Origin of the sequence: Nakamurella alba (assembly GCF_009707545.1) — a bacterium.
In the GTDB taxonomy this organism is placed as follows: domain Bacteria; phylum Actinomycetota; class Actinomycetes; order Mycobacteriales; family Nakamurellaceae; genus Nakamurella; species Nakamurella alba.
In genome coordinates, this window is record NZ_WLYK01000012.1 from 1 (window position 1) to 54,888 (window position 54,888).

The window sequence follows — 54,888 nt, forward strand, 5'->3', positions numbered from 1 at the left end:
CTGCGATCTCGGTATCGAGACGGTTCCGGCGGGCCAGGGCGTGGGCCACCGCGTCGTAGGCATCGTCGAAGGCGATCAACACGCCACCACCGGTGGGCAGAAGATGTTCTTTGCGGACCCGCCGCAACCATGCGTCATGCCGTCCGGTCCAGGCGTCATTGTCGTAGATGTGTCCGTGTCGCAGCAGCAACTTCGACAACCGATGCCGCGCCGCCATCAACACCGTCCGGGTGTCTTCCCTGGCCCGGACCAGATCCCGCGCCGATTCCTGCGCCAGGGTCGCAATCGTGACCGCGACGATGTCGCCGTTGCGGGCCAGCCGGGCCAGCAACAACGCGTCCCTGCGGTCGGTCTTGACCCGGTCCCCGGACGGACGCAGCAACTTCGACGGCGCCGCGATCTGGCACACGTGCCCCGCCGCTTGCAGCGCCCGTGCCAACCCGTATCCGGTCGGGCCGGCCTCATAGGTCACCACCACCGGGCCGTGCCCGGCGGCGATCTCGTCCACGAAATCGACCACCCGCTCGGTCAACGGGGACACCACCCGCTCGATCAGTTCACCAGTCAGCGCGTCAATCACCGCCGCCCGCACCGACCGGGCATGAACATCCAGCCCGACACTCGTACGCTGTTCAATCACCGGGGCCTCCTATGCATGTCGGCACCAGCCAGCCACCCTGGCCGGTGATCCACGAATGCTGCATACGCGAGGCCCCGGCCTACACCGCCAAACGGCCCGCGTCCTACATAGGGTCTGACCTGCTGACCGACCCGTCAGCCTGCGGTGTTGGCGCTCGTCGCAGGCAGGCCGGCGGCCTCCCGGCGGATCTGCTCCAGGGCGTCGTTGAAACCCTGCGGTGTGCCGCTGGACCCCGCGAGCTTGCCGACCTCCAGCCCGTCGATGGGGCGGCCGACCACCACGCCGGGCACCGCAGCGGCGAACCGCCGCTGCAGGTCCAGCGAAGTGGGATCGGTGGCGTTCGGGGTCACGGTGACCTCAGAGACGACCCCGTCGTCCAGCGTCAGCTCGACGTCGATGCTCGACGGGAGCCCGCCGTACCAACCGGTGGCCGCGTAGTCACCGTCGCGGTAGTCCGACGTCGGCGTGGCCATCCCTGTCGAAATCGGCGGCACCTGCATCGGTGGCGTCCCGGCGCTCGAACTCCCGGTCCAGGAGGTGGCGGCCGCGGTCGGGACCTCCGTCGAGCAGGCACCGAGGGTGAGCCCGGCCGCGAGGACCAGCGGCCACCGCAGCCGGGTGATCGCGGAGCTCACCGGCGACGGGCCGCGGGCAGCAGCTCGTGCGCGCCGTAACTGTTGTCCTCGGGATTGATCGTCACCCCGGGCGGCACCAGCTCGTCGATCCGGTTCAGCACATCGTCGGTCAGCACGACATCCACGGCCGGCAGGTAGGACTCGAGCTGCTCCATGGTGCGCGGACCGACGATCGCCGAGGTGACACCGGGGTGCCGCAGCACGAACGCGATCGCCAGCTCGATCATCGGGATGCCCGCCTGGTCGGCGAGAACCGCCAGCTCCTCGACGATGTCGAGCTTGCGCTGGTTGGCCGGGCTGGACATGTCGAACCTCGCGGCCGGGCGCCGGGACGAGACCGGCGCGCCGCCGGTGCCCTTGCGGTACCGACCGGACAGCCACCCACCACCGATCGGGCTGTACACCAGCGTGCCCATCCCGTGCCGCAGCGTCGTCGGGAGGACGTCCTCCTCGATGCCACGCACCAGGATCGAGTAGGGCGGCTGCTCGGTGACGAAGCGCTCGAGTTTGCGATCGCGGGACGCCCACTGCGCCTCGACGATCTGCGATCCCGAGAAGGACGAGGAGCCGATGTACCGGACCTTGCCCTGCCGGACGAGATCGGTCAGGGCACCGAGGGTCTCCTCGACATCGACGCCCGGATCCGGCCGGTGGACCTGGTAGAGGTCGATGTGGTCGGTGCCGAGCCGGCGCAGCGAGTCCTCGACGGACCGCATGATCCAGCGGCGGGATCCGCCCCGGGTGTTCGGATCCTCGCCCATCGGCATGAAGAACTTCGTGGCCAGCACCACGTCGTCCCGCCGCCCGGCCAGGGCCGCGCCGACGATCTCCTCGGAGCCGCCCGCCGAGTAGACGTCGGCCGTGTCCACGAAGTTGATGCCCGCGTCGAGGGCGGCCCGGATGATCCGGACGGAGTCGTCCCGGTCCTCGTTGCCCCAGGGCCCGAACATCATGGCGCCCAGGCACAACGGGCTCACCTGGACCCCTGTACGTCCCAGTGGTCGGTACTGCATAGTGATGGTTCTCCTCAGTTCTCGGGGATGGTCCGCTCATAGCGGGACTGCATCGGGACGTCCGGGTCGGGGCCGCTGCGGGTACCGGAGTCGAGCCCGTCGAGGACGGCCAGATCCTCGGCGGTCAGCTCGAAGTCGAAGACGGCGAAGTTCTCCGCGATGCGGGCCGGGTTCACCGACTTCGGGATGGCCGAGCGCCCCTGCTGCAGGTGCCAGCGCAGCATCACCTGCGCGGGCGAGCGCCCGATCCGCTCGGCGATGCCGGCGATGGTCGGGTCGGCGAGCACGCTGCGCCGCTCCTCACCCCAGCCCGGATAGAAGGTGATGCCGCCGATCGGCGACCAGGCCTGGGTGATGATCCCGCGCTCGGCGTCGACCTGCTGCAGCGCGGCCTGGGTGAAGTAGGGGTGCAACTCGACCTGGTTGACCGTCGGGACCACCTGGGTCCGCTCCGCGAGCAGGTCCAGGTGCTGCGGGGTGAAGTTGCTGACGCCGATCGCCCGCACCCGGCCGTCGGCGAGCAGCTTCTCCAGAGCCTGGTAGGCGCCGACCGTCGTGTCGAAGCGGTCAGGTGCCGGCTGGTGCAGGATCAGCAGGTCGATCTGCTCGACACCCAGTTTGCGGACAGCCTTGTCAAAGCCGTGAAGGGTCGGCTCGTAGCCGTAGTCGGTGACCCAGATCTTGGTCTCGACGAAGATCTCCGAGCGGTCGATGCCGGAGCGCCGGATGCCCTCGCCGACCTGCCGCTCGTTGCCGTAGGCCGCCGCGGTGTCGATGTGCCGGTAGCCCAGGCGCAGCGCGGTGTCGACCGCGGCGGCGGTCTCCTCCGGTGGGCTCTGGAAGACTCCCAGCCCGAGCGTGGGCATGGTGACCCCGTTGTTCAGTGTGAGGTCCTCGATGACGGTGGGAGTGGTCGGTGCGTTCATGGGTCCCACGCTAGGTCCGGCCGGTGACGGCGACGAGGTACTGCCAGGGCCCCCCACGCGGGTCGGGGCGGCCGTACCGTTGAGGCATGGACAACAGGGCCGAGATCAGGGAGTTCCTCACCTCCCGCCGTGCCCGGCTGACCCCGCAGCAGGCCGGGCTGCCCGCGTACGGCGGCCGGCGACGGGTGACCGGGCTGCGCCGGGAGGAGGTCGCACTGCTCGCCGGTGTCAGCATCGACTACTACGTGCGGCTGGAACGCGGGAACCTCAGCGGCGCGTCGGAGAGCGTCCTGCACAGCCTGGCCGAGGCATTGCAACTGGACGAGGCCGAGCGCGAGCACCTGCAGGCGCTGGCCCGCAATTCCACGCACAGCACGGCGCGGTCCCGGACCACCGCGCCCACCGGGGTGGCCCGGAGCGTGCAGCAGGTGCTGGACGCGATCGGCGACGCCCCGGCCTGGGTGCGCAACGGCCGGCACGACATGCTCGCGATGAACGCGCTGGCCCGGGTGCTCTACGCACCGATGCTGACGCACACCGACCGGCCCAACACCGCACGGTTCCTGTACCTGGATCCGGCCTCGCAGGAGTTCTTCGTCGACTGGGAGCGGTCCGCGACCGACGTGGCCGCCCTGCTGCGCGCCGAGGCCGGGCGGAACCCGCACGACAAGAAGCTGATCGAGCTGATCGGCGAGCTGTCCACCCGCAGCGAGGTGTTCCGGACCCGTTGGGCCGCACACAATGTCAAGTTCCACCGGACCGGCCAGAAGCGCATCCACCACCCGGCGGTCGGCCGGCTCGACCTGGACTTCGAGGCGATGGAACTTCCGTCCCACCCCGGGCTCACGATGTTCGTCTACACCGCCGCGGTCGGCACGCCGACCGCCGACTCCCTGCGCATCCTCGGCAGTCTCGCCGCCGCCCAGCCGGTCACCCGCGTCGATCCCGTCGGCTGATCGACGATCCAGCCCTCGGCCCGGATGCTCAGTTGTTCTCCGGCAGTCCGCTGGTCCATTGCCGTTGACCGGCCGGTGGCCGCAACGCCAGTACATCTCCCAGCAGCTCCTCGTCGATCGGCGCCGTGAGCGCCTCGACGGCGGCGTGCAGGTGGTGCGGCTTGCCGGTGCCGACGACGGTGGTCGGCGCCCCGGAGCGTTGCAGGGAGTACTGGTTGGCCAGGACAGCGATGTCGACGCCACGCTTCTCGCAGAGATCGGCCATCGCCCGGACAGCCGCCTGCGCCGCAGCCGGCGCCGGGTGCGGGCGGTTCATCCGGGAGCCACCGGCAGTCAGCAGGCCGAGCGCCACCGCGGCGGCGTTCATCAGCCCGACACCGTGCGATGCCGCGAGCGGCACCAGCTCCGCGGTGAGGGCGTCGTCGAGCAGTGTCGCGTGGGCGTAGGTCAGGATCACGTCGAGGTCGGCCTCGCGAATCGCCCGCGCCATCAGCGGCAGCGGGTAGCCGGTGACGCCGATGGCCCGGCACAGGCCATCCGCGCGCAGCTGCCGCAACTCGGCGATCGAGTCCTCCAGCACCGGACCCCAGGCCACGAACTCGATGTCGTGCAGCTGCAGGATGTCCACGTGATCGGTGCGCAGCAGCCGCAGGCTGACCTGCAGGCTCCGCCGGATCCGCTCCGGCCGGAAGTCGAAGTCGTCGTCGGAGTACCGGCCGGCCTTGGTGGCCAGCACCACCCGGTCACGGCGCCCGCCGCCGAGCGCGACACCGAGCCGCTGCTCGGCACTGCCGTAGTACGGCGAGGTGTCGATCAGGGTGATGCCGAGGTCCAGTGCCTCGTGCACCACCCTGGTGGCCGCGACATCGTCCAACGGCCCGAACATCTCGCCGAGCGAACCGGTGCCGAGAGCCAGCGCCGACACCTCCAGCGGGCCCAGCAGTCGGTACAGCAACAGTTCTCCTCCCACAGCACCGACCGCGCCCGGGTGCTCGGGCGCGGTCGGTCGTCCTCATCCGTTCAGTGCTGGGTCACCGGCGTGTTCACCGGCTCCGGCTGACGGGTACGGGCCGAGCGAAGCCCGGCGCCGACCACGTTCATCACCGACAGGGCGGTCGCGAAGTCGGTGTCCATCGCCGAACCGGAACGCACACAGCGCAGGAACTCCTGGATCTCGGCGACGAAGGCCTCCGCGTACCCGGTCCCCACCCCGGCCCCAGCCATCGCCGCGACGTCGGCGAAGTACGGGTGGGCCGGGCCGGTGACGACGGTCCGCGGTCCGTTGTAGGCGCCGTCCGCGTCGTCGGTGAAGATGCGGAACTCGCCGGCCCGGATGGAGTCGAAGACGACATGGCCGCCGGTGCCGAACACCTCGACCCCGAGCGAGTTCGGCACACCGGAGGCGATCCGGCTGAGCGCGACCTGCCCGATCGCTCCGTTCTCGAGTTCGACGGTGAGCAGGGCGATGTCGTCGTTGCCCACCGGGCCCGTCGCTTCGCCGCCGCCCGATCCGTGCCCGATGGCACCGGCGACCGGCAGCGGCCGGGTGGTGTGCACGGTGGACAGCGTCGAGGAGAGCACGGTGCGGACCGGGCCGGCCACGTACTGCAGCGCATCGATGGCGTGGGCACCGATGTCCAGGATCGCACCGCCGCCGGACTGCTCCTGCGAGTACCGCCAGGACAGTGCCCCCGCAGGGTCGGCGGCGTAGTCGGCGTGGTACCAGGCGCGGACCGTGTGCACCTGGCCGATCCGGCCGGCGGTCACCGCATCGGCGACGGCCGCCATGCCGGGCAGCCGGCGGAACGAAAAACCGACGCCGGTGACGGCTGTCGTGCTGCCCGCCAGCTCGGCCAGCTGCTGCCCTTCCTCCGGGGTGCGGCCGATCGGCTTCTCCGCGAAGACGTGCTTGCCGGAGGCCAGTACCTTCGACAACACCTCTTGGTGCAGGAAGTTCGGCAGCGCGACGCTCACCACGTCGATCTCCGGATCGGCGAGGAAGGCGTCGATGTCGCCGGTGACGTCGGCGAAGCCGTAGCGGTCGGCGACGCTGCGGGCCAGCGTGGTGTTCGGGTCCACCACGGTGCGGAGTTGGACGTCGAGATCGGCGAGATCGGGTGCCATCTGGGCGTTCCGGTAGCCGAAGGCGTGCGCCTGGCCGGCCATCCCGGCCCCGATGAGCCCGACGCGGACTGGTGTCTTCATGATGCGGTCGCCGTGGTCCTTTCCTGGTCGTCCTTCAGGACGGTGTGCAGTTCGTGTTGCAGTGCTTCGAGTTCCGCGCCGCCGGCCATCTGCCGGGCGAGTTCGGGCATGGTGATCTCGCTCTTGGCGTGGTCACCGATCGTCCGGCCGCGTTGCAGCAGGACGAAGTGGTCGCTGACCGGGTAGGCGTGGTTCGGGTTGTGCGTGATGAAGATGACCCCGAGCCCGCGCTCCTTGGCCTGGACGATGTACCGGAGCACCACCCCGGCCTGGCGGACGCCGAGCGCGGAGGTCGGCTCGTCCAGGATCAGCACCCGGGCGCCGAAGTACACGGCACGGGCGATGGCGACGGACTGGCGCTCGCCGCCGGACATGGTGCCGATCGGCTGCTCAGGGTCACGCACCTGGATGCCCATCTTGCGCAGCTCGTCGTGGACGATCGCCTTGGCCTCCTTCGACTTCAGGAAGCCACGGGACGCGGGTTCGGAACCAAGGAAGAAGTTCCGCCAGATCGGCATCAGCGGCGCGACGGCGAGATCCTGGTACACGGTGGCGATCCCACGGGCGCGGGCGTCACGGGGCGAGGTGAAGTGCACCGCCTCACCGTCGACCAGGTACTCACCGGTGTCCGGCGGGTGCACCCCGGACAGGGTCTTGATGAAGGTCGACTTCCCGGCGCCGTTGTCGCCGAGCACGGCCGTCACCTCGCCGGAACGCACCGCACACGACACGTCCTGCAGCGCCTTGACCCTGCCGAACGACTTGGCGATGTTGCGGACCTCGAGCAGCGGGGTGGTCATGCCTTCCCTCCCTGGGCACGCTTCTTCAGGTACAGGTTGATGAGGACGGCGAGCAGCAGGATCGCGCCGAGGAAGAACTTGAAGAGCTCGCTCGGCAGCCCGGCCAGCGGCATGCCCTGTTGCACCATGCCGAAGATCAGTGCGCCGATCGACGCACCCAGCACCGATCCGGCTCCGCCGGTGAGCAGGCACCCGCCGATCACCGCGGCGATGATGAAGTTGAACTCCTGGCCGATGCCGGTGGTCACTGTGGCGGACGCGTACCGGATCACCGTGAGCTGGCCGACCAGCCAGGCGGCGAACGCGGTCCCCATGAACAGGCCGATCCGTACCCGGGCCACCGGGACGCCCATCGCCAGCGCACCGGCGGCATTGCCGCCGACGGCGGCGATCCAGTTGCCCGCCGTCGTCCGGGTGAGCAGCACGATGCCGATCACCGTGAGCACGATCCACCAGATCAGCGACACCTGGAAGCCGCCGGCCGAGGATCCGAAGACGGCCTTCGCGCTGTCGTAGCCGTTGTAGTCGGCGATCCCGGACACGGTGACCTGGTCGGTCACCCCGGTGGTGACGGCGTAGTTCAGGCCCCAGAGCATGAAGTAGGTGGCCAGCGTGATGATGAAGCTCGGCAGCTTGGTGCGGTGCACCAGGATCCCGTTGAGCAGGCCGACCACCAGCGCGAACGCCAGCGAGATCAGCATCCCGAACCAGACGTTGGTGTTGAGCTGGGTGGTCACCAGGGCGGTCACCAGACCGGTGGAGCCGATCAGCACGCCGGACGACAGGTCGAACTCGCCGCCGATCATCAGCAGGGCGACGGCCACCGCCATGATCCCCAGCGTCGCGGCCGGGTCGAGGAAGTTGCCGATGCCCTCACGGCTGGCGAAGGCCGGGGCGGCGATCGAGAAGCCGATGAAGATGATGATCGCGGCGGCGCCGGACCCGAACTCCGCCGACATGAAGAACCGGCGCAGTCGCCCGCTGGTGGCCAGCCGGTCGTCGACCTGGTCCAGCTGCTCGGGTCGGACCGGCGCCGATCCTGCCGGCCTCGAAGGGGTGTCGTGGACGGTCATGTCAGCGGGTCCCCTTGGACACCAGGTCCGAGACCGTGGCGACGTTGTCCTTGGTGATGAAGGCCGGGCCGGTGAGGACCGGCAGTCCGCCGCCGACCGTGTTGAGGTTGTCGTGGTAGAGCACCAGCATCGCAATCGGCAGGTAGCCCTGGAGATACTGCTGCTGGTCGACGGCGAACAGGATGTCGCCCGCCTCGATGGACTTCAGCACGTCCGCGTTGATGTCGAAGGTCCCGACCTTCGCCGAGCTGCCGGCGTCCTTGACGCCGGCCAACGCGGCCACCGCCACATCCGGGTTCAGCGACAGCACGCCGTCGATGCTCTTGTCCCCGAGCAACTTCGACTTCACCGTCGACTGGATGCCCTGGGGGTTCGCCAGGTCCACCTGCAGGTTCTCGACGGTGCCGCCGAAGGTCTCTGCCGCGCCCTTGCAGCGCTGCTCCAGCCCGATGTTGCCGGCCTCGTGGATCACGCAGATCAGCTTCGTGGCGCCGGCGTTCTTCAGCTCGGTACCCGCCCCCTCGCCGGCCACCGTCTCGGTCTGCCCGACGTGCCCGATCGCCCCGAACTCGGCCGAGACCTCGGCGCCGGAGTTGATCGTCACGAACGGGATGCCCTGGCTCGTCGCATTCTCCAGCGAGGCCTTCAGCGCATCCGGGTTGGCCATCGAGACCACCAGTCCGGTGGGCTTCTTCGCCAACGCGGCGTCGATCAGCTTCGCCTGGTTGGCACCCTCGACATCGCCGGTGATCTCGACGTTCACGCGGAACTGGGTGGCGGCATCTTCGGCGCCGCGCTTGACCACGTTCCAGAACGACCCGTCGGGGTTCCCGTGGATCACCACGGCGTAGTTCAGGTCCCGGATGGCCCCGGCGCCGCCGGCGGAGGCGGCCTCCGAGGTGGTGGCGGCCTTGCCGCCGGTACCGCAGCCGGCGAGCAGCACACCGGCCGCCGCCACGCCGATGACACGGAAGGTCCAGCTCTTCATCGAGTTGCTCCTGTGGGTGTGGAGGGGTCCGCCGGCGGTGCCGGCGGGAGGTCAGCGCATCCGGACCGGTGCGCCGCAGGTGGTGAGGTGCTGCCGGGTCCGGGTGGCGATCGGCAGCGGCACGTCGAACGAGGACACCGGGTAGAGGTCCTGTTCGACGATGGCGAAGGTGTCCGGCCGGATCCCGGCCATCAGGTCCAGGATCGGCGCGAAAGCCGGTGTCCCGCCAGGTGGTTCGGTCATGATGCCCTGCTGGACGGCGTCGGCGAACGGGATGTCGTTCTTCAGCACGTCCGCGAGCAGGCCGGGCGCCACCTGTTTGAGGTGCAGGTAGCCGATGCGCTCCGGGTAGGAGCGGATCAGCTCGACGCAGTCGCCCAGGTAGTAGGCGTAGTGGCCGGTGTCGAGGCAGAGGTTGGTGTACTCCGGGTCGGTGCCCTCCAGCAGCCGCACCACCTCCGCCCGGGTGCCGATCGGGCTCTCGGCGTGCGAGTGGAACTGCTGCGTGACGCCGAACTCCTCGAGCAGGGCCCGGCCGAGCCGGTCGTGACCCTTGAGGAAGGCCGACCACTCGTCGGCGGTGAACTCGCGCCGGCCGCGGACGGAGCCGTCCGGGCCGCGCTCCCACAGCTCCGGGATGACGATGACGTGGCGGGCGCCGAGGGCACTGCTCAGCCCGACCACCTGGCGGACCTGCCGCCAGGCATCGTCGAAGGCCTCGTCCCCGCGGTGCAGTCCGGTGAACACCGTCCCGCCGGAGAGTTCGAGATCCCTTGCGGTCAGCGCATCCTGCAGCTCCGCCGGGTCGGTCGGCAGATAGCCGTACGGGCCCAGCTCGATCCAGTGGTAGCCGGCCCGCTGCACCTCGTCGAGGAACCGGGTGGGCGGGGTCTGGGCCGGGTCGACCGGGTTCCACACGCCCCACGAGTCGGGTGCGGTGCCGATCCGCAGGCCCGGCGATCCGGCGACGGCGCCTGCCGTGCTGTCTGTCGTGTTCAAGAGCCGCTCTGCTCCTTCGGTACGTGGCCCGGGTCACTGCGACCGGGCTGCACAGAGCCTAGAGCGCTCTAGAGATTTGTCAAGACAAGCCTTGCGACGGTTCGGCCGGGCGTCAGCGGGGCGGAGCAGCGGTGGTCCCGCGGACCACCAGCGAGGGCGTGGTGCGCACCTCGTGCGGATCTGCGGCCGGGTCGGCAGCCCTGGCGATCGCCGCTTCGGCCGCCAGCCTCCCCAGACGACCGGCGTGCACGTCAACGGTGGTCAACGCGATCCCCGGCGGCCGCGAGGCCGAGGTGTTGTCGTACCCGACCACCGAGACATCCTCCGGTACACGGAGATTCCGCAGGTGCAGGGCATCCAGCACGCCGAGTGCCGTCTGGTCGTTGTGCGCGAAGATCGCGGTCGGCGGGGCGGCACCGTCCAGCACCGGCGCGATGGCCTTCGCCGCCTCGGTGCGCGAGTAGTCCGAGACTACGACGCGGGGCTTGGCACCCGCCTGCTTCATCGCCCGCATGTAGCCCTCGCGCCGCCCGCCGTACCCGTCCGACCGCGGCGACGCGAGGTGCACGATCCGCCGGTGCCCCAGGCCGAGCAGGTGATCGATCGCCAGCCCGGCACCGAGAACGTTGTCGGAGAGCACGTTGTCGGCCTCGGGCACCTCACGCATCACGCTGACCAGCTTCAGGCTGCGGCGGTACGGTGCCAGCTCGTCGTCGGACAGCAGCAGGCCGGCGGCGATCACCACATCGACCCGGGCACGCACCAGCAGGTCGAGCGCGGGCCGATCCAGGTTCCCGCCGATCGAGCCGACGGTGAGCAGCAACTCCCGGCCGGCCGGGCCGGCGACCTCCCGGATCCCGTCGTGCACATCGGCGAACAGTTCGTTGTGCAGGTCCAGCAGGAAGACCCCCAGCGTGCTGGTCCCCCTGCTGGCCAGCGTGGCGGCCGCGGAGTTCGGCTGGTAGTTCATCCGACCGGCCACCGCCAGGATGTGGTCCCGGGTCGCCTCGTTCACCCCGTAGGCGCCCCGGAAGGCCAGGGACACCAGCGAACGCGAGACCCCTGCCTCGCGGGCGACGTCCTCCATGGTGACCTTCATCCGCCGATCCTCCCAGAGCGTCGTCGGTCCGGGCCCGCGGACCGTCGGTCCCGAGCACCTCTTGCCGCAAAGTCTAGAGCGCTCTAGTCTTCCGTGCATGCCGATGCCCCCACTCCCGATCGCGCCGCTGCCGGCTCCCGCCGGCACCCGGATCGCGGTCCACCACCTCGGGGACGGCGGCCTCGACGCTCCGTCCGCGATCCCCCGCCACCACGCGCTGGCCGGCGTCCTTGACGCGGTGATCCGCTCCGGTGGGGTGCGGGCCGGCCAGCAGCTGCCCGCCGAGTGGCAGATCGCCGACCACTTCCACCTCAGCGTGCCGACGGTCCGCCGGGCGCTGCGCACTCTCGCCGACGCCGGCCGGATCAGCCGACTGCACGGGCGGGGCACCTTCGTGGCCTGAGGGCGACGGCACACCAGGGGATCCGAAACGACTACCCGGCGAGTGCGGTGGCGAGTCGCCGCATCGCCCGGGCGAGGGTCCGGCTCACCTGCATCTGGCTGGTGAGAAGCTCCCGTGCGACGGCGGACTGGGTCAGACCGTCCCAGTAGTACAGGGAGATGACCTGCCGCTCCAGTTCGCTCAGGGTGGCCCAGGCCCGCGCCAGGTCCGCCCGGACCTCCGCGCGGTCGAGGTCCCGATCCGGCGCCGCACCGGCCCGGGCCGTGACCGCCGGGTGATCGATCGGCGCCGGGTTGCAGATGCCGTACGACCGCGCGCACTCGAGCACCTGTGCGAGCGGAAGGCCGCTGTGCTCGGCGATCTCGGCCGGACCGGGCATCCGGTTCCGCAGCGCGAGCAGTTCCTGGCGGGACCGCCGGACCAGGTCGTCGGCAAGCTGGGTCGTCCGGGGGCGGCGGATCACCGTCAGGTGGTCCCGGAACCACCGTTTCACGGTGCCCTCCATGGTCGGGACCGCGTAGCCGAGGAATCCCGGCGACCTGGCGGGATCCCATCGTCGTAATGCCTCGACCAGGCCCAACCGGGCCTGCTGCTCCAGGTCCTCCAGCGGCGCGCCCCGGTGCGCGAACCGGCGCGCGACCCACGCCGCCACATCCAGATACTCCTGCACCACCAGGTTCTCGATCCGCCGGACCTCCCACGGGCTCCCGCTCTCGCGGACCGAGACCAGTTCCGCCAACAGCTCCGCGCCGAGTCCGCTCCGTCGTTCCGCCATCGTCACCTCTCCCTCGGATCCGGACCTGCACCACGGACCTGACGAACTGACCCTGCACCGTCGACAACACGTCGACGGTGCAGGGTCGGCCGTCGGCGATCAGTCGGACGACGTCGCGGCCACCGCCTCCAGGACCACGTCGACCACCTGCTGCGGGTGGGCGAGCATGACCAGGTGCGAGGAGTCGATCTCGGTCACCTTCATGCCGGCCCGCTCGTAGCCGAAGCGCTCGACGTCGGGGTTGATGGTGTGGTCCGCGGACGACACCGTTCCCCAGGACGGCCGCGTCTTCCAGGCCGCCGCCGGTGCGGTCTCACCGAAGGCCAGGGCCGCGAGCGGCCGCTGCGAGTGCGCCAGGATGCGTGCCAACGACGGGTCCACGTCGTGCGCGAAGATCGCCGGGAACCGGGCGATGTCGACGGACACGTCGGTCCCGTCCTCCTGGCCCGGGACCGGGAACGGCGTGTACACCAGGGCAGAGGCGAGATCGGAATCAGGGAAACGACCCTGCAGCTCACCCAGGCTCTCCCCCTCCTCGAGTGCGTACCCGGCCAGGTAGACCAGGCCGACCACGTTGTCCGTCGTGCCGGCGACGGTGATCACCGCACCGCCGTACGAATGGCCGACCAGCAGCACCGGGCCGGGGATCTGCGCGACGACCGAACTGATGTAGGCGGAGTCGCCGAGCAGGCTCCGGTTCGGCACGGCCGGTGCGAGGACGTCGACTCCGGCGTCCAGCAGCAGCGGGATGACGGCGGCGAAGCTCGAGGCGTCGGCGAAGGCGCCGTGGACGAGAACAACGGTAGGCTTTGGCATCTGGATCGGTCCTGTCGGTAGGTCGGAGGTAGGAGGTAGGAGGGAAGTCGGGAACTGTCAGGGGGAAAGGACGCGGTGGAAGGGCTCAGTGGAGGGCGTCGCGGAGGAAGAGTCCGCCCTGCGCCGTCGCGGCCCGGGCGGCATGGGTGTCGCGCATCGCGTCGACCATCACGAAGTCGTGGACGATGCCCTGGTAGCGGACGGCGGTGGTCGGGACCCCGGCGGCCCTGAGCTTGGCCGCGTAGGCCTCGCCCTCGTCGCGCAGCACGTCGGCCTCACCGACGACGACAAGGGCGGGCGGAAGTCCGGCGAGGTCCTCGGTCGTGGCGCGCAGCGGGGAGCAGGTGATCTCGTCCCGTTGGGCGTCGTCGGTCGTGTACTGGTTCCAGAACCACTGCATGGCATCCCTGCGCAGCCAGTAGCCGGTGCCGAACTGGTGGTAGGAGTCGGTGTCGAAGGCCGCGTCGGTGACCGGGTAGTACAGCAGCTGCGCCGCGAGCACGGGGCCGGACCGCTGCTTGGCCATGATCGTCACCGCGGCGGACATGTTGCCGCCCACCGAGTCCCCGGCGATCGCGATGCGTTCGGGGTCGAGGCCGTGGTCCGCACCGTGGGCGGCGATCCACTCGAGGGCGGCGTAGGCCTGCTCGATGGCCACCGGGTAGCGGGCCTCCGGTGAGCGGTCGTAGTTGACGAAGACCGCGGCGGCGCCGGCCCGGGTCGCCAGTTCGCGGACCAGTCGGTCGTGGGTCCCCAGGTCGCCGAACACCCACCCGGCACCATGGATGTACAGGATCACCGGCAGTGGTCCGGTGAGGCCGGCCGGGATGATGATGTCCAGGGACAGTGTGCCGGTCGGACCGCCGTCGGCGGTGACCGGGGTGACCGTCGCATCGGGACGCGGGGTCGGGCCGGACTGCACGCCGTCGACGGTCCGGCGACCGTCCTCGATGGCCAGGTCGAACAGGTAGGGCGGGGCGGCGGTGTCGTCGCAGAACTGCTGCGCCGCCGCTTCCAGGACTGGTGTCGGGTAGTTCACGCGCACTCCTCGGAGCCGGTGGATCGGGACCAGCAGAGCCTGTCCCCGATCCGGTGGCGTGTCGTCCGTCGAACGACTGCACCCCGGACATCAGCTGCCCGTGCCTGTCTCCTCACCGGTCCGCAGGGCGCCCGCCAACTGGGTCCGCCGGCCGACACCCAGCGCGACGAAGGCCCTGGAGAGGTGGGTGGACACGGTGCGCACCGACAGTCCGAGGTTCTCCGCGATCTGTTCGTTGGTCCACCCGCTGGCGGCGAGCTCCGCGACCCGGCGCTGTTGCGCGGTCAACCGCGGGTCCCCCTGCCGCGCCGACACCGGCGCGCCCACGGCCCGTCCGTCGTCGGCCGCCCGTCCGGCCCACGCGTCGAGACCCATCACGGTGTAGGCGTCGTGGGCCGCGGCATACATCTCCCTTGCCTCGCGAGGCCGTCGCCGCATCCGGAGCCATCCGGCATAGTCCGCGGTCGCGTGGGCACGCTCCAGGGGCCACTGTCCGCCCCCGGGATCCAGCAGGGCGAGACGGAAGTGGTGCTCCGCATCCGGTGTCGGATCGATCAACGCCCGGGCCCGGTGGTGCACCAGTCGCGTGCGCAGCGACGGCCCCGATCCCGGTGGCTCGTGCCGCTCCCCGCCACCGGGGGCGACGATGCCGACCAGCTCCTCGAGGTGTCCTGCACCTCGACCCGCGGCGGCAAGGTCACCGAGCACCAGCGCCTCCGCGCCCCGACCGCCCGCACGGTCCTTCCCCACCAGCGGCCGCAGCTGCCGCCATGCGGACTCCTGGTCACCGGCGACGGAGGCGAAAGCGGCACGGGCGCGACGGATCCGGGCGGCCAGCACGGGTTCGCGGCGCGGGTCGATGGCTGACGCCAACGTCCGGAGCGCGGCGTCGGCGGCCCGGTCGCCGCGGAGTGCGCCGACCGAGGCGCGGACGATCCGGGCCTCGCCGGACCAGACCGGGAGGCCGTGCGGACCGGCGGGCAGGAGGCAATCGGCGAATCGACCCGCATCGAACAGTGCCCACGGCAGGGTCCGGCGGCACAGGTCCGCCCATGGGTCGTCGTCCTCGGGTCGCCCGGCGCCGCCACGTCCGAGCAGCACGATCGCGTCCCGGGTGCGGTCCAGCACAAGGGCGGCCAGCCCGGCCAGCCCGTCCGTCCGGCGCGCCGCGCGGTCGGCGGCCGGCACCTCCAGACGCTCCCGGACCCTGCTCTCCGCCTCAGTCCGCCATCGGTCGGCATCCGCGATCGCCCCGGCCCAGAAGGCAGCTTCGGCGGGGTCGAGCCCGCCGGGTGCGGGTCCGATGCCGACATGTGGCCCCGCACCGAGTCGCTCGGCAGCCGCGCGCAGGGCGGACCCGGCCGCCTCGTCGTCGTGGGTCAGCACCCGCCGGACGGCGGTGAGCAGGACGTCCAGCGGATGCGGTCCGACGAGCGCGCCACCGGCCAACGGTCGCTCCTGCCCCGCCCACTCCTTCGCCAGCGCGCGCCGGCGATCGGCCTGGGCGGGCGCAGCACTGACCTGCGCAGCCCCCAGCAGAGCTGCGATGCCGTCGACGATGTCGAGCCGGAGCGCGAGCGTGTCGAGGTGCCGTGCGGCGACCTCGTCGGTGAGGTCGCCGGCCATCGCGCTCTGCCATGCCGCTGCCGCAGGATCGACATCGGCGAGCCGCTCGGCCAGCCGGCGACGCAGACGACGGATCTCGTGCGGTTGCATGTCCGCCAGGACCGCAGCTCCGGCCGCCCGGCTCGGCATGCAGTTCGCGGGCGAGAAAAGTTCCAGCACAACGGGATCGACCGAGTCCTGCGCACCCTGCGGCTCAGCGCCGCGAGGTCCCGGGTGGTCGGACAGGGCGGCCCGCTCGCGGACCGCGTCCCGGTCCTTGTCCGGCACGCCGTCCAGCGCGCGGCGGTAGGAGGCGATCAGCCGATGTGTCGGGGCCGGCAGCTGCGGCAGATCACCGCTGCCGGACCGCAGCGCAGCCACGTATTCGTGCAGTGCCAACGGATTTCCGGCCGCCGCCTCGAGGACCAGCCGTCGTAACAGCCCTTCGGGTGCACCGGGCAGTGCGTCCAGCAGGGCCGCGGACCGGCTCTCGTCGAGCGGCCCGAGGTGGTACTCCTCGCGGTCCTGGCGGCTCCTCCGGGCAACGAGCACCATCAGGACGTTCCGTGTCGGGAGCTGTTGTTCGATCTCCGCCAGCACCCCTGTGGACCAGGGATCGAGATCGTCGGCGTCGTCGACCGCGACCACCTGCAGCACGGTACGGGCCGCAGTCGCGATCGCGACGGTCAGGGATCGGGCGATCACCGCGGCAGGCACCTCACCCGTCGGTCGGACCACCCCGAGTTCGGCGAACAGGGCATCGATCACGGCCGCCGGCCCGCCGGCACCCGGCGGCATGCCGACCGCCGTCACCCCGGCGCCCGACCGGCGGGCCGCACGGAGCAGGGCGTGCAGCACGGCGCTGCGACCGGAGCCGGGGCCACCGGTGATCCTGACGACCCGACTCCGTTCTGCCGCTGATCCCGGGAGCTCGGCCAGGCGGGCGAGCAACGTCTCCCTGCCGATCAGCGACGACGTCGTGCCCGACCACGGCGGCGCGTTCACCCCGTACCGGCGCAGGGTTGGGATTGCAGAGCAGGAACGGCACCGAGGTGGCCGGCGAGGAAGTCCGCCACCTGTGTCCGGGCGGACCGGGAGATGACCGACGGACGGAGCGCGTCGAGCACCAGGAAGTCATGCACCGCCGCGAGATACCTGACGGCGGTGACCGGAGCACCGGCCTGCCGGAGGCGAGAGGCGAAGTCCTCGGCGCGATCCCGGTTCACATCGCACTCTGCGGTGATCAGCAGGATCGGCGGGAGGCCGGACCGGGGGCGCATGGCGGCCATCGGGTCGCAGGACGGATCGTCCCGGTCCGAGGGGCGCGGTGCGTACTGCTGCCAGAGGTGGCGCACGTCCCGCAGGCGGAGGCCGAAGCCGTCGGCGAAGTCCGTGGCCGACCTGTCGTCGGGTGCAGGCCTTGCCAACGGGTGGACCAGCACCGCGCACCGGATCACCTCCGGCAGCACCGGACCGTCCCACGAGAGGAGGGCAGCGGCAGCCAGTGTCGCCCCGGCGCAGTCTCCGACCAGCGCCACCGCCTCGGTACCGAGCTCACCAGCCCCCTTCCCGGCCACCCAGTCGATCACATCCGAGACCTGATGCAGCGCAACGGGATAACGATACTCCGGAGCGTTGGCGTACTCCGGCACCACCACGGTTGCGCCGGTGCCCGCGGCGATCTCGGCAGCGAAGGCTGCGTGCGTGTGGTGGCCGCCCATGACCCAGCCGCCCCCGTGCAGGTACACGACGACCGCGCCCGGCGTCGTCCCCGGCAGCACGGCGCAGGGGACGGTCGCTCCGCCGCGGACCGGCACGTCCAGCCGGCGCACCTCACCACCGACCGGCGCCTGCATCTGGGCGAGCGCCGCCCGTCCGTCGCTCACGCCCACCTCGTACAGGTGCGGCGGTCGGGCCGCCCCCGCGACGAACTCGGCGGTCACGTCGTCCAGGGCGACGACACCGGCACCCGTCCGCCGTCGTGGCATCACGGCGACTCCTCCGCCTCGACGATCGCGGCGAGCTGGGACCGGTGTGTGACACCGAGTTTCGGGAACGACCGGTAGAGGTGCGACCCGACGGTGCGGGTGGACAGGAAGAGTCGCTCGGCGATCTCGGCATTGCTGAGGCCGCCGGCGGCCAGCCGCACGATGGCCTGCTGTTGGTCGGTGAGCTGGGCCAGCCCGCCCCGGGGCACCACGTCCGGACTCCGATCGCCCGCCGCCCGCATCCGGCCCGGGAGCGTGGCCCGCCAGGCGTCCGCACCGACGTCCTCGAGCTGGGATGCCGCCTCCTGCAGCACTTTCCGCTCCTCACGGGGACTTCTCGCGCGGTGCAGGCATCCGGCGAGATCCAGCAGGGAGAGCCCACGTTCCAGCGGCCACTCCGCGGCAGCCGGGTCGTCGACGATCACCCGCAGCCGACGAGCACCATCGGCCGGGTCGTCGGACAGCACAGCGGCGGCCCGTTCCAGCAGCAGCCGGGAACGCCGGGAGACCCAACGACCTGACTGCGTGAGCCGGTCCAGGACCATCCGAGCGGTCTCCTGTTCCCCGACCTCGACCGCTGCGGAACACAAATCGGCGACCGCCAGGGCGCCGACATGCCGGTGGAGTGCGACGCCGTCCGCCGCGTACAGGCCGCGCAGGAGTGTCCACGCCCGGCGTGGGTCGCCGGCGGCCGCCGCGGCCCGCCCTTCCGCCCACCGCAACTGCGACCGGACCGCCATCGTCCCGGACCGTTCGGCAGCAGCCCGGCCGACCACGATGTCCTCGTCCGGGCCGCCCCGCAGTATCGCCACGATCGCCAGTTGGACGGTGGCCACCGCGGTCACCATCGGAACCCGCAGGTACTCGTTGAGCTGCAACGACAACAGGGCGTTGTGCTCGGCAGCAGTCAGCCGGGCAGCGTCCAGGTAGGCCCAGCCCACGGCAGCGAAGGTGGACAGTGCCGGGTTGAAGGCCACGCCGCGGGCCAGAAGGTCCCGGGGTGGCTCGAGATGGGCGATGGACAAGGACGTCTCGTCGAGGACCAGGCAACACGCCCCGAGATTGGCGGCCCCCATGAACGAATCGTGGTCGACGACAACAGGTCGTGGAGCGGTGTGCAGGACCTCGGCCAGGATCTCGTCGCTCGGCAGCGCCATCGACAGCGGCCACAGAATGCCCGGCGGGATCCCCGTCACCAGCTGCCGGACCGCGCCGCAGGCCCGGGCGAACCGTTCGAGGTCGTGTCGGTCGCCGGTCGAGTAGGCGGGCAGCGCCCCCGTGCCCAGGAAGAGGATCGCCAGGATCGGGTCACCCAGGTCGACCTGCTCGGCCACCGGCATCAGCACCTCGAGAGCGGCGGACGGCCGGTCGTCCATCATGTGCAACCAGCCGAGCAGTGCAGCGACCCGGATCCGGATGTCCGGGAAGGGGGTGGTGGTGACCTCGTCGGCGATGAGGTCCGCGACCCAGGCGACCTGGCCGACGGAGCCGGCGAGTTCGGCCGCCCGCAGCCGCCGGATCGCCGTCTCGCGAGCATCCGCCGTCAGTGCGACCGCACGCTCCAGCACCGACGCGGCGGTCATCGCGTCGCCGGCCGCGAGCACCTCCTCGGCGTACTTCCCGAGGTCCTCGGCCAGCAGCGGGTCCTTCCCGGTCGTCGCAGCCGCACGATGCCAGGACGCGAGTCCGGGTTCCGTCGAGGCCGCGGCGGCCAGCACCAGATGCGCCTCGCGGCGGTCCGCCGCCGGAGCCTTCTCGTAGACGGCCAACCCCATCAAGGGATGGCAGAAGCGCACCAGTCCCGCGGACACGGTAACGATTCCTGCTGCTTCTGCCGGATCCCAGTCGTCCCGCCGGATGCCGACCTCGGGTGCGTGGAGCACCTGCTGCCTGGTCTCTCCCGCCGCGGCCAGCAGCAGGGCGCGCCGCGTCCGGTCGGGCAGACCTGCGGCCGAGGCGCCGAAGACGTCGCCCAACAGCTCGCCCAGCGCCACCCGCCCACCTGAAGGGTCCTGCAGAACAACGGTGTTCGCCGGACGCCGGCCGAGTTCGACAAGAGCGAGGGGGTTGCCACCGGCGGTACGGAGCAGTTCCAGCCGCCGACGGCCGGTCGGGGGCTCGGGGAGCTCGTCGAGCACTCGGCCGGCATCGGGCTCATCAAGGGCGGCGAGTTCGATCTCGATCGCATCCGGGACCGGCTCGGGCACGCGCCCGCGGACGGCGAGCACCGTGACGGCATGGGCCGGGACCACCCGACCGGCGCCGGCCAGCAGCACCGCTGTGGATCCCGGATCGACCTCGTGCAGGTCGTCGATCAGCAGCAGCAGCGGTTCTTCCTGCCCGACCATCTCCATCAACGAGGCGACGGCGGCTCGGAGCTTTCCCTGGTCGACGCCGCCGGCCCGGCCACCGGAGGCGATGCGGACGAGTACGTCGCGGTGCAGCGGCGCCAGCGGGAGCGCATCGGACAGAAGCGCACCGATCAGTCCGGCCACCAGACCGAAAGGCACCAGGCCCAGGGCACGGTTCCCCTGGAACCTCAGCACCCGCCGTCCCGGGACCTGTGCGGCCAGCGCATCCAGCAGAGCGGACTTGCCGATGCCGGCGGGGCCACCCACCACGGCAAGGGATTCTCCGACGTACGTCCCGTCGGTCATCCCCACCAGCCGGGACAGTTCCAGGTCGCGGCCGAGGAGGCGTGGCTGTCCGGAGGCACCCACCCTGTCCGGCCGTGTCATCCACTGATCATAGGAATCGGGCCCCGGATCTCAGCCCTGCCCCACCGACTCCCAGAAGGCGCACTTGTGCTCGGCACGGTGGTCGACGAGGCCGATGTCGGGATTTCCGAGCTGTAGCACCGGCGACGAGTCCCCGGTGGTCGCCGGCCATGAAGCGACGCGACCGGAGGACGGGGTGCCGGTGCGCGCGAAGGAGGTCCACAACTCGACCATGGTCTCCGCGAGTTCGCCCTGACCGGTGCGGGTCACCAGGGACTTGCCACCCAGATCGAACAGGTACGGCAGATCCGTGGCGTGCGCTGCACCCTGGGGCAGACCGGAGGATGCGACGCCGCTGACGTCCGGCGCGGTGCGGTCGGCGAACTCGTAGCTGTAGACGGTCGCCCCGGCGGCCGCGAGTTCGCGTGCTCCTCTGGTCGTGGTGCACGCCCACGCGACGTCGGTGACCAATGTCGACCAGGCCAGAGCCGCGGAATCGTAGGCCTGCAAGGGGTACTCGTCCAGCACGGCCGAGGCGTGCTCCCCGAACGAGGCGCGGACCAGCGCACCGTAGTTGGTGACCGACACCGCGTCCGGATCGGTGAGCAGCAGACCACCGACGAACGATCGCTGTTCGTCGAGGTTGCCGCCGCTGATGACCGGTACCGGAAGTGAGCGGCCGGCGACCACGGCGTCAGCGGGACGTTCCGGCAGCAGATCGGTGCCGTAGGCGAGCGGGTTGCCGAATGCGGCGGCCTGATCGACCACCGTGGCGACAGGTAGTCGGCGCAGGCAGTCGAGGACCCCGGAACCGTCGCAGCCGGCGGCCTTCGCGGCTCCCACGCCGATCGTTTCCGCGTCCTTCAGCGGGATCAGCGAGGCCGTCGCCGGGAGACCGGGGAACAACGTCCCGGCCGGCCAGGAGAGGCGACAGGATCCGGAGGAGAAGATCGCCTTGTCGATGAGACCTGCGGCTGCGGGCGAGGTCAGCGCCGCACAGACCGACGTGCCGCCGGCCGATTCGCCGAACACCGTGATGTTGTCCGGATCGCCGCCGAAGGCCGTCGCGTTCCCCTTGGCCCAGGCCAGCGCCGCGAGTTGATCGGCGAAACCGAAGTTCCCGGAGCCCGGCAGCCCGGGAAGGGCCAGGTAGCCGAACATGCCCAGCCGGTAGTTCGCCGTCACCACCACGACGTCTCCCTGATCGGCCAGCCGTCGTGCGTCGTACTGCGATCCGGAACCGCTGGTGAACCCGCCGCCGTGCCACCAGACCATGACCGGGCGCGGGCTCGTGCTCGGTCGGGTCGGCACGGTGACGTTCAGGAAGAGACAGTCTTCGTCCGATTCACCTGCTGCCAGGGCGATGTCGTCGCTCTGAGGGCACGCGGGCCCTGGTGCATCCGCGGCGAGCACCTCGTCGGTGTCAGGTGCCGGCTCGGGCAGCGTCCACCGACGCGCGCCGGTGGGCGGGCTCGCGAACCTGATGCCGAGATACTCGTGGGTGGCGCCGGCCTCCTTGCCGCGCAAGGTGCCGGTCGTGGTGTCGACAGGCGCGTCCGCCGGGTCGGGTGAGCTGGTGTCCGTGACCTGCCCCGGGGTCGGCACCGTGGTCGCCGGGGTCGACAGGTCAGGCGCGCCGGCGGACGTCGAGGTCGGGGAGGCCTGCAGGGCCCCGGTCGCGCCGTTCCCGTCAGGCGCGCCCGAGCAGCCGACCAGCAGGGTCATCACTGCCACCAGTCCGGTGATCACCGTTCGGGAAGGTTGTCCCGAACGTCGGATTGCTGCTGACATGTCCTGTCCCCACTCCACTCTCGAGCCTTCCGCACCGACAGCGGCGATCACGGCCGCCCTACCTCCGCCCGTGCCCATCCGGACGCAGATCCATGCGTGGGCCGGTGCCCACTGGCCTGGGGCGCTGCTTCGTCGCTGCCGATCGCCGCAGATCAGCAAGGACGTGCACCAGGTTCAGCGGCTTCGTCGGTCCCGGTGACTACCGTTGGTGCCGGAGGTGGTGAGGCGATGTTCCCGTTGGTGCTGTTGCTCGTTCTGCCGTGGCCGGCGGAGATCCGGTGACCGTCGTCGTCCGGGCGGGAGTCCTGGAAGTCGCCGTCGAGCGGTCCGGAGTGATCGGCGGACCTCCGGTCGTGCTGCTGCACGGCTTCCCCTACGACCCGCGTTGCTACGACGAGGTCGCCCGGCTGCTCGGTGATGCGGGCATGGACGTCGTGGTGCCGTACCTGCGCGGCTACGGTCCGACCCGGTTCGTGGACCCGGCGACGCCGCGATCGGGTCAGCAGGCCGCACTCGCCCACGATCTGTTGGCGCTGATCGATGCGCTCGATCTGGCGTCGCCGATCGTCGCCGGGTACGACTGGGGCGGTCGGGCCGCCTGTCTGGTCGCCGCCCTGTGGCCGGAGCGGGTGTCCGGGCTGGTGACCGTGTCCGGCTACAACGTCCAGGACATCGCGGCGGAGGCGGCGCCGAAGGACCCAACCGTGGAGCAGATCCTCTGGTACCAGTACTACCTGCACGGCGAACGGGGCCGACGGGGGCTCGAGGCGCACCGGGGGGCCTACGCGCGACTGCTCTGGCAGGACTGGTCGCCGACCTGGACGTTCACCGATGACGATTTCGCCGCCACCGTAGCATCTTTCGACAATCCCGATTTCGTCGATGTGGTGGTGCACTCCTACCGGCACCGGTTCGGGTTGGTGCCCGGCGACCCGGTCTACCAGCCGACGGAGGACCTGATCGCCCGGCAGCCGGCCATCACCGTGCCGACCGTGGTCCTCGACGGCCGGCACGACACGGTCCGGCCGCCGCAGGACCGCGGCAGTCACGAGCAGCACTTCACCCACCTCGTCGACCACCGGGTCGTCGACGCCGGCCACAACCCACCGCAGGAGAACCCGGCCGTGTTCGCCCGGGCAGTCCTCGACCTGCTGCACTGACGACATGCCCGAGGGAGACACCATCTTCGCGTTGGCCAAGCGCCTGCGCGCGGCGCTGGACGGGCGGCAGATCGTCCGCGGCGAGCTCCGGGTCCCGGAGCACGGCGGCGACCGGATCGCCGGGCTCACCATCCGCGAGCACGACACCCACGGCAAACATCTGCTCACCAGGTTCACCGAGGGCCTCACCCTGCACACCCATCTGCGGATGACCGGCTCGTGGACGATCACCTCGCCCGGCAAACGTCTCCCCGGCCGGTTGATGCCGGACGTACGGGTGCTGATGGGGCTGGACAACGGCACCACGGCCTACGGGATCCTGCTCCCGGTGGTGCAACTGCTCGACACCCGGCGCGAGTCCGATGCGATCGGACACCTGGGCCCCGATCCGCTCCGGGCCGACTGGGATCCGGAGGAGGCCGTCCGCAGACTGGCCGCGGCTCCGGAGCGACCGCTGGTCGTGGCCCTGCTGGACCAGCGCAACGTGGCCGGGTTCGGCAACCTGTGGGCGAACGAACTGTGTTTCCTCCGGGGACGCAGCCCGTGGACACCGGTGGGCGAGGTCGATCTGCCCGCCCTGGTCTCCCTCGGGGCCCGTGCGCTGCGCCGGTCCGCCACCGAACCCGGCGCGATGCAGGTGACCACCGGCGACCGGCGCCGCGGCGAGCAGCACTGGGTCAGCGGCCGGGCAGGTCGGCCGTGCAAGCGTTGCGGGACGATTGTCCGGAAGGTCGACGAGGTCCGGGGCGACCCCGAGCAGCGGTACACCTGGTGGTGCCCGCACTGCCAGCCCGGCCCGGCCCCGGCATGAGGCCCGATGCGTGCCCGGGCCAAGCTCTCACCCGCGCCGGACCTTCCGGATCCGGATCGGTCCTTTCGCCGTACTCGGGTCGACAACCGCTCCGCCCTGGGTGATCTCGACCTCACCGGCGGCCACCAGCCTGCGGGCGGCCTGCCGCGCCGGCTCCATCGACGCCCGCCAGTCCTTGCCGCCCAGGTTCCGGGCGACCTCGCTGGGGCAGATCGTCGCCCCTGCCGCGCGCTCGTCCAGCAGCCGCAGGATCTCCGACTCGAGCGCCGTGTCCGCCGGAGACACCTTGTGCCGCCGGCACCTCTCCGAGCAGTACCGGATCTCGTCCCAGTTCCGCTCCCACTTCTTCCGCCAGGTGATCGTGCGCCCGCACACCACGCACGATTTCGTCGGCACCGCCATCGGCCCAGTGTGCCGCAGCCCCAGCTTCACCAGGTGCGTTCGACGCCGCGGATGCGGGTGGCGATCTTCGCGCTGATCTCCTTGACGTCGCGGATCTCGTTGGCGGTGAGGGGATCGACCACGTAGTGCTTGACCGCGCGGGCGTGACCGGGAGCCGCCTGGACGACCTTCTCCCAGCCGGCGTCGGTGAGGGCGGCGACGGTGAAGCGCCCGTCCTCCGGGTCTGCCGATCGTGCGACGAAACCCCTTGCCTCCAAACGCTTCACGACGTTGGACAGGCGGGACAGCGACCCTTCGGTCACCTGGGCCAACTCCCCCATGCGGGCCCGACGTCCGGACATCATCGACAGCCAGGACATCACCAGGTATTCGTAGAGCCCGACGTCGGAATCCCGTTGCAGCTGGGCCTCCAGCAGGGCGGGCAGCCGCAGGGCGATCGCCGAGACCTCCAGCCAGACACCGAGTTCGTCCTCGGTGAGCCACGGGGAATCCTGGCCCCTGCCCCCGGGATCGGCCCCGCCACCGGTCGACACCATCGCCGCAGCCTACCGGCGACCGCCCGACGGCGGGCGAACTTGACTTCAAGGTTGAAGTGTCATCTACTTGCTTCAAGGTTGAAGTCATCGGACCCGACCTCGTGATCGCCGAAGGAGAATTCCATGACCCTGTTCCGCCTGGACGCCAGCATCCGCGTCGAGGGGTCCGCGAGCCGGGAGATCGCCGACATCGTCGTCGACGAATGGCTGGCCGCCCACCCGGGCGACACCGTCGAGACCCGGCACATCGGTGTCGACCGGCTGCCGGCCGATGCCTGGGCCCATGCGGTCGAGGCCGCGTACCTGCCGGAGTCCGACCGCACCCCGGAGCAGCGGGCAGCGGTCGCCCTGGCGGCGGAGCTGGTCGACGAGCTGATGGCCGCGGACGCCGTGGTGCTGGCCGTGCCGCTCTACAACTTCGGCGTCTCCCAGCACATCAAGAACTGGATCGACCTGGTCATCACCGATCCCCGGGCGGCCGCCGGCGGACCGCCGCCGCTGGCCGGCAAGAAGGTCGTGCTCTGCACCGTGCGCGGCGGCGCCTACGGCGCGGGGACCCCGCGGGAGGGCTGGGACCACTCGACCGGCTACCTCCGGCGGATCCTCGCCGACGTGTGGGGCGCCGACCTGACCGTGGTCGAGCGCGAGTTCACCCTGGTCGGGGTCAACCCGGCGCTCGACGACTTCGCCGATCTCGCCGCGTCCATGCACGCAGAGGCCCGGTCCGCTGCGCAGGAGGCCGGAAAGGCGTTGGCCGTCAGCGCCTGAGCGGTCCTGCGGCACCGCGATCGCACACGGTCCGGCACACGGGCCGGGTGCTCCGCCGTCAGCAGCACCTCCGGGACCACCCGGCCGGCCGATCCGCCACGGCCAGTAGGTTGGGCCGTGCGCCCGTCCGGCTCCCGGCCGTCGGAGGAACTGCCATCGGAGGAACTGCTGTGCCCCCCGCACCGACCGACCCCACGCCGTCCGCACCCGCCCCGCTCGCCGGCGTCCGGATCCTCGACCTCAGCCAGGTGATGGCCGGCCCCTGGGCCACCCAGCTGCTGGGCGACCTCGGCGCCGACGTGATCAAGATCGAGCCGCCCGGCGGTGGGGACCAGGCCCGGCGCAGCTTCACCACGACGGCCGGCGATTCCGCCGGCGACAACGCCGCCTTCCGCGCCGTCAACCGGAACAAGCGCAGCGTGGTCATCGACCTGCGCACACCCGAGGGGCAGGCCGTCCTGCACCGGCTGGCCCGCTCCGCCGATGTCGTCGTGGAGAACTTCCGGCCCGGGGTGGCGGAGCGGCTCGGCGCCGACGCGGCCACCCTGCACACGATCGACCCGCGTCTGGTGGTGCTGTCGCTGTCCGGCTTCGGCACCCCGGACGAGCCCGACCCGGACACCGACATCCTCTCCCGACGGCCGGGTTTCGACCTCGTGGCGCAGGCGATGACCGGCCTGATGTCGATCACCGGGACCGCCGGCGGCGAACCGGTCAAGGTGGGGGTGCCGATCACCGACCTGACCTCGGGCATGTTCGGGGTGATCGGCCTGCTGGCGGCGCTGCGGAACCGGGAGCTCACCGGTCGTGGCGACCATGTCCGGACCAGCCTCTACCAGGCCGGGCTCGCCCTTCTCCTCTGGGAGTCGGCCTCGTTCTGGACCACCGGAGATGAACCTGGCCCGACCGGCGCCGGACACCGACTTCTCGCCCCCTACGAGGCACTCCGCACCAAGGACAGCCACGTCGTGGTCGCCGCGAACAACGACAAGCTGTGGCGGCAGTTCCTCGACGTACTGGGGCTGCCGGCACTGGCCGGCGACCCCCGATTCGCCACCAACGCGGACCGCCTCGCGCACCGCAGCGAACTGGCCCACGCGCTCGAGGCACGCCTGATCACCCGGACCACCGACGACTGGGTCGACGCGCTGACCTCCGCGGGCCTGCCGGCCGCGCCGGTCCGCACCGTCGGGCAGGCACTCTCCGACCCGCACACCCGGGCGCTGAAGATGGTCGGCACCGTCGAACACCCCGTCGTCGGCACCCAGCGGGTGCTGGGGGTGCCGTTCCGCTCGTCGGCCGGCACCTCCTGGCCGGGCACCGCGGCCCCCGCCGTCGGCCAGGACACCCGGGACGTGCTGTCCGCCGCCGGTTTCAGCGATGCGGAGATCGAGACCCTTGCCACCGCCGGGACCGTCGTCGAGGGCGATCCGTACCCCGTGACGGAGGGACGGTCGTGAGCAACGACGTCACCAGCCACGCCGACGGAACGGTGCTGGTCAGCCGATCGGACCGCGTCTGCATGGTCACGCTCAACCGGCCGGACAAGCTCAACGCCTTCACCCCGGCCATGTTCCGCGCGCTGGAGGAGCTGGCCGGAGCGCTGGCCACGGACTCCACCACCCGGGTGCTGGTGTTCCGTGGGGCGGGTGGACGGGCCTTCGCGGCCGGCGCCGACATCGGCGCGTTCACCACCTTCGACTCCACCGACGACGCCGTGGCCTACGAGGCCGGGATCGTCCGGACCGTGCGTGCGGTGCAACACCTGCCGCAGGTCACCCTGGCGGTGATCGAGGGTCTCGCCGTCGGCGGAGGTCTCGCCCTGGCGACCGCCTGCGACCTGCGGATCGCCACCACCGGCTCCCGGGTCGGCTACCCCATCGCCGCAACCCTGGGCAACTGCCTGTCCGATGCCGTGCTCGAGCGCTGCGTAGCTGCGTTCGGTGAATCTCTCGTCCGCGAGATGATCCTCACCGCCAGGCTTCTCGACATCGGCCGCGCGTACGCCGCCGGCGCCGTGCTGCAGGTGGTCGATCCGGCGGAGTTGGACGGCGCGGTCACCGAACTCACCGAGCGGATGGCGCACCTGTCCCCCGGCACCCAGCTCTCCACCAAGCGGATCCTGGACGCGCTGGCCGCCGGGACCGACACCGACAACGAACGCCACATCCGGAAGGTCTACGGCAGCCCGGACTTCTCCGGTGCGGTGCGGGCGTTCCTGGCGAAGGAGAAGCCGGTCTTCCGGGCCGATCTCGACCTGGACAGCTGAGAGCCTCCCGCTCAGTCGAGATCGGCGAGATCGAGCACGAACCGGTACCGCACGTCACCCTTCTCGAGCCGGGCCAGGCCGTTTCCCACCTGCGCGGACGGCAGCACCTCGACGTCGGCGGTGATGCCGTGCTCCGCGCAGAAGGCCAGCATCTCCGCGGTCGACGGCCGACCGCCGGTGGCCGAGGAGGACAGCGACTTCCGGCCGAGCATCAGCCCCATCAGGTCCACCGGCATCTCGGCGAACCAGCCGACCACGCAACAGTTCCCGCCGGTCCGCAACAGGCCGAGCAGCGGGCCCAGGTCGTGCGGCGCCGGGATGGTGTCCAGCACCAGGTCGAACCTCCCGGCGGAGGCCGCCAGGTGTGTCGGGTCGCCCGACACCACCAGATCCGTCGCGCCGAGAGCCAGCGCGTCCGCATGCTTGTCGGCGGTGCGACTGATCACCGACACCTCGGCCCCCAGAGCGGCGGCGAACTTCACCGCGAGATGCCCGAGACCCCCGAGCCCGGCCACCGCCACCCGGCTGCCCGGCCCGATTCCGCTCCGCCGCAACGGATTCCAGACGGTCACACCGGCGCAGAGCAACGGCGCGGCTCCGGCCGGGTCCAGGTCCGCCGGGAGCGGGAACACGAAGCCCTCGGTCAGCACGTACTCCCGGCTCCAGCCGCCGTTCGTCGGTAGGCCGTCGACGCGGTCGGTGTGCGCGTAGGTGCGGGTCGCGGTCGCGCAGTACACCTCCTCGCCGGCGCGACACATGTCGCACTCCCCGCAGGAGTCGACGATCGTGCCCACAGCGACCGGGTCACCGGGCGCGAACCGGGTCACCGCGGCGCCGACCTCGGTGACGGCGCCGACGAACTCGTGCCCCGGGATCACGCTCCCGCCGGCGGCGTGCCCATGGATCTGGTGCAGGTCGCTGTGGCAGATGCCGCAGAAGTCGATCCGGACGGCGACGTCGTCGGGGCGCAGGTCGCGTCGCTCGATCGTCACCCGATCCGGGTCCAGGGATCCGTTGCTGCTCTGCCATGCGGTCGTCGTGCGCATACGTCCAACCTTTCAAACAGACGAGTCGGTCTGTTCAACGGTAGACCCGCGGTCGGCGAAAAACAAACCAACTGGTCTGTCGATAAGCTGCCGGACATGCCGGAGGGACCGTCGACCGCCAAGGGTGAGGCGACCCGTCGCCGGATCCTGGACGCCGCGACCGACGAGTTCGCCGCCAACGGCATCGCCGGCGCCCGGATCGACCGGATCACGGCGACCGCACGGACCAACAAGGCCCAGGTCTACGGCTACTTCGGCAGCAAGGACGGGCTGTTCGACGCGGTGATCACCGATGCGGCGGACCGCGTCATCACCCAGGCACCCTTCGACGGGGACGATCTGGCGGACTGGGCCGTTCGGCTCTACGACGAGAACCTGGTGCGACCGGACATGGTGCGGCTGATGGCGTGGCTGCGACTGGAGCGGCGGCCGGCCGGTCAGTTGCAGGACAGCCCTGACAACGCCTACAAGCTCGCCGCCATCCGGGACGCCCAGCGGGAGGGGCGGATCCGGCCCGGCGAGCCCTTCGACCTGCTGGTGCTGGTGATTGCCCTGGCCTGCGCGTGGTCCCCGGTCAGCGGGGCGTGGGCCGCCACCCCGGACGAGGCCGACTCCGAGCACCGGCGACGCCGGGAGCTGTTGCGGGACAGCGTGTCCCGCGTGCTCGCCCCCTGATACCGGCTGTCCGGTCAGTTCGCCGGGAAGGTGACGTCGGTGAGGTCTTCGGACAGCGCCCAGATCCGGGCGGCGTCCGTGGTGCTGCGCAGCGGGCGGTAGAGGTCCTGTTCGGCCGGTGGTCCGCCGAGATGCCCGGGACCGCCCGGCCCGTAGAGCCGGCCGGGCCGCGACCCCGCACCCGCAGCCGCGAGCAGGGCCGGCAGGCGCGCGGAATCGACGGTGCCCAGCAGGATGCCGTGGGCGGACAGGAACCGGATCACCCTGCGCCCCAGGGTGTCCCGCTCCCGGCCGAGCTCGGGACGGGCGGCCAGCAGGTTGGTCGGCGCCACCCCGGGGTGCGACAGGTTGCTGGTGATCCCCCACCCGTGGGCCTCCGATCGACGCTGCAGTTCGAGACCGAACAGCCCGAGCGCGATCTTGGACTGCCCGTAGGCCTTCATCCCGTCGTAGCTGCGTTCCCAGTTCGGGTCGTCCCAGTGAACGGTGCCCCGCCGCGCGGCCACGCTGACCTGGGACGTCACCCGGGCACGCCCGGCCCGCAGCAACGGCAACAGGTGCGCCACCAGCGCCACGTGGCCGAGATGGTTGGCGCCGAGCTGCAACTCGAACCCGTCCTTCGTCATCTGCCGGGACGGTGGGGTCATCGTGCCGGCATTGTTCACCAGCAGGTGGATCGGCAGACCCTCACCGGCCAGCGCCTCCCCCAGTGCGGCGACCGAGGCCAGCGACGACAGGTCCAGATCGCGCAACGACACCCGGGCATCGGGCTGCGCGGAGAGGATGCCGGCGATCGCCCGCTCGCCCTTCTCCCGGTTCCGCACCGGTAGCACCACCTCGGCCCCGGACGCTGCGAGCCGGGCGGCGATGCCGAGCCCGATCCCGTCGCTGCCCCCGGTCACCACCGCCCGCCGACCCGTCAGGTCCGGCAGATCGATGTCGACGGTCCTTCGCGCCATGACGTGCGCTCCTCTCCTCTAGTTCCACTGCCCACGCAGCCTGCCCGGCCGGTGAGGGGCCAACCAGGACCTGCCGATCCGCCCTTCCCCGCACCGCGCGGGAGAGGGGGATCGACAGGTCGTGGCAGACGGGTGCCGCCGGCACCACACTGGGCCGAGGAGGTGACGGATGATCGACAGGGCCGGATTGGCGGCGTTCCTGCGCAACCGGCGGGAGTCGCTGCAGCCCGACGACGTCGGGCTGCCGGCCGGGCTGCGGCGCCGGACCAGCGGCCTGCGCCGCGAGGAGGTCGCACTGCTCTGCCACATGTCGACCGACTACTACGCCCGGCTCGAGCGGGAGCGCGGCCCGGAGCCGTCACCGCAGATGATCGCCGCGATCGCCCAGGGACTGCACCTCTCGCTGGACGAGCGGGATCACCTGTCCCGGCTCGCCGGGCACCGGCCCCCGGACCGCGGCCCCGCCGGCGACCACATCGGACCGGGCCTGCTGCGCATCCTGGACCGGCTGCAGGACACGCCGGCCGAGATCGTCAGCGAACTCGGCGAGACGCTGCGGCAAACCGCTCCCGGCGTGGCGCTGACCGGCGACACGACGGCGTTCACCGGGCCGATGCGCAGCATCGGCTACCGGTGGTTCGCCGATCCGTCCGGTCGCAACCTGTACCCGGAGCAGGACCACGACTTCCTGACCCGGATGTACGCCTCCGGCCTCCGCGAGATCGCCACGCTGCGCGGGCCGGGGTCACGGGCCGCGGGGTACGCCGAGCTGCTGCTGGCGAGCAGTCCGGAGTTCCGGGCGGTCTGGGAACGCCAGGAGGTCGGCATCCGACCCAGGGAGGGCAAGCGTTTCCTGCACCCCGAGGTAGGGCTGCTGGAGCTGCACTGCCAGCGGCTCGGCGACCCGGAGAGCTCGCACTGGCTGCTGGTCTACACGGCCGTCCCGGGCAGCGAGAGCCACGAGAAGCTACGGCTGCTCTCGGTGCTCGGCCGAACCTTCTGAGGTCCGGCTCAACCGAGCAGGCCCTTGCGCACCATGGACTCCGCAGCCGCGGCGATGGCGGCGTACGGGTCTCCTGGTGTCCAGCCGAGCAGCTCGCGGGCCTTGGCGTTCGAGGTCCTCTTCGCGTAGCCGAGGTCGGGAACGATGTCGCGGGCCTGCTTGTCGAACAGCGCGCCGATCCGGACCACCAGGTTCGGCACCACCCGCGTGGGCACCTTCGCACCGGCGGGCCCGACCGCTGACCTGATGGTGGCGGCGATGTCCTTCATCTCGATCGCCGGACCGTTCGACAGCAGGAACCGCTCCCCCGCCGCGTCCGGCACCGTCATGGCGAGCACGTGCGCGGCGGCGACGTCGCGGACGTCGACCACCGGGACGAACAGGTGCGGCAGCCCGGGCATCGACCCGGTCAGCAGCGCTTGCACCAGGTGATTCGAGCCCGAGATGTCCCTGCCCATCACCGGTCCCATCACCGCGACGGGGAGCAGGGTGACCAGCTCCGGCGCACCGTCGGTCTGCCGCACGAACTCCCAGGCGGCCCGCTCGGCGAAGGTCTTGCTGCGGCCGTAGGCGTCGGTGCCCGGCCCGTCCGGCACCGTCCAGTCCGCCTCGGTGAAGACCCGGTCGTCGTGCGGGTGTCCCCACCCGACGGCGTGGAACGCCGAGGTGAGCACCACCCGGCGGATCCCGGCGCGGGTGGCCGCCCGCAGGACGCGCAGCGCCCCCTCGCGGGCCGGGAGGATCAGGTCGTCCTCGTTCTCCACCCGGCCCGGCTGCACCGGCGACGCCACATGCAGCACCACGTCGACCCCGACCATCGCCTCGTCCCAGCCGTTGTCATCGTTCAGGTCCGCCGCGACGAACTCGAGGGCGCTGTCGTCGGTGAGTCCGGCGTCGGCCAGCACCGCGCGCACCGAAGGCTCCTTGGCCAGGTCCCGGACGGTGGCCCGGACCTGGCGGCCCGCCGCCAGCAGCTGCAGGATGCAGTGACCCGCGATGAACCCTGATCCCCCGGTGACCAGCACCTTGCCTGTCATGTCCACTCCTTTTCGCCGTGTCTGCTCCGACTGTGACCCGGGACCGGCCGGCCTGCCAGCGGTCGGCCGGTCCTGGGACTGTCGGTCCTACGACGGCGCTATGGCATCAGGGCCGAGGATCAGGCGGCCTCCAGCACGGCCTCGGCCCGCTCCGGGCTGCCCTCCGCCAACCCGCGGTCGATGCCCCGGCGGCAGGCCAGCCACAGGCCGAGACCGATGACCAGCACCAGGATCTCGCTGGCCGTCAGGGACCAGATGATGCCCGCCAGGCCGAACCAGGCACTGCCCAGGATCACGATGGGGACGAACAGCACCCCCTGGGCCATGGACATCACGATGGCCGGGACTGCGCGGCCGGTGGCCTGGAACAGCGAGGTGAGCAGGCCGGTGAAGCCGTTGACGATCATCGCCACGAGCTGGGCGGCCAGCACCGTCATCCCGATCGCGAGCACCGAGGAGTCGGCGGAGAAGGTGGAGAACAGCGGCTCGCGGAAGACGAACACCAGCACCGAGGACAGCAGCACGATCGCGCCGACGGTCAGCGCCGAGGCCCGCACCGCGGCCATCAGCCGGGACCTGTCGCCCTTGCCGTAGGAGTAGGCGAGCAGCGGCAGCACACCGAGAGTGACGCCCATGACCAGGAACTCGGGAACCTGGGCGATCCGGACGGCGACACCCATGGCGGCCAGTGCACTGTCGCCGTAGGCCGCGGCAAGGTTGTTGAGCACCAGCGAGGTGACGATCAGGAACGACGACTGGAGCAGCTCGCCCACGCCCACCCCGAAGACCGGCTGGAGGACCGACGCCCGCACGGTGAACCAGCGTGGCGCCAGATCGACGTGCTCGCTCCTTCGCTGCAGCCACACCACGAAGTAGACGACCACCACCAGGTTCGACAGGCCGACCGCAGCGGCGGCGCCGGCCACACCCCAGCCGAGGACCAGGATGAACAGCACGTCGAACAGCAGATTGGCGATCACCGAGGCGATCAGGCCGATCATCGCCTGGCGCGCTGCCCCTTCGGCGCGGACCAGCTGCTCCAGGCAGAAGGCCGCGGCCAGCACCGGGACGAAGGCCAGCATCACCGCGACGTACTGCCCGGTGGCAGCCCTCGAGGCGTCGTCGGCGCCCAGCAGCGAGACCAGCGGGTCGAGCAGGAGCAGCCCGATCCCGCCGAGCACCGCACCGGTGATCACCGAGCCCCACACCGCGAACGAGGCGACATGCTTGATGTCACCGGCCTTGTCGGGCTCCTGCTCGGCGGCGCCGAGCAACCGGGAGATGAGCGCACCGCCACCCACCCCGAACACACCGCCGACGGCCATGACCAGGCCGAGCAGCGGGGTGCCGAAGGTGATCGCGGCCAGCAGCGCGGTGTCGTGCTGGGCGCCGACGAAACCGGCGTTGATGACGTTGTAGACCGCGCCGACGATCATCGCCGCGGCCATCGGAACGCACAGGTGCACCAGGGCCCGCAGGATCGGTGCGGCGGACAGGTACCAGCGGTTGGTCCTGACTGTTGTTGCCGCCTGGTCGTTCCCAGTCGTGCTCTTCTTCGTGTTCATGACGCGCCTTCTTCCGGGCAGGGTCCAGCGCGCCCCGACCGGTGGTCGGCACGTGTGGGCATGGGGTCTGGGGCCGGCGCCGGATCCGGCGCCGGGTGGTGCGGGCGACTACCGCGTGGGGCGGGGCAGCTCCGCGGTGATCCTGGTGAGCAGTGCGTGCAGGGTGGCCCGCTCGCCGTCGTCGAGCGGGGCGAGGATCGTCTCGTCCGCCGCGGCCATGGCCGCGTCGAACCCGGCGATCAGCTCGGCACCCTCCGGCGTCGCGTAGACCTTCTTGCTGCGCCCGTCACCCTCCTCGGTGCGCCGCTCGGCCAGGCCACGCTTCTCCAGTCCCTGCAGCAGGCTCGAGACGCTGGCCGCGGTCGTCCGGCTCACCTCGGCGATGTCGCGCTGGATCGCACCGGGGTGCTGTACCAGGTAGCCGAGCACGAATCCCTGCTCGAAGCTGATGTCGCGCTCCCTGATCCAGTCCTCGCCGGCCTTGCGCTGGGCCCATCCGATCCAACGGAGGAGTCCGAGCGGGGTGGTGAGTTCCGGTGCGTCCATGTTCAGAACTCTAAGAGTTAGAGTTCTAACTGTCAATACTCGAACTGTTCTTCGGGTCACAACGCTGTCAGGATGAGGTGATGACCGAGCCGCCGTTCCGCATCACCGACCGCACGGTGACCGCACCGCTGATCCAGGACGTATCGGTGATCCGGCCGATGCTGTGGAAGGTGCGGATGCGCGGCGCCTTCATCGGCGAGGTCGACATCGAGGGCGCGGTCGAGGGTCTGCGGATCAACGGCGTCGACGTCGGGCCGCTGATCGAAGCCGAACTCGACCGGCGCGAGCCGCTGCGGGTGAAGATGCGGCCGGCCGACCCGGCCGGGTACCGGGAGGCGTGGGACCTGCTCGGGTCGCTCTGGGCCGACACGGTCGCCAAGGCGCGCACACTGCCGGAGGAGAAGCTGCACGAACAGGTCGACGGCGAGTGGTCGTTCGTGCAGACCCTGCGACACCTGCTCTTCGCCACCGACATCTGGATCAGCCGGGTGATCCTCGGCGATCCCCGGCCGTGGCACCCGCTGGACCTGCCGTTCGACGAGATGCCCCCGGACCCGGAGGTGCCGTGGGACCGGGACGTCCGCCCGTCACTGGACGAGGTGCTGGCGCTGCGCGCCGACCGGGTGCGCACCATGGGCGAGGTGATCGACGGGCTGACCCCGGAGTACCTCGCCTCCCGCACCGTCCCGGTCGACGGCCCGGGATTCCCGGAGCCGCGGGACTATCCGGTCGGCGAGGTGCTCACCACCATCCTCATCGAGGAGTGGTACCACCGGAAGTACGCGGAGCGGGACCTGGACATCCTGCTGGGCCAGGACCGGTAGATCGGCGTATCAGCGGCCGCACCGGGCGACTCCTCGCCGTCGACGTGTCGGCGCCCGGCCGACCAGCGAGAGGACATCCCGATGAGCCGGTTCGTCACCGTCCGCCCGTCACAGCAGTACGCGGAGCAGTACCTGCGTGGACGGATCGAGGACGCCCTGATCAATCTCGACCAGGTGATCGCGGTGACCACCCATCCCGAGTTCCCGGCGTCCACCAGCATCGTGACCCTGGTGGACGGGAAGTCCTTCCACTCCGACCTGACCGTGCAGGGTTGGAAGGAACCGCTCGGCGTGGCCGATTGAAGTGGTGGCCCCGTTGACACGGTCACGTGGTCGCGGTGATCCACCGTTGCGCCAGGTCGGCGACGACCTGGGTGTGTCGATCGGCCTCGGAGGCCGTGGAGAGCGCGATGATTCCGCGGTCCCCGCGCCATTCGATCAGCCCGGTCGGGTCGTCGAAGACGAAGGTGGCCGCGTCGGCCCGCACCGCGGCTCCCCGGTGCAGGATCACCTGGATCCGCCGACCCGGGTGCAGCCGGAAGGTCACCCGGTGCTCCCCTGCACGACCGAAGCTCGGCGCATTCCACTTCACGTCCTTGGTGATCCGTGGATCGACGGCGAGGATGGCGGCGCGGAGGGCCACCACCTGTGCGCGGAGCGGATGTTCGAGCTCCGCCAGGTAGCGGTCGACGTTCTCGGCCATGCGGCACTTCCCTTCTCCCGGAGCAGCTTTCGTGGTTCACCGCCGCCGGTCGGCGCAGTCGACGCAGCGGGTGGCGGTGGGTTGGACCTCGAGCCGACCGGGCGGGATGACCCGGCCGCAGCGCTCGCAGACGCCGTAGGTGCCGGCGCCGTCCCGGCGGATGGCGTCGTCCAGCCCGGCCAGCCGCGCCGCAGCTGCCTGCCGCAGGCTCTCCAGCCGGGACCACTCGGCCGACAACGGTGAGCCGTCCGGGTCGTGCTCGTCGTCGTCGTGATCGGACCGCAGCGCGCGGAAGGCGGCGAGATCGGCATCCACGGCCGCGATGTCGGCCAGCGCCTGCTGCCGCAGCCGCTCCAGGTCGGTCACCCGAGCAGGCCGCGGGCCTGCGCGAGCACCGGCTCGTCGATCATCTGCCCGCGGAACCGGAACACCCCGGGCGCACCCTCGGCCGCGGCGAGCACCGCACGCGCCCACTCCACCCGCTCCGCCGACGGCCGGTAGGCGGCGCGGATCGCCGCGACCTGCGTCGGGTGGATGCATGCCGTGGCCGAGAAGCCGGAAGCCGCAGCATCTTCCGCCTCGGCGGCGAGACCGTCGAGATCGGCGATGTCCAGGTGCACGGCGTCGACGGCGATCTTCCCGTACGCCCCGGCGGCCAGCAGCACCTGTGAGCGGGCGGCGCGGGCCACGTCCCGGTACCCGCCGTCCGGGCGGCGACTGGACGTGCCGCCGAGCGAGGCGACCAGATCCTCCGCGCCCCACATCAGGCCGGCGACGGCCGGGTGCGCAGCGAGCTCCGGTGCGGCCAGCACGCCGCGGGCGGTCTCGCACAACGCCAGCACCCGGGCATCCGGCACCGCATCGAGCACGGCCGAGAGGTCCTGCGCCGACGATGCTTTCGCCACCACGACGAGACGGATCGCGGTCCGGGCGACGGCGTCGAGGTCGGCCCGCCAGTGCTCCCCGCCGACCTGGTTGATCCGGACCAGGGTGCGGGCCGGATCGGGCGCGGCGGCCACCAGGGCCTGCCTGGCCGCCGGCTTGTCGAGCGGCGCGACCGCGTCCTCCAGGTCGAGGATCACCGCGTCGGCAGCTGCCGCCGCTTTGCCGTACCGGTCAGGACGGTCGCCGGGGCAGAACAGCAGGGCCGGTCCGGGGAGGGGGTGCACAGCCGTCATCATGCCTCCGCCGGCCGACAGCGCATCATCACGGACCGCTCGGCCACGGCCACCACCTCGTCGTGCTGGTTCCGCCCGGTGTGCTCGAGCACCACCACGCCCTGACCCGGACGGCTCCGGGACAGGCGCTTCGAGACCAGCCGGGATTCCGCGACCAGGGTGTCGCCGTGCCGCACGGGGGTCGGGAAGGACACCGCACCGAACCCCAGGTTGGCCACGATGGTGCCCTGGGTGAGCTGCCCGACGGACAGCCCCACCAGCGTCGACAGGGTGAACATGCTGTTCACCAGCCGACCGCCGAAGTCCTGCGCGGCGGACCAGGGTTCGTCCAGGTGCAGCGCCTGCGGGTTCATCGTCAACGTCGTGAACAGGACGTTGTCCGCCTCGGTGACCGTGCGGCCCGGGCTGTGCCGGTACACCACATCCGGCTCGAACTCCTCGAACCACAGCCCGCGCTGCACGATCTCCCGCATCCGGGCAGTCCAGCGGGTCAGGCCAGCTCGCGCAACTTCGGCACGACGTCCTCGGTGAACTGCGTCAGGAAGCGCTCCTGGTCGTGCCCCGGCCCGTGGAACACCAGGTGGTTGAGTCCGGCGTCGGTGTACTGCTTGATCTGGGCCACCGCCTCGTCCGGGTCGGAGGCGACGATCCAGCGCTTGGCGACCTGCTCGATCGGCAGCTCGTCGGCCAGCCGTTCCATCTCCACCGCCGAGTCGACGGTGTGCTTCTGCTCGGCGGTCAGCGACAGCGGCGCCCAGAACCGGGTGTTCTCCAGCGCCTTCTCCGGATCGCGGTCGTAGGAGACCTTGATCTCGATGGTGTTGTCGATCGTGCTCGCATCGCGGCCGGCCTTCTCCGCACCCTCGGCCACCGCGGGCATCAGCTTCTCGGTGTAGAGGTCCATGCCCTTGCCGGAGGTGCAGATGAAGCCCTCGCCGGAGCGGCCGGCGTACTTGGCGACCAGCGGGCCGCCGGCGGCGATGTAGACCGGGACGGGGGTGTCCGGCCGGTCGTAGATGCTGGCGTTGACGAGCTTGTAGTACTCGCCGTCGAAGTCGACGGAGTCCTCGGTCCACAGCTTGCGCATCAGCGTGATCGACTCGCGCAGCCGGGCGAAACGCTCCTTGAACTCCGGCCACTCGCGGCCCGAGACGGCGATCTCGTTGAGCGCCTCGCCGGTGCCCGCGCCGAGGATGACGCGGTTGTCGAAGAGCAGCGCCATGGTGGCGAAGGTCTGCGCCATGACGGCCGGGTTGTACCGGAAGGTCGGGGTGGTGACGCTGGTGCCGATCTGCACCCGCTTCGTCCGCTCGCCGACCGCCGCCATCCAGGTGAAGGCGGCCGGGGCGTGGCCGCCCTCGTGCCGCCAGGGCAGGAAGTGGTCGGAGACCCACACGCTGTCCAGGCCGAGCTGCTCCGCGCGGACCGCGTACTCCACCAGATCACGCGGACCGAACTGCTCCGCCGACGCCTTGTACCCGAGCTTGAGTTCCACCTGAGGATCCTTCCGGCACTTCCGGCCTCACCGGCCGCCACGGCCGGGACCGGCCGAAACCCCACTATTGCACGCCCGGTCGAGGGTCCGTCAGGCGGCCACGGGCACGTTCGCGGTGCGCGACCGGCCGAGCGCCAGCACCATGAGAGCCGCGACCACGCCGGTGATCCCGGCCACCAGGAAGGCCGCCGACAGCCCCGTCGCGGCGCCGCCCTGCGCGGTCCAGACGGTGCCCAGCACGGCGATGCCGATGGCGAACCCCAACTGCCGCATGGTGTTCACCATGCCGGCGGCCATGCCGCCGCGCTGCACCGGGACCGCACCCATGGCGGCGGAGGACAAGGTGGGTGTGGCCAGGCCCACGCCGAGCCCGGTCACCACCAGGCCGGCGAGCAGGGCCGGCCAACTGGAGCTGTCGTCGACCATCAGAGCGTCCAGCAGGGCGCCGATGCCGATCAGCGCGAGGCCGGCGGCGATGATCGGGCCGGGTGCCCGGTGGTGCAGGTGCCGGCCGATCACCGCGGAGACCAGGAAGGCGGCGCCGGCCATCGGCAGGCTGACCAGCCCGGCCTGCACCGGCGACAGCCCCAGCACGGCCTGCAGCCAGATCGACGCGTAGGTCAGCGCTGCGAAAGCCGCGAAGTTGAGCACCAGCGCGGCCAGCAGGGTGCGCACGAAACCGCGACGGCGGAACAGGGCGAGATCGACCATGGCGTCGGCGGACCGGGCCTCGCGGGCGACGAAGCCGATCAGTCCGGCCGTGGCGACCACGAAGCTGAGAACCACGACCGGCCGGCCCCAGCCGGTGCCGGCCTCGATCAGGCCGTAGGTGAGGAAGCCGGCGAACACGGTGAACGCCGCGATGCCGGGCAGGTCGATCCGCCGATCCCGCTGTCGCACGTCGGCCGGAAGTGCCTTCATCGCAAGGGCGATCGCGGCCACGCTCACCGGCAGGTTGACCAGGAAGATCCAGTGCCAGGACAGGCCCTGGGTCAGCACGCCGCCGAGGATCGGGCCGACCGCGGCCGACGCGCCGCTGACCGCGCCCCAGACCCCGTAGGCCGTGCCACGGTCGCGGCCGCTGTAGGAGCTGTTCAGCAGCGCGAAGGTGGTGGCGAACATCGCCGCCGCGCCGATGCCCTGCACCGCGCGGGCGGCGATCAGCACGCCGGAGTCCGGGGCGAGCGCGCAGGCCAGCGACGACAGGGCGAAGACACCCAGGCCCGCGATGTAGGAGATGCGGTGGCCGATGAGGTCGGCGACGCCGCCCAGGCCGAGGAGGAGGGCGGCCAGGGTGAGCGCGTAGGCGTCCATCACCCACTGCAGGGCGGAGAAGGAGGTACCGAGGGATCGGGCCATGTCCGGCAGCGCGACGTTCACGATGGTCACGTCGACCAGCAGCATGAAGGTGCCCAACGACACCACGACCAGTGGCATCCACTTGCGCATGAGAAGTGCTCCTGAGAGTGCACAGGGGCCGCGACCGTGTCGCCGGCCACGGCGGGCCGCACGGCGTGCGGCAACGTCGACAAGGATCTGGCGCTTCCCGGCTCGACTCCAGCCAGAATGCATCTGGCGTAGATTTCCTCCATGAGCGAGGCACCGATCGACGATCTCGATCGGCGGATCATCCGATCCGTCCAGATCCACCCGCGAGCTCCGATGAACCTGTTGGCCCGAGCACTGGAGGTGTCCGAGCAGACGGTGTCCCGCCGGTTCCAGCGGTTGCGCGGGGAGGGCGTGGTCCGCGTCATCGGCCTGGTGGATCCGCGGCGGCTGGGCCAGGTCGACTGGACGGTCCGGCTCACCTGCCGTCCGCACGCGGCCCGCGCGGTGGCGCGCGCCCTCGCCGCCCGGGACGACGTGGCCTGGGTGGCACTCACCGGCGGCGGCGCCGAGATCATGGCCTCGATCCGGGCCCGCACCCGCGACCAGCGCGACGACCTGCTGCTCCGGCGCCTGCCCCGCACTGCCGAGGTGCTGTCGCTGCAGGCGATGATGGTGCTGCACCGGTTCGCCGGGCAGGAGGACGACTGGTCGGGATTCGGTGGCGACCTGGCGGACGGGGCCGTGGCGCTGCTGCGCGAGCACCGGCCCGTCGTCGACCACGGTGCACCGGCCCCCGAACCGACCGCCGACGACGAGCCGATGCTGGCGGCGCTGCGCCGGGACGGCCGGACACCGGTGGCTGCGCTGGCGGCAGCGACCGGGTGGACCGCGGGACGGGTCACCCGGCGGTTGGATCACCTGATCGGCACCGGGACCCTCTACCTGGACGTCGATCTCGCGACGGCCCGGCTGGGATTCCCGCTGGACGTCATGCACTGGCTGGAGATCGAGCCGGCCCGGGTCCACGAGTTCGGCGAGATACTCGGCCAGGAAAGCGATGTCAGCTTCTGTGCAGCGACCACCGGGTCGGCGAACCTGATGGCCGCCTCCACCCACGCCGATCTCGACTCGCTTTACGACTTCACCGGCCGGGTCGGACGTCTCGGCCCGGGACTGCGTCATCTCGAGGTGGTGCCGGTGCTGCGCCGGCTGAAGCAAGCCGGGTCGCTGCTGGAGGGCAGTGGACTACGGGATCCTTCCGTGCCGGTATGAACGTGTCAGGCGGTGAGTGCGAGCTGCTGCCCGGCGACCGTCGCTCTCGCCTTCTCGGCGATCACCCGGAGGATCCGGGAGACCTGCATCTGGCTGACCCCGATCAGCTTGCCGATCTCGGACTGGGACAGCCCGCGGGTGAACCGCAGGTCCACCACCCGGCGTTCACGCTCGGTCAGTCCGGCCATGATGTCGGCGATCACCATGCGATCCTCGACCGCGCCGAACCCGTCGTCCTCGGCGGCCAGCTGGCGACCGTTCTCCTGCCCGGTGCGATCGGGGGCGTCCAGCGACACCGGGTACGAGATCGCCGCCACCTCCCGGGCCTCCCGGATGGAACCCACCGGCACGCCGACGATCTCGCTCAGCTCGAGGTCGGTGTGCGGCTCGCCCTGCCGCCCGGCGTCCGCAGCGGTCATCGCCGCCCGGATCTCCTGCAGCTTGCGCGGCGGCCGGACCATCGCCGAGTGGTCACGGAAGTACCGCTTGATCTCCCCCGTCATCGTGGGGACGGCGTACTGGAGGAAGTCGTCGCAGTGCCCGGGCTCCCAGCGCTGGGCCGCCTTCACCAGGCCCAGCCAGGCCAACTGCTCGAGATCCGCGGCCTCGACACCCTTTCCGCGGTACCGGGCGGCGACCGCGCGCGCCGCGCCGCGGTGCTCGGTGATCACCCGGGTCATCAGCCGCCGCTTGGTGGCCGGGTCGGTGGACGCCACCATCTGCTCCAGCAACTGCCGGACCCGGGTGTGCCGCTCCTCGCGTGCGGATCCGGGTGCAGGCACCGCGGCGAGCGCGCGGCGGGCGGGAGCGACCGATCCGGGGGCGGACCCGTCGACAAGGGTGGTCATGGACGTGGTGCTGGACAGGGGGGTGAACTGGTCGGCCACAAGAGGCTCCTCGACCGCAGGACCTCCGGCTGTTGCGTTCAACCAGGATGAGGCGGTGGTTCCCGGCCGCCGTCGGTCCATGCGCCGCCGATCGGACGAATCTGCGCCGCCGGTCCGGGTGACCCGGCAGGATCAGGTGATGACGGATCGTGAACCGCAGCCGCACACCCCCTTCCGGCCCGAGCGGGTGAGCCATCCCATGCCGCCGACGGTCCCCACCGGGCTCCGGCTGGAGCTGTCCCGGGCGCGGCTGCTGCCCGGCAGGGCGGACGAGCACCGGCAGTGGATGCAGGAACTGACCGACCGCTACGACGAATGCCTGGACACCCTGCCCGCCGAACGCGCGGCCTTCGAGGCGACCTTCCGGCACACCGAAGCCGACGGGTCGGAGTGGATGTACCACCTGCAACTCATCGGCGAGGACGGCCGCGGGCTGGACACGTCCAACCCGGTCGACGCGGCGCACGAGGCCTGGGCCCGTCGGGTGAAGGAGGCCGGCTGGGAGGAGCTGCGGCCGGTCTTCATGCTCGCGCCGCAGCACATCATGGACGCCCTGACCCACTGGGGCCGCACCGGCACTCCCTGACCCTCCCACCCGCGAGGATCAAGATCGCCTGCGCGCGTGAAGATGTCGCCGTTGGGACGGGTGGTGCAGCAGTCAACCACTTCGTACGCGCCTGCGATCTTGATCCTCGCGCGGTCAGGGGTGCTTGGTCAGGTCGGGGGCGGTGAGGTCAGTGGGGGTGGGTGTTGCGGTCTCCTCGTCGGGCTTCTTCTCCGGCGCGGGGCCGATCGCGGAGCCGAGCAGGGCGGCGTTGGGCAGGTTGACCGGGCCCTCGTCGTCGGTCTCGATCAGGGTGTACATCATCCCGGCGCGGACGATCACCCCCTCGAACGGACCGCCCAGCGCACCGCTGCGGATCTTCACCCGCTGCCCCGGGACGTAGGGCCGGGCGAAGAACAGCACGATGCCGGCGAAGAAGTTGCCCAGGGTCTGCTGCGCGGCGATACCGATCACCACACCTGTCACCGCACCGCCGACCAGCAGGTTGCGGGCGCTCACCCCGAGCAGGGTCAGCGTGGACAGCAGCACGATCGCGTACCCGCCGATGATCACCACCAGCCGGACCGCGGCACCCGCGCTCGGGCCGGCCTTGACCTCGCTCACCCTGGCGAGCTCGTTGCCGACCGCCCGCGCCCCGATGATGCCGGCCCCGGCGAACACCACCGCCAGCACGATCACCCCCAGCACCACCCAGCCGCCCGGCGCCGAGAACTGCCAGCCGAACACGCTGACCGTCGCCGTCCCGGGCTGGTCCAGCCCGCCGAGGTCGCCACCGATGACGTAGGCCAGCGCGGCGAGCACCAGCGGCGGCAGGATCCGCTTGAGCCGCACCCTGACCTTCGCGCCCAACGGGGTGAAGTGGTGCGGGTGGTCGGGGGCGTGCTGCTCCGTCGTCATGGCCCCATCCTTCCGGCTGACCATCCGTCCGGGCGACAGCCCCGGATCACCGGGGCCGGGTCGACCGCCGGCGATCCGTACCGTGGTGGGCGGGAAGGGACACATGCCAGAGCAGTTCGACTACTCCAACCTCACCGGCCGTCCGCCGGGCCGGGTGGTGCGGGTGCTCGGTGCGCTGATGCCCGGCGTCCGGACCGTGCAGGAGCAGGTCACCCCGTACGCGCGGGCCTGGCGCCGGGACAACCTCGGCGCGCTGACCGCCCGCGGCCCGCTCTGGGTCGCCCTCGGTGACTCGATGAGCCAGGGCATCGGAGCGACCGCCCACGACCGGGGCTGGGTCGGGCAGCTCCACGACCTGCTGCGTGCCGATCGGCCCGACCTCCGGCTGGTGAACCTCTCGCAGAGCGGCGCCCGGCTGCAGGACGTGCTCGACGACCAGCTGCCGGCACTGCGCGAGCTGCCCTCACCGGTGCTGACCACACTGCTGATCGGGTCCAACGACATGGTCAGCCACCGGTACCGCGGCGGTGCCCGGGACCGGATGCGCGAGGTGCTGGCCGCGTTGGCCGACCTGCCCGGCCTCAAGGTCGTCGGGACCCTGCCGAACCCGAACCGCACCGCGGCCGGCATGTCGGCGCTGGCTGTGCGTGCCGCGCAGCAGCGCGGGATGGCGGTCGCCGAACTCCGGGAACCGCGCACGACTCAGTGGCAGGGCAAGCTCGCCCCGGACCACTTCCACCCCAACGATGCCGGGTACACCTCGATCGCCGAGGTCTTCGCCGACGCGATCGGGCCGCTGTCCGAGCGCGTCGCCGGCTGATCCCCGGGCACCGTCCCAGTCCCAGGGCGCCGTTCCGACCGACCCGGCTCCCCGCGCCCACCGCGATCCGTCGACCGCTCGACCGTCCGACGGCCACGGCTGGTCCCGGGGTCGGATCCCGGCCGCCCCTCCACCGCACTCCACCGATCGGTGGAGGCGAGCGTCCACCGACACACCCACCGGCGGGCGGACAGACCGGGATCGGCCCAGGTCGGAGACTTCTCGTAGCCGGTCGACGGGGCCGGGAACGAGCAAGAGTCGGAAGAAGAAGTCGGAGGGTCACGCCATGACCACCAGCATCATCACCCCCAGCGCCAGCACCCCGAACTACGGCGACCGGAGCTACGGCGACCGGAACCACGGCACCCCTGCCGGCACCGGGTACGGCAGCACCTACAGCACCTCCCGCCCCGGCTTCCAGGCCGCCGCCCAGCACGTCGCGAACCCGGACCGGGTGCACGCCACCACCGCCGGCCGGAACTACGGCAGTGCCGGATACGGCAACGACCTCGGCTACGGCGACGACCTGGGCTACGGCACGGGCGCGAACCGCGCGCCGCAGCAGACCCCGCTGCGCCGGATCGAGGCACAGGCCGACGGGTTCGCCCCGGCCTGGAGCGCCGCACCGCAGGGCTACCGCGACGACCGCCCGGCCGCGGTGGCACCGGCCGCTCCGATCGCGAAGGCCACCGACGAGCCGATCGCCGTGCCCACCGGCCTGTTCACCCGCCGCAACCCCGGCATCGACCAGGGCCGGTTCTGGGTCGGCACCGTGCTGACCGCCGCGGTCGCCGCACTGATCGGCATCATCGGCATGGTGGTGGCCGGCGGCATCTTCCACATCCCGGCGCTGGCCGCGGCCGGTGACGGCACCCTCAGCGAGGGACACCTTGCCTTCTACGGGCTCTCGATCGCCGTCATCGCCCTGGCCGCCGGCCTGATCTACGACGGCATGCTGCACTTCGCCCCCCGCCCGATGCTGTTCTTCGGCTGGCTGGCCGGGCTCGGCGCCGTGCTCGCCGCGGTCACCCCGTTCGCCCTGGGCGAGTCGCTGCACACCCAGATCGCCCTCGCCGTGATCAACCTGCTGGCCGGCACCGCGATCATGGGCCTCATCCCGCTGGCGGCCATCGCGGCCCGGCCGCGGTCCTGAAACGGGGACCGGGTCGTGCTGCACGACCCGGGTCCCACCGGAGGGCCGGAGCTGCTTCCCGCAGCTCCGGCCCTCTACCCTGTGGACATCGCACCGGACGGCCGCCCGGTCCCGAGTCCGCAGGGGTACACCTCGATGTCGCAGACCGACGCACCGGTGCGGGTGGTGGTGGTCGACGACCACCCGTTCTTCCGGGACGGCGTGATCCGTGGGCTGACCCAGAGCGGACGGGTCCAGATCGTCGGTGAGGCCGGGGACGGGCGCGAGGCGATCGACGTGATCGCCGCCGAGACACCGGATGTCGCGGTCGTCGACTACCAGATGCCGGACCTGGACGGGATCGCCGTGGTGCACGCGGTGACCCGGGACGGCGGCAGCACCCGGATCCTGTTGCTGTCCGCCTTCACCGACAGCGCCATCGTCTTCCGGGCCCTGGAGGAAGGTGCCGCCGGTTACCTCAGCAAGGATGCCAAGCGGGCCGAGATCGTCGATGCCGTCCTGCGTGTCGCCCGCGGCGAGACGGTGGTGCCGGCGGAGCTGGCTGCCGGGCTGGCCGGGCAGATCCGGATGCGGGCGCAGCAGAGCGCCCCGGTGCTGAGCGAGCGGGAGCGACAGGTGTTGGAGGGCTTCGCGCGTGGCCTGTCCGTGCCGCAGCTCGCCAAGGAGCTCTACCTCGGCGCGTCCACCGTGAAGACCCACAGCCTGCGCCTGTACGAGAAGCTCGGGGTGTCCGACCGGGCGGCGGCGGTCGCCGAGGCGATGCGCCAGGGCCTGCTGGAGTGACGGCCGGATGACCGACCCGGCCCGGCGTCTGGCGCGGCTCGCGCGGGATCCGTCGCTGCGCGGCACCCTGCTCGACCACGCCGCCCGCGGCGTCGCCGTCCAGCTCGTGCTGCGTGCCGTGCTCGCGGTGTTCGTCGTCCTGGTCGTGCTGCTGGTGCCACCGACGGACGACTCGGTGGTGTGCCGGGTGATCGGTCTCGGCTACGCCGCGGTGGCGCTGGGTCTCACGGTCCCGCTGCTGCGACCCTCGCTCGGCGCCACCCGGCACGGCTGGATGCTGCTCTTCCTGGATCTCGTTGCCCTGGCGGCGGTCTCGGTGATCGCCGGCCGGTCCGAGCAGACCTGGACCGACGACATCCTGGTCAACGGATTCTTCCTGTTGCCGGTGCTGGCGGCCACCCAGCTGCGGCCCTGGGTGTGCCTGTGGGTGTCGGTGCCGACGGTCGCGCTCTACCTCGGCGTCGGCCTGGCGTCCCAGGAGGCGAACACCGAACCCACACTGTCGGTGTTGCTGCGCACCGGCGTGCTGGCCGGGGTGTGCGCGGGTTGCCTGCTGCTCGCCAGGCTGCAGCGCTCACGAGTGCTGGCCATCGGCGACCTCGTCGCGGAACGGGCCGGTCTCAGTGCAGAGCTGCTGGCCATCGAGGGCCGCGAGCAACGGGAGCTCTCCGAGACGCTGCACGACGGTGCGCTGCAATACGTCCTCGCCGCTCGCCAGGATCTCGAGGACGCCCGCGACGGCGACACCGTGGCCCTGGACCGGATCGAGCACGCGCTCGCCGAGTCGGCCGGCCTGCTCCGGTCGACGGTGTCCCAGTTGCACCCCGCGGTGCTGGAGCGGGGCGGACTCGGGCCGGCGCTGACCGACCTGGCCCGATCGGTCGGCGGCGGCCGCGGGCCGGAGATCACCGTCACCGTGTCCGGTCCGGACCGGAAGACTCCCGCCGACGGACTGCTGCTCTCGACCGCGCGCGAGTTGCTGACCAATGCCGTCCGGCACTCCGGGGCCGGGACGGTGCACCTGGCCCTGGATCTCGATCCGGAGCGCGCGGTGCTGACGGTGACCGACGACGGGAAGGGCATCGCCGACGGCGTGCTGGAGCAGCGGATCGCGGAGGGTCACATCGGCCTGGCCTCCCGCCGGGTGCGGCTGGCGGCCGTCGGCGGCGCACTGGAGATCGCGCCGGGTGTACCGCAGGGAACGGTCGTCACCGCCCGGGTTCCGCTCGACCGGGCCTGACCCCCCGCTCCGGCGTCAGCGCACCAGCAGTCCGGTCCAGGACGAGCCGGTCGGGTCGTCGCCCACCTGGAACTCGCCGACGAGCTTCGGGGTGGCTCCACGGCGGGAGCCGATCGAGTAGAGCCGGATGGCCGTGCCGGCATCGGCGAGGAACCAGGCCACACCGCGCGCCGGGTCGGCGACGAACCCGAACAGCTCGCGGCTGCTGGCCGGCGTCGCGTCCCGGACCGACCCGGCCGGCAGTGTCCAGATCCAGCTACTGGTCCAGCACAGGGAGCAGGAGGCCACCTGCTCGGCCAGGTCCGTCGCGGCCACCAGTTGTGCGCCGGACAGGTCGACCAGGGTCACGCTCCCGGTGTCCTGGCAGAGCAGCGTGGCGTCGTCGATCCACCCGATCCGGTCGCATCCGACGTCCTCCGCCACGTCCTCCCCGAGCAGGGCGATCGGGGCGAATCCGGCGGGTGTGCGCACGTCGGCCGGGTCCGTGTCGGTCCCGGGCGGCACGTCCGGCGTACCCGCCGGCAACGACAGCACGCCGGACCACAACGAGGTGCCGGCGGTCCGGGATCCGTCGGGCGAGGTGAGACCGATCAGCTCGTCGTCCGGCAGCCGACGGAAATCGGTGTAGCCGGGCGCGGCGGCGGCGTAGCGCTTCGCCGCCCGGACGAAGAGCAGGGAGCCGTCCGGAGCGAAACCCAGCACGCGGTCCTTCACCGGGCCGGCGAAGTCGTCGACGCCGGACCCCTCGTCGGTGTAGTCGCCGTTCGCGTCCAGCCGCAATCGCGCCGAGAGGTCGGTGAACGTGCCGGTGGCGACGTCGAGGAACCCGGCGTGCGAGGAGTCGTCGTCGCCGCTGCGGGACGCGGCGAGCAGCGTCCCGTCGGCCCGGTAGGCGGTGACGCCGCCGGCGCCGTCGCCGGGGCTCCAGTCGCACAGCCGGACCGCGCCGTCGTCCTCGGCGGCGAAGGCGAACGACCGGCCCCTGGCGGCGGAGGCGGGGTCGAGCTCGGTGAGGGTGTCGTTCCAGCAGTCGACGAGCAGCGGGCCGCGGACGTCGGCCGGCACCGGAGGTTCGCCGGACGAGGTGCTCGAGGAGCCCCCGCAGCCGGCGAGCAGGACCATCCCGGCAACGAACGCGACCAGCGCGCGTGCTCCGACCCGCACCGCTGCCTCCCGCTCCCGGTTCCGCCGCCCGACCTGCGCAGCGTATCGGTGCCACCGCCGGCCGGGTGGGCGTTTCAGTCGGTGACCGTGCGGTTGTACTGGAGGGCCCGGCCGACCCAGGTGTCCAGGCCCGGACCGTCGAGTGCGGCTGCGGACACCTCGATCCAGCCCGGCCCCATGGTCCGGTCGGCACCCATGTGGGCCTGGACCGCACCCGGGAGTGCCAGGAATTCGTCGTGCCGGTCGGCGTCGACCCGCACCAGCAGGCCACCGTTCTTCAGGGCGCAGACCGCAAGTTTCCCGGCCACCATGAACGACCGGCCGCCGAACATCGACACCTCCTTGGTCACGGGTGCCGTCGAGAGCGCGGCACGGAGGCGGTCGACGAGCTCGCTCTGCTCCGGTGTCATCGGATCTCCTGGGGGTGCGGCCGGGATGTCAGGTCCCCAGTCTGTCGATGACCCCCGACAGACACCGACAGCCGCTCGGGATCACCATTCCGCCGACAGCGCGTCGAACGCGGCCGCGGCGGTCTCGGTGTGGGCGTCGTGCAGCAGTGCCCGGCACACCGGGACCGGGAGCGCGAAGGCGTCGACCCCACCCGCCGCGAGCGCCACCAGGTCGGCGGTGGACCGGACGCTGGCGGCGAGCACCCGGGCACCGGTGCCGGACGACTGCAGGATCCGGTGCATCTGCAGGGTGTCCTCCCGCCCGGCCAGCCCGAGGTCGGCCATCCGGCCGACGTACGGGGCCAGGAACTGCGCCCCGGCGGCGGCCGCCGACACCGCCTGGTGCACGGCGTAGACGACGGTGACCAGCACCGGGATCCCGTCGGCGGCCAGCTTCGCGGCGGCCTGCAGCCCGGCACCGGTGGCCGCCACCTTGATCACCGTGGCGTCCCCCAGCTCACGCAGCTTCCGGCCGGACGCCTCGATCGCCCCGGCGTCGGCACCCCAGGCCTGGACGAACACCTCACGCGACCCGGCCGCGACGGCCCAGTCGTAGACGGCCGGCAGGTCGGCGCCGGTCAGCCCGGCCCGGTGCAGCAGCGTGGGGTTGGTCGTCATGCCCCGGAACAGGCCGGTGGCCAACAGCGGCTCGACCTCGTCGCGGACCGCGGAATCGACGTACAGGGACATCATCTGGGGGTGTACCTCCGGTGGTCGTGCATCACTGTCCATTACGCGGGACCGGCTGCCGGGCCAGGGATCTCGCTGCTCTCCCGGACGATCAGCGAGACCGGCAGCACCACAAGGCGGCCCAGCCGGGCGGTGGGGTCGTCGATCCGCCGGAACAGCCGTTCCACCGCCGCCCGGCCCAGGCTGTCCGGGATCTGGTCGACCGCGGTGACCGACGGCCGCAGCGAGTCCGCCATCGGGAAGTCGCCGAAACTCACCACTGCCAGATCGGTCCGGCCGATCCGGTGCAGCACCGGCACCACGTCGACGGCGGTCAGCGAATTGGCACAGAAGACCGCGGTCGGCGGGTCGACCCGGCCGAGCAGCTCCGGCACCGCGACATCGGCGGCGAGACCCCGGTCCTCGTAGAAGATCTCGAGGTCGGCGTCGAGCGGCAGACCGGCGCCGGCGAGGGCGGCCCGGTAGCCCTCCTGGCGCCGGCGCACGGTCACCACCTGCCGGTCGCGGGCCAGGAAGGCGATCCGGCGGTGCCCGTTCGCCACCAGCCGGTCGACGGAGGCGATCGCCCCGGACCGGTCGTCCTCGATCACGCTGTCGGCGGCGAGCCGCCCCGGCGGGCGGTCGACGAACACGATGCCCACCTGGTCCGCCCACTGCCGCAGATAGGTGTGGTCGCTGCCGGTGGGAATCAGCACCAGTCCGGAGATCTGCCGGCGCAGCAACGCCTCCACGGCCGGCTGCTCCTCCGTCGGATCCTCCCCCACCGACGTCACCAGCACCACGGTCCCGCGCTCGCGGGCGGCGTGCTCGACGGTCCGCACGATGGCGGCGAAGAACGGGTCGGCGAGATCCGGGACCGCCACCCCGATCGCCGTGTCGCGGCCGGAGCGGAAGGTGCGGGCCAGCGGGTTCGGCACGTACCGCAGCTCGGCGATGGCCTGCTCGACCCGCTCGCGCACGCCGGCGGAGATGTAGCGGTCGTCGTTGACCACGCGCGACACGGTCTTCGTACTGACGCCGGCGAGCAGGGCGACCTCCCGCATGGTGGCCATCCCTGCCTCCTCAGCAGCGCCGGTGCCGGCATCCGCCCCGGCATGACAACGGTGTCAGAGCAGCCTACAGTGTGCTTCCAGCAGCTTCTGACAACGATGACAGACGCGTCGGTGCCGACGCCGACGCTCCCGACGTCCCGGAGGACACTCCAGTGAAGGCAGTCCTGTACAGCGCCGCGACCGAGTACGAGGTCACCGAGGTGCCCACCCCGGAGCCCGGCCCCGGCGAGGTGCTGATCACGGTGATCCAGGTCGGCGTCTGCGGGACCGACCTGCACATCCACCACGGCGACTTCAACGCCCGGTTCCCGTTGATCCCCGGGCACGAGATGGTCGGCACCGTCGCGGCTCTCGGCGACGGGGTCACCCGGTTCCGGATCGGCGAGCAGGTGACCGTCAACCCGAACATCCCCTGCGGGCACTGCAGCTACTGCCTGTCCGGCCGGACCATCCTCTGCGAGAACGCGCTGGGGATCGGCGCCAGCAGCAACGGCTTCTTCGCCGAGTACGCCTGCGTGTCCGAGTTGTTGGTCTTCTCCGTCGAGGGGTTGCCGATCGACACCGCCGTCTTCACCGAGCCCACCGCCTGCGCCATGCACGGGTTGGAGACCCTGCAGGTCCGCCCCGGGGCCACGGCGCTGGTGCTCGGCGCCGGTCCGACCGGTGTGCTGCTGGCCCAGCTGCTCGCCTCCGGCGGCGCGTCCTCGGTCACGGTGGCCGGCCCGTCGCAGTTCAAGCTGGACACCGCCGCCGCCCTGGGCGCCGATGCCACGGTGCTGCTGCACCGCGGTGACCCGGACCGCAACCTTGCCGACCTGCGCGCGGCCGCGGGTGACGACGGGTACGACATCGTCGTCGAGGCAACCGGTTCCACCGAGATCGGCAACATCTGCGTGCCACTGACCCGCAACGGCGGGACGTTCCTGGTCTACGGGGTGACCCGGGCCGACGAGATCATGACCTTCTCCCCGTTCGACGTCTTCCGGCGGGAGATCCAGATCAAGGGCTCGTTCGCCGAGATGACCTCGTTCGGCACCGCGATCGCCGCGCTGCGTGGCGGCCGTGCCCGGACCGACGGCATGATCACCCATCGCTTCGGGCTGGACGACTACGGTGCGGCACTCGAGGCGCTGGCCTCCGACCGCTCCGCCCACAAGGTGGTCATCGTCGTCTGAGACCGGACGCCGCCGCACCCAGCTATCCACCCAGCACGTGAACGCACCGACTGAAGGATCCCTGACATGACGACCGTCCCCGCCGTGCTCGGCATCGATCTCGGTACCAGCTCGGTGAAGGTGGCGCTGACGGATCAGGTGGGTGCCGTTGTCGCGCAGGCCGTCTGCGACTACCCGGTGGACCGGCGCAACCCGGGCTGGGCCGAGACCGATCCCGAGGCCTGGTGGCAGGCCATCCGGACGGCGACCGCGCAGGTGCTCGCCACCGCGCCGGCGGCGTCGGTGGCCGGGATCGCCGGGATCGGGTTGTCCGGGCAGATGCACGGCGTGGTGCTGAGCGATGCCGAGCACCGGCCGGTGCGACCGGCGGTGCTCTGGGCCGATGCCCGGGCCGAGCCGCAGCTGGACCTGCTGCGGGCGCTGGACCTGTCGGTCCGGGCGCGGCTGGCGAACCCGCTGAGCCCCGGGATGGCCGGCCCGGTGCTGGCCTGGCTGCACGTGCACGAGCCGGAGGTCCTCGACGCGGCGCGGCACGCGCTGCAGCCCAAGGACTGGATCCGGGCCTGGCTGACCGGCGTCGCCGCCGGCGAGCCCAGCGATGCCTCGGCCACGCTGCTGTTCGACGTGCTGGCCGCGGACTGGGACGACGAGGTGGTGACGGCCCTGGGGATCGACCGGCGACTGCTGCCCGATCTGCTCCCGTCCGCGCTGACCGAGGCCGGCCGGCTCACCACAGCCGCAGCGGAGGCGCTGGGCCTGCAGGCCGGACTGCCGGTGGCCGCCGGAGCCGGCGACACCGCCGCTGCCGCACTGGGTTCCGGGCTCTTCGAGCCGGGCACCGTGCAGCTGACGATCGGCACCGGGGTGCAGATCGTCACGGTCGTGCCGGCACCCACCGCGGAGTCGGTGGCCGGTCTGCACGACCCGGTCACCCACCTCTACCGGTCGGCGACGGCCCACGGCTGGTATGCGATGGCCGCGGGACTGACCGGCGGCCAGTCGCTGGACTGGGTGCGGCGGATCCTCGGCGCGGAGTGGTCGGAGCTGTACGGGGTCGCCGATCGCGGCAGCCGCCCGGACGACCCGGTCTTCCTGCCGCACCTGGTCGGCGAGCGCACGCCGTACCTGGACACCAACATGCGCGGTGCCTGGACCGGCCTGGACGCCCGGCACGACCGGGTGGCACTGCTGCACTCGGCCCTCGAGGGCGTGGCCTTCGCCGTCGCCGACTGCCTGGACGCGCTGCCCGGGATCCCCTCCGGGAACAGGGATCTGCGGCTGGCCGGCGGCGGGACCACTGCTCCGGCATGGCGGCAGCTGCTGGCCGACGTGCTCGAAGCGCGACTGCACGCGGTCGACGTGCCGGGCGCGTCCGCCCGGGGCGCGGCGTTGATCGGCGCGCGGGCCGCCGGGCTGCTCGACGACGCCCGGCTGACGGAGGTCGCCACCCCGCACACCACACTCATCGCCGAGCCGGGACCGGCGGCGGAGGCACTGCGCGACCGGCGGTTCCGCTACCGCGACACCCTCGCTCGGTTGCGCGCCTGACCAGCGGCATGGGCCTGCCCGGTCACCGGAGCAGCGGCGCCACCTCCGCGCCCAGGAAGGCGGCCAGCCCCTCCGGGTCGGGTTCGTCCCGGGTCGGCTGCACCGCGATGCTGGTGGCACCGGCCTCGACGAAACGCCGTAGTCCGTCGGCGATCTCATCGGCCGTGCCGATCACCGAGATGCCGTCGGCCGGCTCCGCCTCCCAGGCCAGTCGCTCCCGCTCCATCCGCTCCGCCGCGTCCGGGCCGGTGGCCACCGGGACCGAGGTGATGATCTCGTGCGCCGGGTCGAGCCCGGCGGCGGACCGCACCCGGTCGGCGAGTTCGCGCACCTCACGGGTGGTGGACGGTGGTCGGAACCCGGACACCAGGGTGCCGTCGGCCAGCTCCGCACACAGCGCCAGCGACTTCGGCCCACCG

The 54,888-nt window shown here is 71.6% G+C and carries 57 protein-coding genes (1 of these 57 only partly in view); 19 read left to right on the forward strand and 38 right to left on the reverse strand.

Annotated features, from left to right (window positions below; all coding sequences use genetic code 11):
* From GIS00_RS23385 to GIS00_RS23400, 4 genes are all read right to left on the reverse strand, one after another.
* Positions 1-592: IS110 family transposase (locus GIS00_RS23385; protein ID WP_196073424.1), on the reverse strand; the 592-nt coding region annotated here is incomplete at its 3' end.
* Between the two features lie 182 nt (positions 593-774).
* Positions 775-1,275: a hypothetical protein gene (locus tag GIS00_RS23390; protein WP_230314067.1), complete on the reverse strand. Its 501-nt coding sequence runs from the start codon at positions 1,273-1,275 to the stop codon at positions 775-777.
* A complete protein-coding gene (locus tag GIS00_RS23395) occupies positions 1,272-2,288 on the reverse strand; it encodes an aldo/keto reductase (RefSeq protein ID WP_154770894.1) in 1,017 nt (338 codons plus the stop codon). Before GIS00_RS23395 ends, GIS00_RS23390 begins: the two co-directional genes overlap by 4 nt.
* A gap of 14 nt (positions 2,289-2,302) precedes the next feature.
* Positions 2,303-3,214: an aldo/keto reductase gene (locus GIS00_RS23400; RefSeq protein ID WP_154770895.1), complete on the reverse strand. Its 912-nt coding sequence runs from the start codon at positions 3,212-3,214 to the stop codon at positions 2,303-2,305.
* An 86-nt stretch (positions 3,215-3,300) separates the two neighbouring features.
* Between GIS00_RS23400 and GIS00_RS23405 the strand changes: the two genes are divergently transcribed.
* Entirely contained in the window at positions 3,301-4,170 is an 870-nt protein-coding gene (locus GIS00_RS23405) for a helix-turn-helix transcriptional regulator (RefSeq protein ID WP_154770896.1), read from the forward strand.
* 28 nt (positions 4,171-4,198) lie between these two features.
* Here the strand turns inward: GIS00_RS23405 and GIS00_RS23410 are convergent, their stop codons facing one another.
* The 7 genes from GIS00_RS23410 to GIS00_RS23440 form a co-directional block, all read right to left on the reverse strand.
* Positions 4,199-5,125: an aldo/keto reductase gene (locus tag GIS00_RS23410; RefSeq protein ID WP_154770897.1), complete on the reverse strand. Its 927-nt coding sequence runs from the start codon at positions 5,123-5,125 to the stop codon at positions 4,199-4,201.
* A 65-nt stretch (positions 5,126-5,190) separates the two neighbouring features.
* Positions 5,191-6,375 (reverse strand): Gfo/Idh/MocA family protein, encoded by a 1,185-nt coding sequence (locus tag GIS00_RS23415; protein ID WP_154770898.1) that lies wholly within the window; start codon positions 6,373-6,375, stop codon positions 5,191-5,193.
* Positions 6,372-7,175 (reverse strand): ATP-binding cassette domain-containing protein, encoded by an 804-nt coding sequence (locus GIS00_RS23420; RefSeq protein WP_154770899.1) that lies wholly within the window; start codon positions 7,173-7,175, stop codon positions 6,372-6,374. Before GIS00_RS23420 ends, GIS00_RS23415 begins: the two co-directional genes overlap by 4 nt.
* The gene (locus GIS00_RS23425) at positions 7,172-8,134 is read right to left on the reverse strand and encodes an ABC transporter permease (protein ID WP_407666918.1); all 963 of its coding nucleotides are present in this window, start codon (positions 8,132-8,134) and stop codon (positions 7,172-7,174) included. The genes GIS00_RS23420 and GIS00_RS23425 overlap by 4 nt, the downstream gene beginning before the upstream one ends.
* A gap of 115 nt (positions 8,135-8,249) precedes the next feature.
* The gene (locus GIS00_RS23430; RefSeq protein WP_154770901.1) at positions 8,250-9,236 is read right to left on the reverse strand and encodes a sugar ABC transporter substrate-binding protein; all 987 of its coding nucleotides are present in this window, start codon (positions 9,234-9,236) and stop codon (positions 8,250-8,252) included.
* 51 nt (positions 9,237-9,287) lie between these two features.
* Positions 9,288-10,235 (reverse strand): sugar phosphate isomerase/epimerase family protein, encoded by a 948-nt coding sequence (locus GIS00_RS23435; RefSeq protein WP_154770902.1) that lies wholly within the window; start codon positions 10,233-10,235, stop codon positions 9,288-9,290.
* Between the two features lie 112 nt (positions 10,236-10,347).
* On the reverse strand, positions 10,348-11,334 hold the full coding sequence (locus tag GIS00_RS23440) for a LacI family DNA-binding transcriptional regulator (RefSeq protein ID WP_154770903.1): 987 nt from the start codon (positions 11,332-11,334) through the stop codon (positions 10,348-10,350).
* Positions 11,335-11,431: 97 nt separating this feature from the next.
* Here GIS00_RS23440 and GIS00_RS23445 point away from each other — a divergent pair, with 97 nt between their 5' ends.
* Complete coding sequence (locus GIS00_RS23445) at positions 11,432-11,737, forward strand: GntR family transcriptional regulator (RefSeq protein ID WP_196073425.1); 306 nt, start codon at positions 11,432-11,434, stop codon at positions 11,735-11,737.
* A 31-nt stretch (positions 11,738-11,768) separates the two neighbouring features.
* Here GIS00_RS23445 and GIS00_RS23450 read toward each other — a convergent pair whose 3' ends face one another.
* The 7 genes from GIS00_RS23450 to GIS00_RS23480 all read right to left on the reverse strand — a co-directional run bounded on the left by GIS00_RS23450 (position 11,769) and on the right by GIS00_RS23480 (position 22,426).
* The gene (locus GIS00_RS23450; RefSeq protein WP_154770905.1) at positions 11,769-12,512 is read right to left on the reverse strand and encodes a sigma-70 family RNA polymerase sigma factor; all 744 of its coding nucleotides are present in this window, start codon (positions 12,510-12,512) and stop codon (positions 11,769-11,771) included.
* Between the two features lie 99 nt (positions 12,513-12,611).
* On the reverse strand, positions 12,612-13,328 hold the full coding sequence (locus tag GIS00_RS23455; RefSeq protein WP_154770906.1) for an alpha/beta hydrolase: 717 nt from the start codon (positions 13,326-13,328) through the stop codon (positions 12,612-12,614).
* Between the two features lie 85 nt (positions 13,329-13,413).
* Positions 13,414-14,367 (reverse strand): alpha/beta hydrolase, encoded by a 954-nt coding sequence (locus GIS00_RS23460; protein ID WP_322098359.1) that lies wholly within the window; start codon positions 14,365-14,367, stop codon positions 13,414-13,416.
* A gap of 90 nt (positions 14,368-14,457) precedes the next feature.
* Positions 14,458-16,977: a LuxR C-terminal-related transcriptional regulator gene (locus GIS00_RS29160; protein WP_154770908.1), complete on the reverse strand. Its 2,520-nt coding sequence runs from the start codon at positions 16,975-16,977 to the stop codon at positions 14,458-14,460.
* Positions 16,974-17,960, reverse strand: a complete 987-nt coding sequence (locus GIS00_RS23470) for an alpha/beta hydrolase fold domain-containing protein (protein WP_154770909.1) — start codon at positions 17,958-17,960, stop codon at positions 16,974-16,976. The genes GIS00_RS29160 and GIS00_RS23470 overlap by 4 nt, the downstream gene beginning before the upstream one ends.
* Positions 17,960-20,698, reverse strand: a complete 2,739-nt coding sequence (locus tag GIS00_RS23475; RefSeq protein ID WP_154770910.1) for an AAA family ATPase — start codon at positions 20,696-20,698, stop codon at positions 17,960-17,962. Before GIS00_RS23475 ends, GIS00_RS23470 begins: the two co-directional genes overlap by 1 nt.
* A 30-nt stretch (positions 20,699-20,728) precedes the next feature.
* Positions 20,729-22,426, reverse strand: a complete 1,698-nt coding sequence (locus tag GIS00_RS23480; protein WP_322098360.1) for a carboxylesterase/lipase family protein — start codon at positions 22,424-22,426, stop codon at positions 20,729-20,731.
* 320 nt (positions 22,427-22,746) lie between these two features.
* On the opposite strand from GIS00_RS23480, the gene GIS00_RS23485 reads away from it, so the two are divergent.
* Together GIS00_RS23485 and GIS00_RS23490 are read left to right on the forward strand one after the other, a co-directional pair.
* Positions 22,747-23,628: an alpha/beta fold hydrolase gene (locus GIS00_RS23485; protein WP_322098361.1), complete on the forward strand. Its 882-nt coding sequence runs from the start codon at positions 22,747-22,749 to the stop codon at positions 23,626-23,628.
* A gap of 4 nt (positions 23,629-23,632) precedes the next feature.
* The gene (locus tag GIS00_RS23490) at positions 23,633-24,439 is read left to right on the forward strand and encodes a DNA-formamidopyrimidine glycosylase family protein (protein WP_154770911.1); all 807 of its coding nucleotides are present in this window, start codon (positions 23,633-23,635) and stop codon (positions 24,437-24,439) included.
* A 27-nt stretch (positions 24,440-24,466) separates the two neighbouring features.
* Here the strand turns inward: GIS00_RS23490 and GIS00_RS23495 are convergent, their stop codons facing one another.
* Positions 24,467-24,841 (reverse strand): DUF2256 and DUF3253 domain-containing protein, encoded by a 375-nt coding sequence (locus GIS00_RS23495; protein ID WP_154770912.1) that lies wholly within the window; start codon positions 24,839-24,841, stop codon positions 24,467-24,469.
* A 26-nt stretch (positions 24,842-24,867) separates the two neighbouring features.
* Positions 24,868-25,377, reverse strand: a complete 510-nt coding sequence (locus tag GIS00_RS23500; protein WP_154770913.1) for a MarR family winged helix-turn-helix transcriptional regulator — start codon at positions 25,375-25,377, stop codon at positions 24,868-24,870.
* A 123-nt stretch (positions 25,378-25,500) separates the two neighbouring features.
* Here GIS00_RS23500 and GIS00_RS23505 point away from each other — a divergent pair, with 123 nt between their 5' ends.
* From GIS00_RS23505 to GIS00_RS23515, 3 genes are all read left to right on the forward strand, one after another.
* Positions 25,501-26,145: an FMN-dependent NADH-azoreductase gene (locus tag GIS00_RS23505; protein WP_154770914.1), complete on the forward strand. Its 645-nt coding sequence runs from the start codon at positions 25,501-25,503 to the stop codon at positions 26,143-26,145.
* 170 nt (positions 26,146-26,315) lie between these two features.
* The gene (locus GIS00_RS23510) at positions 26,316-27,605 is read left to right on the forward strand and encodes a CaiB/BaiF CoA transferase family protein (protein WP_322098363.1); all 1,290 of its coding nucleotides are present in this window, start codon (positions 26,316-26,318) and stop codon (positions 27,603-27,605) included.
* Positions 27,602-28,414 carry an enoyl-CoA hydratase-related protein gene (locus GIS00_RS23515; RefSeq protein WP_322098364.1) on the forward strand — a complete coding sequence of 271 codons (813 nt, stop codon included), beginning with the start codon at positions 27,602-27,604 and terminating at the stop codon, positions 28,412-28,414. Before GIS00_RS23510 ends, GIS00_RS23515 begins: the two co-directional genes overlap by 4 nt.
* A gap of 11 nt (positions 28,415-28,425) precedes the next feature.
* Here the strand turns inward: GIS00_RS23515 and GIS00_RS23520 are convergent, their stop codons facing one another.
* Positions 28,426-29,460 (reverse strand): NAD(P)-dependent alcohol dehydrogenase, encoded by a 1,035-nt coding sequence (locus GIS00_RS23520; RefSeq protein WP_154770915.1) that lies wholly within the window; start codon positions 29,458-29,460, stop codon positions 28,426-28,428.
* A 96-nt stretch (positions 29,461-29,556) separates the two neighbouring features.
* On the opposite strand from GIS00_RS23520, the gene GIS00_RS23525 reads away from it, so the two are divergent.
* Positions 29,557-30,135, forward strand: coding sequence for a TetR family transcriptional regulator (locus tag GIS00_RS23525; protein WP_154770916.1), 579 nt, complete (start codon positions 29,557-29,559; stop codon positions 30,133-30,135).
* Positions 30,136-30,149: 14 nt separating this feature from the next.
* Here the strand turns inward: GIS00_RS23525 and GIS00_RS23530 are convergent, their stop codons facing one another.
* Positions 30,150-31,094 (reverse strand): SDR family oxidoreductase, encoded by a 945-nt coding sequence (locus GIS00_RS23530; protein ID WP_154770917.1) that lies wholly within the window; start codon positions 31,092-31,094, stop codon positions 30,150-30,152.
* Positions 31,095-31,263: 169 nt separating this feature from the next.
* Here GIS00_RS23530 and GIS00_RS23535 point away from each other — a divergent pair, with 169 nt between their 5' ends.
* Positions 31,264-32,097: a helix-turn-helix transcriptional regulator gene (locus GIS00_RS23535; protein ID WP_154770918.1), complete on the forward strand. Its 834-nt coding sequence runs from the start codon at positions 31,264-31,266 to the stop codon at positions 32,095-32,097.
* 8 nt (positions 32,098-32,105) lie between these two features.
* Here the strand turns inward: GIS00_RS23535 and GIS00_RS23540 are convergent, their stop codons facing one another.
* From GIS00_RS23540 to GIS00_RS23550, 3 genes are all read right to left on the reverse strand, one after another.
* Complete coding sequence (locus GIS00_RS23540) at positions 32,106-33,134, reverse strand: SDR family oxidoreductase (protein ID WP_154770919.1); 1,029 nt, start codon at positions 33,132-33,134, stop codon at positions 32,106-32,108.
* Between the two features lie 119 nt (positions 33,135-33,253).
* The gene (locus GIS00_RS23545) at positions 33,254-34,699 is read right to left on the reverse strand and encodes an MATE family efflux transporter (protein WP_154770920.1); all 1,446 of its coding nucleotides are present in this window, start codon (positions 34,697-34,699) and stop codon (positions 33,254-33,256) included.
* A gap of 108 nt (positions 34,700-34,807) precedes the next feature.
* Positions 34,808-35,245, reverse strand: a complete 438-nt coding sequence (locus tag GIS00_RS23550; RefSeq protein ID WP_154770921.1) for a MarR family winged helix-turn-helix transcriptional regulator — start codon at positions 35,243-35,245, stop codon at positions 34,808-34,810.
* Between the two features lie 80 nt (positions 35,246-35,325).
* On the opposite strand from GIS00_RS23550, the gene GIS00_RS23555 reads away from it, so the two are divergent.
* The gene (locus GIS00_RS23555; protein ID WP_154770922.1) at positions 35,326-36,069 is read left to right on the forward strand and encodes a DinB family protein; all 744 of its coding nucleotides are present in this window, start codon (positions 35,326-35,328) and stop codon (positions 36,067-36,069) included.
* An 81-nt stretch (positions 36,070-36,150) separates the two neighbouring features.
* Entirely contained in the window at positions 36,151-36,372 is a 222-nt protein-coding gene (locus GIS00_RS23560) for a hypothetical protein (RefSeq protein WP_154770923.1), read from the forward strand.
* A gap of 22 nt (positions 36,373-36,394) precedes the next feature.
* Here GIS00_RS23560 and GIS00_RS23565 read toward each other — a convergent pair whose 3' ends face one another.
* From GIS00_RS23565 to GIS00_RS23590, 6 genes are all read right to left on the reverse strand, one after another.
* On the reverse strand, positions 36,395-36,772 hold the full coding sequence (locus GIS00_RS23565; RefSeq protein WP_154770924.1) for a DUF1801 domain-containing protein: 378 nt from the start codon (positions 36,770-36,772) through the stop codon (positions 36,395-36,397).
* Between the two features lie 36 nt (positions 36,773-36,808).
* Positions 36,809-37,138 (reverse strand): TraR/DksA family transcriptional regulator, encoded by a 330-nt coding sequence (locus GIS00_RS23570; protein WP_230314068.1) that lies wholly within the window; start codon positions 37,136-37,138, stop codon positions 36,809-36,811.
* Positions 37,135-37,950, reverse strand: coding sequence for an HpcH/HpaI aldolase/citrate lyase family protein (locus GIS00_RS23575; protein WP_154770925.1), 816 nt, complete (start codon positions 37,948-37,950; stop codon positions 37,135-37,137). The genes GIS00_RS23570 and GIS00_RS23575 overlap by 4 nt, the downstream gene beginning before the upstream one ends.
* On the reverse strand, positions 37,950-38,423 hold the full coding sequence (locus tag GIS00_RS23580) for a MaoC family dehydratase (protein WP_154770926.1): 474 nt from the start codon (positions 38,421-38,423) through the stop codon (positions 37,950-37,952). Before GIS00_RS23580 ends, GIS00_RS23575 begins: the two co-directional genes overlap by 1 nt.
* A 17-nt stretch (positions 38,424-38,440) precedes the next feature.
* A complete protein-coding gene (fgd, locus tag GIS00_RS23585) occupies positions 38,441-39,445 on the reverse strand; it encodes a glucose-6-phosphate dehydrogenase (coenzyme-F420) (protein WP_322098366.1) in 1,005 nt (334 codons plus the stop codon).
* Between the two features lie 90 nt (positions 39,446-39,535).
* Complete coding sequence (locus GIS00_RS23590; protein WP_154770927.1) at positions 39,536-40,894, reverse strand: DHA2 family efflux MFS transporter permease subunit; 1,359 nt, start codon at positions 40,892-40,894, stop codon at positions 39,536-39,538.
* Between the two features lie 141 nt (positions 40,895-41,035).
* On the opposite strand from GIS00_RS23590, the gene GIS00_RS23595 reads away from it, so the two are divergent.
* Positions 41,036-42,046: an Lrp/AsnC family transcriptional regulator gene (locus GIS00_RS23595; RefSeq protein WP_154770928.1), complete on the forward strand. Its 1,011-nt coding sequence runs from the start codon at positions 41,036-41,038 to the stop codon at positions 42,044-42,046.
* 5 nt (positions 42,047-42,051) lie between these two features.
* On the opposite strand, the gene GIS00_RS23600 is transcribed toward GIS00_RS23595, so the two are convergent.
* Complete coding sequence (locus GIS00_RS23600; RefSeq protein ID WP_196073426.1) at positions 42,052-42,933, reverse strand: sigma-70 family RNA polymerase sigma factor; 882 nt, start codon at positions 42,931-42,933, stop codon at positions 42,052-42,054.
* 139 nt (positions 42,934-43,072) lie between these two features.
* Here GIS00_RS23600 and GIS00_RS23605 point away from each other — a divergent pair, with 139 nt between their 5' ends.
* Complete coding sequence (locus tag GIS00_RS23605) at positions 43,073-43,519, forward strand: DUF6176 family protein (RefSeq protein WP_230314069.1); 447 nt, start codon at positions 43,073-43,075, stop codon at positions 43,517-43,519.
* 114 nt (positions 43,520-43,633) lie between these two features.
* On the opposite strand, the gene GIS00_RS23610 is transcribed toward GIS00_RS23605, so the two are convergent.
* Positions 43,634-44,395, reverse strand: coding sequence for a mechanosensitive ion channel domain-containing protein (locus GIS00_RS23610; protein ID WP_154770930.1), 762 nt, complete (start codon positions 44,393-44,395; stop codon positions 43,634-43,636).
* Positions 44,396-44,498: 103 nt separating this feature from the next.
* Here GIS00_RS23610 and GIS00_RS23615 point away from each other — a divergent pair, with 103 nt between their 5' ends.
* The 4 genes from GIS00_RS23615 (at position 44,499) to GIS00_RS23630 (ending at position 48,391) form a co-directional block, all read left to right on the forward strand.
* A complete protein-coding gene (locus GIS00_RS23615; RefSeq protein ID WP_154770931.1) occupies positions 44,499-45,215 on the forward strand; it encodes an SGNH/GDSL hydrolase family protein in 717 nt (238 codons plus the stop codon).
* Positions 45,216-45,501: 286 nt separating this feature from the next.
* Positions 45,502-46,368 carry a DUF6069 family protein gene (locus GIS00_RS23620; RefSeq protein ID WP_154770932.1) on the forward strand — a complete coding sequence of 289 codons (867 nt, stop codon included), beginning with the start codon at positions 45,502-45,504 and terminating at the stop codon, positions 46,366-46,368.
* A gap of 135 nt (positions 46,369-46,503) precedes the next feature.
* A complete protein-coding gene (locus tag GIS00_RS23625) occupies positions 46,504-47,151 on the forward strand; it encodes a response regulator transcription factor (RefSeq protein ID WP_154770933.1) in 648 nt (215 codons plus the stop codon).
* Positions 47,152-47,158: 7 nt separating this feature from the next.
* Complete coding sequence (locus GIS00_RS23630; RefSeq protein ID WP_154770934.1) at positions 47,159-48,391, forward strand: sensor histidine kinase; 1,233 nt, start codon at positions 47,159-47,161, stop codon at positions 48,389-48,391.
* A gap of 15 nt (positions 48,392-48,406) precedes the next feature.
* On the opposite strand, the gene GIS00_RS23635 is transcribed toward GIS00_RS23630, so the two are convergent.
* The 4 genes from GIS00_RS23635 to GIS00_RS23650 form a co-directional block, all read right to left on the reverse strand.
* Complete coding sequence (locus GIS00_RS23635) at positions 48,407-49,555, reverse strand: hypothetical protein (RefSeq protein ID WP_154770935.1); 1,149 nt, start codon at positions 49,553-49,555, stop codon at positions 48,407-48,409.
* A gap of 74 nt (positions 49,556-49,629) precedes the next feature.
* Positions 49,630-49,965 carry a TfoX/Sxy family protein gene (locus GIS00_RS23640; protein ID WP_154770936.1) on the reverse strand — a complete coding sequence of 112 codons (336 nt, stop codon included), beginning with the start codon at positions 49,963-49,965 and terminating at the stop codon, positions 49,630-49,632.
* Positions 49,966-50,046: 81 nt separating this feature from the next.
* A complete protein-coding gene (locus tag GIS00_RS23645) occupies positions 50,047-50,697 on the reverse strand; it encodes a transaldolase family protein (protein WP_196073427.1) in 651 nt (216 codons plus the stop codon).
* 38 nt (positions 50,698-50,735) lie between these two features.
* Positions 50,736-51,746 (reverse strand): LacI family DNA-binding transcriptional regulator, encoded by a 1,011-nt coding sequence (locus GIS00_RS23650; protein WP_154770938.1) that lies wholly within the window; start codon positions 51,744-51,746, stop codon positions 50,736-50,738.
* Positions 51,747-51,898: 152 nt separating this feature from the next.
* Between GIS00_RS23650 and GIS00_RS23655 the strand changes: the two genes are divergently transcribed.
* Both GIS00_RS23655 and GIS00_RS23660 read left to right on the forward strand, forming a co-directional pair.
* Positions 51,899-52,921 (forward strand): zinc-dependent alcohol dehydrogenase family protein, encoded by a 1,023-nt coding sequence (locus GIS00_RS23655; RefSeq protein ID WP_322098367.1) that lies wholly within the window; start codon positions 51,899-51,901, stop codon positions 52,919-52,921.
* A gap of 66 nt (positions 52,922-52,987) precedes the next feature.
* Positions 52,988-54,469, forward strand: a complete 1,482-nt coding sequence (locus tag GIS00_RS23660) for a xylulokinase (protein ID WP_154770939.1) — start codon at positions 52,988-52,990, stop codon at positions 54,467-54,469.
* Positions 54,470-54,491: 22 nt separating this feature from the next.
* On the opposite strand, the gene GIS00_RS23665 is transcribed toward GIS00_RS23660, so the two are convergent.
* Positions 54,492-54,888 carry the final stretch of an LLM class flavin-dependent oxidoreductase gene (locus tag GIS00_RS23665; protein WP_154770940.1) on the reverse strand. 491 nt of this gene lie beyond the right edge of the window, so 397 of the gene's 888 nt are visible here — the last part of the coding sequence; its start codon lies off the right edge, out of view; the stop codon is at positions 54,492-54,494.

What these genes read in the sequence shown, in the direction of transcription:
- GIS00_RS23395 (WP_154770894.1), bottom strand. Translation starts at nt 2,288, where the DNA reads ATGCAGTACCGACCACTGGGACGTACAGGGGTCCAGGTGAGCCCGTTG.
- GIS00_RS23400 (WP_154770895.1), bottom strand. Translation starts at nt 3,214, where the DNA reads ATGAACGCACCGACCACTCCCACCGTCATCGAGGACCTCACACTGAAC.
- GIS00_RS23405 (WP_154770896.1), top strand. Translation starts at nt 3,301, where the DNA reads ATGGACAACAGGGCCGAGATCAGGGAGTTCCTCACCTCCCGCCGTGCC.
- GIS00_RS23415 (WP_154770898.1), bottom strand. Translation starts at nt 6,375, where the DNA reads ATGAAGACACCAGTCCGCGTCGGGCTCATCGGGGCCGGGATGGCCGGC.
- GIS00_RS23420 (WP_154770899.1), bottom strand. Translation starts at nt 7,175, where the DNA reads ATGACCACCCCGCTGCTCGAGGTCCGCAACATCGCCAAGTCGTTCGGC.
- GIS00_RS23425 (WP_407666918.1), bottom strand. Translation starts at nt 8,134, where the DNA reads ATGTCGGCGGAGTTCGGGTCCGGCGCCGCCGCGATCATCATCTTCATC.
- GIS00_RS23430 (WP_154770901.1), bottom strand. Translation starts at nt 9,236, where the DNA reads ATGAAGAGCTGGACCTTCCGTGTCATCGGCGTGGCGGCGGCCGGTGTG.
- GIS00_RS23440 (WP_154770903.1), bottom strand. Translation starts at nt 11,334, where the DNA reads ATGAAGGTCACCATGGAGGACGTCGCCCGCGAGGCAGGGGTCTCGCGT.
- GIS00_RS23445 (WP_196073425.1), top strand. Translation starts at nt 11,432, where the DNA reads ATGCCGATGCCCCCACTCCCGATCGCGCCGCTGCCGGCTCCCGCCGGC.
- GIS00_RS23450 (WP_154770905.1), bottom strand. Translation starts at nt 12,512, where the DNA reads ATGGCGGAACGACGGAGCGGACTCGGCGCGGAGCTGTTGGCGGAACTG.
- GIS00_RS23455 (WP_154770906.1), bottom strand. Translation starts at nt 13,328, where the DNA reads ATGCCAAAGCCTACCGTTGTTCTCGTCCACGGCGCCTTCGCCGACGCC.
- GIS00_RS23470 (WP_154770909.1), bottom strand. Translation starts at nt 17,960, where the DNA reads ATGCCACGACGGCGGACGGGTGCCGGTGTCGTCGCCCTGGACGACGTG.
- GIS00_RS23475 (WP_154770910.1), bottom strand. Translation starts at nt 20,698, where the DNA reads ATGACACGGCCGGACAGGGTGGGTGCCTCCGGACAGCCACGCCTCCTC.
- GIS00_RS23490 (WP_154770911.1), top strand. Translation starts at nt 23,633, where the DNA reads ATGCCCGAGGGAGACACCATCTTCGCGTTGGCCAAGCGCCTGCGCGCG.
- GIS00_RS23495 (WP_154770912.1), bottom strand. Translation starts at nt 24,841, where the DNA reads ATGGCGGTGCCGACGAAATCGTGCGTGGTGTGCGGGCGCACGATCACC.
- GIS00_RS23500 (WP_154770913.1), bottom strand. Translation starts at nt 25,377, where the DNA reads ATGGTGTCGACCGGTGGCGGGGCCGATCCCGGGGGCAGGGGCCAGGAT.
- GIS00_RS23505 (WP_154770914.1), top strand. Translation starts at nt 25,501, where the DNA reads ATGACCCTGTTCCGCCTGGACGCCAGCATCCGCGTCGAGGGGTCCGCG.
- GIS00_RS23520 (WP_154770915.1), bottom strand. Translation starts at nt 29,460, where the DNA reads ATGCGCACGACGACCGCATGGCAGAGCAGCAACGGATCCCTGGACCCG.
- GIS00_RS23525 (WP_154770916.1), top strand. Translation starts at nt 29,557, where the DNA reads ATGCCGGAGGGACCGTCGACCGCCAAGGGTGAGGCGACCCGTCGCCGG.
- GIS00_RS23530 (WP_154770917.1), bottom strand. Translation starts at nt 31,094, where the DNA reads ATGGCGCGAAGGACCGTCGACATCGATCTGCCGGACCTGACGGGTCGG.
- GIS00_RS23535 (WP_154770918.1), top strand. Translation starts at nt 31,264, where the DNA reads ATGATCGACAGGGCCGGATTGGCGGCGTTCCTGCGCAACCGGCGGGAG.
- GIS00_RS23540 (WP_154770919.1), bottom strand. Translation starts at nt 33,134, where the DNA reads ATGACAGGCAAGGTGCTGGTCACCGGGGGATCAGGGTTCATCGCGGGT.
- GIS00_RS23545 (WP_154770920.1), bottom strand. Translation starts at nt 34,699, where the DNA reads ATGAACACGAAGAAGAGCACGACTGGGAACGACCAGGCGGCAACAACA.
- GIS00_RS23550 (WP_154770921.1), bottom strand. Translation starts at nt 35,245, where the DNA reads ATGGACGCACCGGAACTCACCACCCCGCTCGGACTCCTCCGTTGGATC.
- GIS00_RS23555 (WP_154770922.1), top strand. Translation starts at nt 35,326, where the DNA reads ATGACCGAGCCGCCGTTCCGCATCACCGACCGCACGGTGACCGCACCG.
- GIS00_RS23560 (WP_154770923.1), top strand. Translation starts at nt 36,151, where the DNA reads ATGAGCCGGTTCGTCACCGTCCGCCCGTCACAGCAGTACGCGGAGCAG.
- GIS00_RS23565 (WP_154770924.1), bottom strand. Translation starts at nt 36,772, where the DNA reads ATGGCCGAGAACGTCGACCGCTACCTGGCGGAGCTCGAACATCCGCTC.
- GIS00_RS23575 (WP_154770925.1), bottom strand. Translation starts at nt 37,950, where the DNA reads ATGACGGCTGTGCACCCCCTCCCCGGACCGGCCCTGCTGTTCTGCCCC.
- GIS00_RS23580 (WP_154770926.1), bottom strand. Translation starts at nt 38,423, where the DNA reads ATGCGGGAGATCGTGCAGCGCGGGCTGTGGTTCGAGGAGTTCGAGCCG.
- GIS00_RS23590 (WP_154770927.1), bottom strand. Translation starts at nt 40,894, where the DNA reads ATGCGCAAGTGGATGCCACTGGTCGTGGTGTCGTTGGGCACCTTCATG.
- GIS00_RS23595 (WP_154770928.1), top strand. Translation starts at nt 41,036, where the DNA reads ATGAGCGAGGCACCGATCGACGATCTCGATCGGCGGATCATCCGATCC.
- GIS00_RS23605 (WP_230314069.1), top strand. Translation starts at nt 43,073, where the DNA reads ATGACGGATCGTGAACCGCAGCCGCACACCCCCTTCCGGCCCGAGCGG.
- GIS00_RS23610 (WP_154770930.1), bottom strand. Translation starts at nt 44,395, where the DNA reads ATGACGACGGAGCAGCACGCCCCCGACCACCCGCACCACTTCACCCCG.
- GIS00_RS23615 (WP_154770931.1), top strand. Translation starts at nt 44,499, where the DNA reads ATGCCAGAGCAGTTCGACTACTCCAACCTCACCGGCCGTCCGCCGGGC.
- GIS00_RS23620 (WP_154770932.1), top strand. Translation starts at nt 45,502, where the DNA reads ATGACCACCAGCATCATCACCCCCAGCGCCAGCACCCCGAACTACGGC.
- GIS00_RS23625 (WP_154770933.1), top strand. Translation starts at nt 46,504, where the DNA reads ATGTCGCAGACCGACGCACCGGTGCGGGTGGTGGTGGTCGACGACCAC.
- GIS00_RS23630 (WP_154770934.1), top strand. Translation starts at nt 47,159, where the DNA reads ATGACCGACCCGGCCCGGCGTCTGGCGCGGCTCGCGCGGGATCCGTCG.
- GIS00_RS23640 (WP_154770936.1), bottom strand. Translation starts at nt 49,965, where the DNA reads ATGACACCGGAGCAGAGCGAGCTCGTCGACCGCCTCCGTGCCGCGCTC.
- GIS00_RS23645 (WP_196073427.1), bottom strand. Translation starts at nt 50,697, where the DNA reads ATGATGTCCCTGTACGTCGATTCCGCGGTCCGCGACGAGGTCGAGCCG.
- GIS00_RS23650 (WP_154770938.1), bottom strand. Translation starts at nt 51,746, where the DNA reads ATGGCCACCATGCGGGAGGTCGCCCTGCTCGCCGGCGTCAGTACGAAG.
- GIS00_RS23660 (WP_154770939.1), top strand. Translation starts at nt 52,988, where the DNA reads ATGACGACCGTCCCCGCCGTGCTCGGCATCGATCTCGGTACCAGCTCG.